Origin of the sequence: Rubripirellula lacrimiformis, from assembly GCF_007741535.1 — a bacterium.
Lineage (GTDB): Bacteria > Planctomycetota > Planctomycetia > Pirellulales > Pirellulaceae > Rubripirellula > Rubripirellula lacrimiformis.
Window position 1 is genome coordinate 7,785,632 of the sequence record NZ_CP036525.1, and the last position, 57,671, is coordinate 7,843,302.

53 protein-coding genes and 3 pseudogenes (2 of these 56 running past the window's edge) are annotated in these 57,671 nt (G+C 54.6%); 30 read left to right on the forward strand and 26 right to left on the reverse strand.

Going from position 1 to position 57,671, the window contains the following annotated elements; genetic code table 11:
* From K227x_RS27065 to K227x_RS31640, 4 genes and pseudogenes are all read left to right on the forward strand, one after another.
* Positions 1–1,695, forward strand: partial view of a DNA primase gene (locus K227x_RS27065; protein ID WP_145175402.1) — the 3' portion only. The gene continues 1,398 nt to the left of window position 1, outside the view; the window shows 1,695 of its 3,093 coding nt (coding positions 1,399–3,093); its start codon lies off the left edge, out of view; it ends in the stop codon at positions 1,693–1,695.
* A gap of 125 nt (positions 1,696–1,820) precedes the next feature.
* The gene (gene xerC / locus K227x_RS27070; RefSeq protein ID WP_218933575.1) at positions 1,821–2,858 is read left to right on the forward strand and encodes a site-specific tyrosine recombinase XerC; all 1,038 of its coding nucleotides are present in this window, start codon (positions 1,821–1,823) and stop codon (positions 2,856–2,858) included.
* A gap of 953 nt (positions 2,859–3,811) precedes the next feature.
* Positions 3,812–5,038, forward strand: a complete 1,227-nt coding sequence (locus tag K227x_RS27075) for a hypothetical protein (protein WP_145175405.1) — start codon at positions 3,812–3,814, stop codon at positions 5,036–5,038.
* Positions 5,039–5,202: 164 nt separating this feature from the next.
* A pseudogene (locus tag K227x_RS31640) lies at positions 5,203–5,316 on the forward strand (helix-turn-helix domain-containing protein); the annotation flags it as partial.
* Positions 5,317–5,425: 109 nt separating this feature from the next.
* On the opposite strand, the gene K227x_RS27085 reads toward K227x_RS31640, so the two are convergent.
* The 3 genes from K227x_RS27085 to tnpA (K227x_RS27095) form a co-directional block, all read right to left on the reverse strand.
* On the reverse strand, positions 5,426–7,192 hold the full coding sequence (locus K227x_RS27085; protein ID WP_145167544.1) for an IS66 family transposase: 1,767 nt from the start codon (positions 7,190–7,192) through the stop codon (positions 5,426–5,428).
* 152 nt (positions 7,193–7,344) lie between these two features.
* The gene (gene tnpB, locus K227x_RS27090; RefSeq protein WP_145167546.1) at positions 7,345–7,695 is read right to left on the reverse strand and encodes an IS66 family insertion sequence element accessory protein TnpB; all 351 of its coding nucleotides are present in this window, start codon (positions 7,693–7,695) and stop codon (positions 7,345–7,347) included.
* Positions 7,692–8,018: an IS66 family insertion sequence element accessory protein TnpA gene (gene tnpA, locus K227x_RS27095; RefSeq protein WP_145167548.1), complete on the reverse strand. Its 327-nt coding sequence runs from the start codon at positions 8,016–8,018 to the stop codon at positions 7,692–7,694. Before tnpA (K227x_RS27095) ends, tnpB (K227x_RS27090) begins: the two co-directional genes overlap by 4 nt.
* A gap of 321 nt (positions 8,019–8,339) precedes the next feature.
* Here tnpA (K227x_RS27095) and K227x_RS27100 point away from each other — a divergent pair, with 321 nt between their 5' ends.
* The 3 genes from K227x_RS27100 to tnpC all read left to right on the forward strand — a co-directional run bounded on the left by K227x_RS27100 (position 8,340) and on the right by tnpC (position 16,261).
* Complete coding sequence (locus tag K227x_RS27100) at positions 8,340–8,861, forward strand: IS30 family transposase (RefSeq protein WP_145175410.1); 522 nt, start codon at positions 8,340–8,342, stop codon at positions 8,859–8,861.
* A 492-nt stretch (positions 8,862–9,353) separates the two neighbouring features.
* A complete protein-coding gene (locus K227x_RS27105; RefSeq protein ID WP_218933576.1) occupies positions 9,354–14,681 on the forward strand; it encodes a PQQ-dependent sugar dehydrogenase in 5,328 nt (1,775 codons plus the stop codon).
* 170 nt (positions 14,682–14,851) lie between these two features.
* Positions 14,852–16,261: an IS66 family transposase gene (tnpC, locus tag K227x_RS27110; RefSeq protein ID WP_145175416.1), complete on the forward strand. Its 1,410-nt coding sequence runs from the start codon at positions 14,852–14,854 to the stop codon at positions 16,259–16,261.
* A gap of 348 nt (positions 16,262–16,609) precedes the next feature.
* Here the strand turns inward: tnpC and K227x_RS27115 are convergent, their stop codons facing one another.
* Both K227x_RS27115 and K227x_RS27120 read right to left on the reverse strand, forming a co-directional pair.
* Positions 16,610–17,707, reverse strand: a complete 1,098-nt coding sequence (locus tag K227x_RS27115) for a PDDEXK nuclease domain-containing protein (RefSeq protein WP_145175419.1) — start codon at positions 17,705–17,707, stop codon at positions 16,610–16,612.
* Positions 17,708–17,935: 228 nt separating this feature from the next.
* Complete coding sequence (locus K227x_RS27120) at positions 17,936–18,205, reverse strand: hypothetical protein (RefSeq protein ID WP_145175422.1); 270 nt, start codon at positions 18,203–18,205, stop codon at positions 17,936–17,938.
* 259 nt (positions 18,206–18,464) lie between these two features.
* Here K227x_RS27120 and mobF point away from each other — a divergent pair, with 259 nt between their 5' ends.
* Together mobF and K227x_RS27130 are read left to right on the forward strand one after the other, a co-directional pair.
* On the forward strand, positions 18,465–21,347 hold the full coding sequence (mobF, locus tag K227x_RS27125; RefSeq protein WP_145175425.1) for a MobF family relaxase: 2,883 nt from the start codon (positions 18,465–18,467) through the stop codon (positions 21,345–21,347).
* A gap of 1 nt (position 21,348) precedes the next feature.
* Positions 21,349–21,762 carry a hypothetical protein gene (locus tag K227x_RS27130; protein WP_246146325.1) on the forward strand — a complete coding sequence of 138 codons (414 nt, stop codon included), beginning with the start codon at positions 21,349–21,351 and terminating at the stop codon, positions 21,760–21,762.
* A 385-nt stretch (positions 21,763–22,147) separates the two neighbouring features.
* Here K227x_RS27130 and K227x_RS27135 read toward each other — a convergent pair whose 3' ends face one another.
* The 5 genes from K227x_RS27135 to K227x_RS27155 form a co-directional block, all read right to left on the reverse strand.
* The gene (locus tag K227x_RS27135; protein WP_145175428.1) at positions 22,148–22,330 is read right to left on the reverse strand and encodes a hypothetical protein; all 183 of its coding nucleotides are present in this window, start codon (positions 22,328–22,330) and stop codon (positions 22,148–22,150) included.
* Positions 22,331–22,776: 446 nt separating this feature from the next.
* Positions 22,777–23,058 (reverse strand): hypothetical protein, encoded by a 282-nt coding sequence (locus K227x_RS27140; RefSeq protein ID WP_145175431.1) that lies wholly within the window; start codon positions 23,056–23,058, stop codon positions 22,777–22,779.
* Between the two features lie 202 nt (positions 23,059–23,260).
* A complete protein-coding gene (locus K227x_RS27145) occupies positions 23,261–24,103 on the reverse strand; it encodes an N-6 DNA methylase (RefSeq protein WP_145175434.1) in 843 nt (280 codons plus the stop codon).
* A gap of 117 nt (positions 24,104–24,220) precedes the next feature.
* Positions 24,221–24,451: a hypothetical protein gene (locus K227x_RS27150; RefSeq protein ID WP_145175437.1), complete on the reverse strand. Its 231-nt coding sequence runs from the start codon at positions 24,449–24,451 to the stop codon at positions 24,221–24,223.
* 56 nt (positions 24,452–24,507) lie between these two features.
* Positions 24,508–24,903 (reverse strand): DUF6876 family protein, encoded by a 396-nt coding sequence (locus tag K227x_RS27155; RefSeq protein WP_145175440.1) that lies wholly within the window; start codon positions 24,901–24,903, stop codon positions 24,508–24,510.
* A 252-nt stretch (positions 24,904–25,155) separates the two neighbouring features.
* Here K227x_RS27155 and K227x_RS27160 point away from each other — a divergent pair, with 252 nt between their 5' ends.
* The 6 genes from K227x_RS27160 (at position 25,156) to K227x_RS27185 (ending at position 31,138) form a co-directional block, all read left to right on the forward strand.
* Positions 25,156–25,461, forward strand: a complete 306-nt coding sequence (locus K227x_RS27160) for a hypothetical protein (protein WP_145175443.1) — start codon at positions 25,156–25,158, stop codon at positions 25,459–25,461.
* A 608-nt stretch (positions 25,462–26,069) separates the two neighbouring features.
* Positions 26,070–26,414 carry a YkgJ family cysteine cluster protein gene (locus tag K227x_RS27165; protein ID WP_145175446.1) on the forward strand — a complete coding sequence of 115 codons (345 nt, stop codon included), beginning with the start codon at positions 26,070–26,072 and terminating at the stop codon, positions 26,412–26,414.
* 8 nt (positions 26,415–26,422) lie between these two features.
* A complete protein-coding gene (locus tag K227x_RS27170) occupies positions 26,423–26,902 on the forward strand; it encodes a hypothetical protein (protein ID WP_145175449.1) in 480 nt (159 codons plus the stop codon).
* Between the two features lie 85 nt (positions 26,903–26,987).
* Complete coding sequence (locus K227x_RS27175; protein ID WP_145175452.1) at positions 26,988–27,239, forward strand: hypothetical protein; 252 nt, start codon at positions 26,988–26,990, stop codon at positions 27,237–27,239.
* 14 nt (positions 27,240–27,253) lie between these two features.
* Entirely contained in the window at positions 27,254–27,673 is a 420-nt protein-coding gene (locus tag K227x_RS27180; protein ID WP_246146892.1) for a type II toxin-antitoxin system VapC family toxin, read from the forward strand.
* Between the two features lie 1,032 nt (positions 27,674–28,705).
* Positions 28,706–31,138 (forward strand): hypothetical protein, encoded by a 2,433-nt coding sequence (locus K227x_RS27185; protein WP_145175458.1) that lies wholly within the window; start codon positions 28,706–28,708, stop codon positions 31,136–31,138.
* 222 nt (positions 31,139–31,360) lie between these two features.
* On the opposite strand, the pseudogene K227x_RS27190 reads toward K227x_RS27185, so the two are convergent.
* The 3 genes and pseudogenes from K227x_RS27190 to K227x_RS27195 form a co-directional block, all read right to left on the reverse strand.
* Positions 31,361–32,296: pseudogene (locus K227x_RS27190) on the reverse strand (IS66 family transposase); the annotation flags it as partial.
* A 59-nt stretch (positions 32,297–32,355) separates the two neighbouring features.
* Positions 32,356–32,565: pseudogene (locus tag K227x_RS31645) on the reverse strand (DUF6444 domain-containing protein); the annotation flags it as partial.
* Between the two features lie 469 nt (positions 32,566–33,034).
* The gene (locus K227x_RS27195; protein WP_145175464.1) at positions 33,035–33,334 is read right to left on the reverse strand and encodes a hypothetical protein; all 300 of its coding nucleotides are present in this window, start codon (positions 33,332–33,334) and stop codon (positions 33,035–33,037) included.
* A 723-nt stretch (positions 33,335–34,057) separates the two neighbouring features.
* Between K227x_RS27195 and K227x_RS27200 the strand changes: the two genes are divergently transcribed.
* Positions 34,058–34,408, forward strand: a complete 351-nt coding sequence (locus K227x_RS27200; RefSeq protein ID WP_145175467.1) for a hypothetical protein — start codon at positions 34,058–34,060, stop codon at positions 34,406–34,408.
* 238 nt (positions 34,409–34,646) lie between these two features.
* Here K227x_RS27200 and K227x_RS27205 read toward each other — a convergent pair whose 3' ends face one another.
* The 4 genes from K227x_RS27205 to K227x_RS27220 form a co-directional block, all read right to left on the reverse strand.
* Entirely contained in the window at positions 34,647–35,615 is a 969-nt protein-coding gene (locus tag K227x_RS27205; protein WP_145175470.1) for a DUF3991 and TOPRIM domain-containing protein, read from the reverse strand.
* Positions 35,616–35,775: 160 nt separating this feature from the next.
* On the reverse strand, positions 35,776–36,138 hold the full coding sequence (locus K227x_RS27210; protein WP_145175473.1) for a phosphoglycerate kinase: 363 nt from the start codon (positions 36,136–36,138) through the stop codon (positions 35,776–35,778).
* Between the two features lie 322 nt (positions 36,139–36,460).
* The gene (locus K227x_RS27215) at positions 36,461–36,796 is read right to left on the reverse strand and encodes a DUF5615 family PIN-like protein (protein WP_145175476.1); all 336 of its coding nucleotides are present in this window, start codon (positions 36,794–36,796) and stop codon (positions 36,461–36,463) included.
* Positions 36,765–37,211 carry a DUF433 domain-containing protein gene (locus tag K227x_RS27220; RefSeq protein WP_145175479.1) on the reverse strand — a complete coding sequence of 149 codons (447 nt, stop codon included), beginning with the start codon at positions 37,209–37,211 and terminating at the stop codon, positions 36,765–36,767. The genes K227x_RS27215 and K227x_RS27220 overlap by 32 nt, the downstream gene beginning before the upstream one ends.
* Positions 37,212–37,547: 336 nt before the next feature.
* Between K227x_RS27220 and K227x_RS27225 the strand changes: the two genes are divergently transcribed.
* The 3 genes from K227x_RS27225 to K227x_RS27235 all read left to right on the forward strand — a co-directional run bounded on the left by K227x_RS27225 (position 37,548) and on the right by K227x_RS27235 (position 39,919).
* A complete protein-coding gene (locus K227x_RS27225; RefSeq protein WP_145175481.1) occupies positions 37,548–38,669 on the forward strand; it encodes a replication initiator protein A in 1,122 nt (373 codons plus the stop codon).
* A gap of 321 nt (positions 38,670–38,990) precedes the next feature.
* Positions 38,991–39,191 (forward strand): hypothetical protein, encoded by a 201-nt coding sequence (locus tag K227x_RS27230; RefSeq protein ID WP_218933577.1) that lies wholly within the window; start codon positions 38,991–38,993, stop codon positions 39,189–39,191.
* A 179-nt stretch (positions 39,192–39,370) separates the two neighbouring features.
* The gene (locus tag K227x_RS27235; protein ID WP_145175487.1) at positions 39,371–39,919 is read left to right on the forward strand and encodes a hypothetical protein; all 549 of its coding nucleotides are present in this window, start codon (positions 39,371–39,373) and stop codon (positions 39,917–39,919) included.
* A gap of 5 nt (positions 39,920–39,924) precedes the next feature.
* On the opposite strand, the gene K227x_RS27240 is transcribed toward K227x_RS27235, so the two are convergent.
* From K227x_RS27240 to tnpA (K227x_RS27275), 8 genes are all read right to left on the reverse strand, one after another.
* A complete protein-coding gene (locus tag K227x_RS27240; RefSeq protein WP_145175490.1) occupies positions 39,925–40,347 on the reverse strand; it encodes a hypothetical protein in 423 nt (140 codons plus the stop codon).
* Positions 40,348–40,442: 95 nt separating this feature from the next.
* A complete protein-coding gene (locus tag K227x_RS27245) occupies positions 40,443–42,209 on the reverse strand; it encodes an IS66 family transposase (RefSeq protein WP_145167544.1) in 1,767 nt (588 codons plus the stop codon).
* Positions 42,210–42,361: 152 nt separating this feature from the next.
* Positions 42,362–42,712: an IS66 family insertion sequence element accessory protein TnpB gene (tnpB, locus tag K227x_RS27250; protein WP_145167546.1), complete on the reverse strand. Its 351-nt coding sequence runs from the start codon at positions 42,710–42,712 to the stop codon at positions 42,362–42,364.
* On the reverse strand, positions 42,709–43,035 hold the full coding sequence (gene tnpA / locus K227x_RS27255; protein WP_145167548.1) for an IS66 family insertion sequence element accessory protein TnpA: 327 nt from the start codon (positions 43,033–43,035) through the stop codon (positions 42,709–42,711). Before tnpA (K227x_RS27255) ends, tnpB (K227x_RS27250) begins: the two co-directional genes overlap by 4 nt.
* Before the next feature lie 422 nt (positions 43,036–43,457).
* Complete coding sequence (locus K227x_RS30930) at positions 43,458–43,742, reverse strand: hypothetical protein (RefSeq protein WP_218933578.1); 285 nt, start codon at positions 43,740–43,742, stop codon at positions 43,458–43,460.
* Positions 43,743–43,833: 91 nt separating this feature from the next.
* Positions 43,834–45,600 carry an IS66 family transposase gene (locus tag K227x_RS27265; protein WP_145167544.1) on the reverse strand — a complete coding sequence of 589 codons (1,767 nt, stop codon included), beginning with the start codon at positions 45,598–45,600 and terminating at the stop codon, positions 43,834–43,836.
* A 152-nt stretch (positions 45,601–45,752) separates the two neighbouring features.
* Entirely contained in the window at positions 45,753–46,103 is a 351-nt protein-coding gene (tnpB, locus tag K227x_RS27270) for an IS66 family insertion sequence element accessory protein TnpB (protein WP_145167546.1), read from the reverse strand.
* Positions 46,100–46,426, reverse strand: a complete 327-nt coding sequence (gene tnpA, locus K227x_RS27275) for an IS66 family insertion sequence element accessory protein TnpA (protein WP_145167548.1) — start codon at positions 46,424–46,426, stop codon at positions 46,100–46,102. Before tnpA (K227x_RS27275) ends, tnpB (K227x_RS27270) begins: the two co-directional genes overlap by 4 nt.
* Positions 46,427–46,575: 149 nt before the next feature.
* Here tnpA (K227x_RS27275) and K227x_RS27280 point away from each other — a divergent pair, with 149 nt between their 5' ends.
* The 10 genes from K227x_RS27280 to K227x_RS27325 all read left to right on the forward strand — a co-directional run bounded on the left by K227x_RS27280 (position 46,576) and on the right by K227x_RS27325 (position 55,585).
* Positions 46,576–49,110: a pentapeptide repeat-containing protein gene (locus tag K227x_RS27280; protein WP_145175496.1), complete on the forward strand. Its 2,535-nt coding sequence runs from the start codon at positions 46,576–46,578 to the stop codon at positions 49,108–49,110.
* Positions 49,111–49,347: 237 nt separating this feature from the next.
* Positions 49,348–49,728: an ankyrin repeat domain-containing protein gene (locus tag K227x_RS31650; protein WP_218933579.1), complete on the forward strand. Its 381-nt coding sequence runs from the start codon at positions 49,348–49,350 to the stop codon at positions 49,726–49,728.
* Between the two features lie 376 nt (positions 49,729–50,104).
* Positions 50,105–50,308 (forward strand): hypothetical protein, encoded by a 204-nt coding sequence (locus K227x_RS27290; RefSeq protein WP_145175502.1) that lies wholly within the window; start codon positions 50,105–50,107, stop codon positions 50,306–50,308.
* A 58-nt stretch (positions 50,309–50,366) separates the two neighbouring features.
* Positions 50,367–51,128, forward strand: coding sequence for a hypothetical protein (locus K227x_RS27295; RefSeq protein WP_145175505.1), 762 nt, complete (start codon positions 50,367–50,369; stop codon positions 51,126–51,128).
* On the forward strand, positions 51,121–51,720 hold the full coding sequence (locus tag K227x_RS27300) for a hypothetical protein (protein WP_145175508.1): 600 nt from the start codon (positions 51,121–51,123) through the stop codon (positions 51,718–51,720). The genes K227x_RS27295 and K227x_RS27300 overlap by 8 nt, the downstream gene beginning before the upstream one ends.
* Before the next feature lie 11 nt (positions 51,721–51,731).
* Complete coding sequence (locus tag K227x_RS27305) at positions 51,732–52,439, forward strand: hypothetical protein (RefSeq protein ID WP_246146327.1); 708 nt, start codon at positions 51,732–51,734, stop codon at positions 52,437–52,439.
* Between the two features lie 53 nt (positions 52,440–52,492).
* A complete protein-coding gene (locus tag K227x_RS27310) occupies positions 52,493–54,037 on the forward strand; it encodes a type IV secretory system conjugative DNA transfer family protein (RefSeq protein ID WP_145175511.1) in 1,545 nt (514 codons plus the stop codon).
* Entirely contained in the window at positions 54,024–54,770 is a 747-nt protein-coding gene (locus K227x_RS27315) for a hypothetical protein (RefSeq protein WP_218933580.1), read from the forward strand. Before K227x_RS27310 ends, K227x_RS27315 begins: the two co-directional genes overlap by 14 nt.
* 18 nt (positions 54,771–54,788) lie before the next feature.
* The gene (locus K227x_RS27320) at positions 54,789–54,989 is read left to right on the forward strand and encodes a helix-turn-helix domain-containing protein (protein ID WP_145175517.1); all 201 of its coding nucleotides are present in this window, start codon (positions 54,789–54,791) and stop codon (positions 54,987–54,989) included.
* Between the two features lie 32 nt (positions 54,990–55,021).
* Complete coding sequence (locus K227x_RS27325; protein ID WP_145175520.1) at positions 55,022–55,585, forward strand: manganese efflux pump MntP; 564 nt, start codon at positions 55,022–55,024, stop codon at positions 55,583–55,585.
* Positions 55,586–55,767: 182 nt separating this feature from the next.
* Here the strand turns inward: K227x_RS27325 and K227x_RS27330 are convergent, their stop codons facing one another.
* The gene (locus K227x_RS27330; RefSeq protein WP_145175523.1) at positions 55,768–57,030 is read right to left on the reverse strand and encodes a trypsin-like peptidase domain-containing protein; all 1,263 of its coding nucleotides are present in this window, start codon (positions 57,028–57,030) and stop codon (positions 55,768–55,770) included.
* A gap of 186 nt (positions 57,031–57,216) precedes the next feature.
* On the opposite strand from K227x_RS27330, the gene K227x_RS27335 reads away from it, so the two are divergent.
* Positions 57,217–57,671, forward strand: partial view of a hypothetical protein gene (locus tag K227x_RS27335; protein ID WP_145175526.1) — the start only. 643 nt of this gene lie beyond the right edge of the window; 455 of the gene's 1,098 nt are visible here — the first part of the coding sequence; it begins with the start codon at positions 57,217–57,219; its stop codon lies beyond the right edge, outside the window.

The following is a 57,671-nucleotide window of genomic DNA, read 5'->3' on the forward strand; positions in this document are numbered from 1 at the left end:
CAAACCGGTATCGTGATGACGATCGGCAACCGGGTTTATCGTGTTCGCGGCCTGGACCGGAACACGTCGATCGACTCGATGAAACTCAACGTGATGGTTCGCCGTGAAGACGCGGAGCGGTTCTTCGTCGATACGCTGGATCTGTACGCCGCTCGGGTTCGCAACACGTTCACGAAAGAGGCGGCGACCGAGCTGGGCTTCGATGTCGACGTGATTAAACGCGATCTAGGACGCGTCTTGATGACGCTCGAAACCATCCAAGAAAACAAGCTCGGCGAGCTGGAGCCCAAAGACAAACCCATTGAAATCGACGAGGCTGACAGGGCGGCCGCGATGGAACTGCTTCGCGATCCAAAGCTCGTTGACCGAGTGTTAGCTGACTTCGACGCCTGTGGTGTCGTGGGCGAAGAAAACAACAAGCTTGTCGGTTACTTGGCCGCGACCAGTCGCAAGTTAAAAGCACCGCTGGCGGTGCTGATTCAATCCTCGTCCGCAGCGGGCAAGTCATCGTTGATGGAGGCGGTGCTGGCGTTCATGCCGCCCGAAGAAACGATTAAGTATTCGGCAATGACCGGGCAAAGTCTGTTCTACATGGGCGAAACCAACCTCAAGCATCGCATCTTGGCGATCGCCGAAGAGCAAGGCGTCGAGCAAGCCGCTTACGCGCTGAAGCTGTTGCAAAGCGAAGGGCAACTCAACATCGCGTCGACCGGCAAAGACCCTGGTACCGGTCGGATGGAAACACAAGAGTATCACGTCGAAGGCCCGGTGATGATCTTTCTCACAACGACCAGCGACCAAACCGACCCAGAACTAAAGAATCGTTGTGTGACGCTGGGTGTCTGTGAACACGCACAACACACCGAAGCGATCCACCGTCAACAGCGAGCACGGCGCACGCTTGGCGGTCGCCAAGTCGGGCACGAGCGCCAGGCGATTCGTTCGCTACATCAAAACGCGCAGCGCTGCCTGCGTCCGTTAACGGTCGTCAATAACTACGCTACGCAACTGACCTTCCGCAGCGACAAGACCAAGAGCCGCCGCGCCCACGATCATTACTTGACGCTGATTGAATCGGTCACGCTGCTGCACCAATACCAAAGAACAGAAGGCACGTTCACCAATGAAGCGGACGAGCCATGCACGTTCATTGAAACAACGCTCCAAGACATCGAACTGGCCAACCGGCTAGCTGATCACTTTCTAGAACGCTCGTTCGCCGAGCTTCCTGAACGCACGCAAATCCTGCTGGAACAACTCATCGTTGGGCTTCGCAATCTCTGCGAGTTCCAAGGCATCGACTTATGGGAACAACGCTTCTCGCGCAAGGACGTTCGTCGCTGGAGTACGTTCGGCGACACGCAGTTGAAAGAACACCTGGCCCGCCTCGTCGATTACGAATACCTCCGCGTTGAAGCGGGCGGCGGGAAGGGTCGCGTGATGGAATACACGTTGTCTTACGATCCCGACCACGATCAAACCACCTCGATCCACTCCGGCCTGATCGATGTGAAGCAACTGCGAAGCCCCGACAACCCACCTTCGACCCCCGACAACTCAGCCGAGAAGTCGGCAGAAGTCGGGGAGAAAACGGGAGAAGTCGCCCCGGACGAAAATGGATCGACTCGGCAAACGCCGCCACTTCCGCCAAGTAGTCGGGAAAACGACGAAAACGAACAAGCGGACGCCGCTTAGCTCGACAAATCGTAACCGCACTCAATCGTAAATCACTCACGGCTTCTGGTCCTTGGCAAAGGATCCGAAGCCGCTGTCGTTACTACCCGTCGCTTGTGTCTCTCTCCGCTTCCTTCCAAGGTGAAATGATGTCTCGTAAACGCAACCGAAAACCTGTTCCGCCCGTCGATGAAATCAAGTTCGGCTTCCAGCACTTCATCAACGTTCACATCGATGACCTTCGCGCCCGCAACTACTCCGAACTCACCATCGACAACCGCTCGAAGTACATCCGGCGGTTCGCGCTGTGGTGCATCGCTCGTGGGATCACGCAGCCCAACGAGATCACCAAACCGATCCTTGAACGGTTCCAACGTCACCTCTACCAGCACCGCACCGAGCAGGACAAACCGCTGTCGTTCCGATCGCAATACACGCATCTCTCCAGCCTGCGTGCGTGGTTCAAATGGCTGGCCCGTAAAAACTACTTGCTGTTCAATCCCGCCAGTGAACTTGATCTACCCAAGCTGGGCCATCGTCTTCCCAAAGCCGTTTTAACCGCGGGCGAGGCCGAGCAAGTCTTAGCCCAACCCAACATCGCCGAACCGCTTGGCATCCGCGACAGGGCCATCTTGGAAACGTTCTACAGCACCGGCATCCGTCGCGGCGAACTGGCGAACCTTCGCATCGACGACATCGACAGCGAGCGACGAACGATCATGATTCGAGAAGGCAAAGGCAAGCGAGACCGAATCATCCCGATCGGAAAACGAGCGTTGTCATGGATCACGGTCTACATCGAATCGGCGCGCGGCGAACTGCTCTGCAATCAAGCCGAACCGACGCTGTTCTTGACCAACGAAGGCGGGCCGATCAATCCCGACAGCCTTACCGAATACGTCCGCCGCTACATCGACCAAAGCGAAATCGGCAAACGTGGTTCATGTCACCTGTTCCGTCACACGATGGCCACGCTGATGCTCGAACACGGGGCCGACATCCGGTACATCCAAGCCATGCTCGGCCACGCAAAGTTAACGACGACTGAAATCTACACTCAAGTCAGCATCCGAAAGCTGCGTCAAATCCACGAGCTGACGCACCCGGCGGACCACGACCGAGAAGAACCAGACCCCGACGACTTGAAGGCCAACAGCGGCGACGACAACGACGCGGACGACTGAAATCAAAGCGCCCACGCCCGCGCCATCGCGCTCAACTTCTTCTCTTTAGCTGCTTTTAGCTGCTCGTTCCGCACTCGAACGGGCAGCTAAAGAAAAAACTTCTTGGGCTTCGTTCTCGCCCCCACCGTCGCGCCGCCGGTTACAATCGAGCTTGTGAAAACCGCATCTACGATCCGCCGCCGCACCTTCAAAAACCGCACTCGCGCACGCGCGAGGTGTTCAGGCGTCAACACGCGCCGAGCTTGCATCGAAACCACCGCAAAACGCACCACAAAACTGACTTGCATTTACGACGATCGCCGACGATTGGAGTCTTGCTCCAGAGACCCCATCGGGTACTTCGATGAGCTAGCAAGTCTGTATCTTTTTTGCAAACTGAATCCCGCGAGGTATGTCGACTGGTCTGGCAATTCGCCGCAACTCCCAGGCAAGGGGCTGAACGCCAATTCAAAGTGTGGCGAGAAGTTTGCGTGGAAGTCACCGAACTTGGATTTGGATAGCTACAGTGAGAAGCTCAAAAAGTTCCTGAACTGCATAGCTGGTTCTGACCCAGCCGACTTTAAGAAATTCAGGGATAAGGTTAAGACGTGCATGGGGACGTCTGGTCTCGGTGATATCGTTGACAAAGGCAGCGCTGCTGTAGATGCAATGTCGCACATGATTTGCTGCGAAATTGGCCAGAAGAACAAGACTCCTGGCCACGGCGATCCATGTTCATACGGGACTGAAGGAGGCTCTCCACCAGGGAAACCTCCGCGCAGACCGTGTTGGAAGCCCACAGATCCGGGCCGTCCACCACAGTTTTGCGGAGAATGTTGTAATTTTCGAGCATGCGTTCAAGGCATTAACAAAGTACTATCGAAGTCTTGGAAAGACTGGTTGGATCCTGGAACTGCACGGGATCACGGAATCTGCCGCGCAAAATGCAACGAAAATGGAAATGGCTAAGTCCTATGAACAGATCAGCCTATCTAGCTGTCAGCAGCTTGCTTGTGTTTTCATGTGTATCAATCAATGCTCAGGACACCACAATACGAAAATCGCATGGACCGCTTTCGTCGGAACTTGCGGAGTCGTGGCTTAATAGCTCTGTATCCCACGGGCTAACTGAATCGCAAATTTCGTCATTCGTCGATAGTGCCACAGGCAATGCGATTCAACGATGTGAACTGTTTTCTATTATTCTGCCGGCGGTAACTGCTGATGAAGTCTTTTTAGGAGAGTTCTCGGATGAGTCTCCCGAAAGTAGTGCTTGTTCGAGAGACGCGCTGGATAGTAACATAGCGTCGTTGAAAGACCTCGCTCTCAAGCTATCCAAGTTAAAGGCGGTCACCTCAGAACTACGGACCGCGTCGCTCCACTTCAGTCGCAGGTCGAGTTCCGAAGCAGCGCTGTGTAGCTTGTTGGCTGCGGCATTTCTCGAATCACTTGTTCGAGAGAACGAGAATACGGCAGATGTCCAGGCGCTGTTCGAGTGTGTTGCAGGATTCGACAACGTTCCGGAGAGAACTCTTCAATTGTTAATGCAATTAAGGACGACCGCATATATTCGGGATGCAGCCGGCAAGAGCGTTCCACAACTTGCGATGGTTCCGCGAGATATTGTGTCTGCAATCGCGACTGGGATCAGTCGAGGAAAACATAAAACCCACTCAATTCCGAAATGGTGCTTTGTTCCGCCGGGTGATCCAGAATTGTTTTATGAACTTGCGATGGTGGTTGACGATAGCAACATTGATATCACTCGCAGTATTGAGCTGCGACCGAGCCAAAGGGACATTTTCAATGCTTTTCGAAAAGGCGAAGCAAAGTCATTTAGCAGAAAACTGAGAAGTGATTTGTTTCGAGTCGCTTTCAATGATGCTCTGATTGCGTTTGGCGAAGGAGACAATGCCGATTCGCTGCTGTCGGCTTCAATGGACCTCGGTCTCAAAGCACTTGGTTCGGACGACTTGGAGTTGGCTTCGCGTGCAATGGTTTTCTTTGCCGACTTTTCACGTGTCGCGGAAAATCAGAATGTCAACTTGAGCCTACCTCCTGGCTTTGACCAAATTCGGAAAACTGCTAAACCGATTTTTGCCGAACGTGTTTCCGTTTTTGGAGTAGATATTGTTAATGAATACGCTTTGTGTCAGAAGTTGCATGTTTTGTGTCTAGAGGCGATGGCGAGTCAAGAATAAAACCGATCAAAGGGGAAGGGGGTAGATCCCTGTGAATTCAAATCCGAAACGCAATTTTGACGGAAATGCAAATTTCGGTTACCCACGTGACTTGAGAAAGGTGAACTGAGCAAGAAGGATGTTTGGAATCTAACCGCCAAGCAGCCTCAACCTGCTCAGTCACCATGTCTCATCTTAGCATCGAAGAACGTATTGTCATCTCTGGATTACATCGCAAGGGCTATTCGCAGAAAGATATTGCTCGAGAGATTGAGCGGAACCCATCGGTCGTCTGTCGTGAACTTCAACGCGATCGAAATCTAGGCGGCGGGTATAACGCGATGCTCGCGCACCGAAAGGCGGTTCACCGTAACCGTACACCAGCACCAGTTGGGCGCTTGGGGTTGGTTACTTTTTGCGGGTTCGGCGGCGGGCGCGGCGAGTTTTCTTGCGGTCGGCGGCTTGGCGACGTTCGTCGTCGCGGTATTGCCGGATCGATTCGGGATGTTCTGCCTTCCAGGCATGGGGCGTCATTGATTGCCAGTCGGTTTCGCCGGATAGCGCACGCCGCAGGACATCATCCAAGTACGCTCGCACGTCCAAGTTGTTGCGGATCGCGCTCCCGATGATTGTCATTAAGTTTGCAGCCCGTTCGCCCGCGGCCACCGAGCCTTTGAACATCCAGTTCTTGCGACCCGTCGCCACCCGCTTCATCAACTGCTCGCAGTCGTTGTTGTCCAGCGGGATCGATACATCTTCGGTAAAACGATGGAGTGCCTCCCAGTGCCGACGGACGTAGGCCGCCGCCATCCCAAGGTTGCTCTTGGGAAGCACCTTCGGTGACTGCATCGCTTCACTGGAAAGATAGGCTTCGATCTGATCCAGAACATGACGTGACAGGCTTTGGCGTCGCGAAAGTTGCTCCGGCGCAGTAAGGTGTTTGCATTGATCCTCCACGTCGTAAAGATTTCCAATCAACGACTCAAGTTTCGCCACTTGGATCGGGAACGCACTGCGGCACTCGTCGATCTTGCGACGCGCATGTGCCCAGCACGCTGCGAAAGTGATTCGCGAGTCGCTTCGTATTTGGATCTTCTGAAATCCCGACCAACAGTCGCCAATCAGGTTACCTTCAAAGTCACTCAGCACGTCGTCCGGACCATCACGGTGACGGCTAACCGTGAAGTCGAAAGCGACAACCGGAAGCCGTGAAGCGTAGTAGCCCCAGAAGTTCGCTTTGATGCTTGGCTTGCCTGTGGTCATCGCCTTCTCGAGGACCTCGGTGATACGTTTACCGCGCGGGTGATCCGATAAGTCCGGCATCGCGGCGGGCGTAATCAACAGCACGCCGGTGTCATCACAGCCAACGGTGGGATCTTGTTTCAGAATGCTCTGCAAGTGCTCGGCGAGCGGACGCAGGGCGAACTCGACGGCCGTTTCGATGTTCTGCAGTGTGCTGCGACTGGGCGTCCAGCCGCTGGCCCCGAACATGTCTTGTTGACGATAGAACGGCAGGTGATAGAAGTACTTCCAGGCCACCACCTCGACACCGATCGAGGCGTCGAAGCGATCCCATTCGACGAGGCCCGTGGGCCGCTCGGGGCTGACGATGCCTTGCGCTTTGTCGGTTGGGTGGACGTATTTGGCATACTTGGTTAGTCGGACTTTGAGATCCGCGGGAACCCACTCCAGCGTTTCAACTTCGTCATAGCCGATCAGGGTCAAGCCTTCGCGTTTTCCTTCGGGCACATCGACGATGCGTTCATAGCGCGGCAAATGTTCGGGGAACTTGCGGTCGCCGGTTGCGGAGCGATTTCGTCGTCGCTTCTTCTTGTCTTCTTCGGCATCGTCAACAATTTGTCGAGCGTCGCAGATCGCTTCTTCGAGTGCGCTGATGACTTCGGGCGTGGGCTCTTCGCCCAAGTCGAAATGCAGCTGGCCGTCACAGTCGATGCGTCGCTCACTCTTGCGACCAAAAAGTTGCTTGAGAAGTTTCTCGATCGTCAGGTTCAGCTCGATGTTCTTCTCGTCGAGTTTGTCACGGTCGGACTTAAGTTCTAAGACGCTGTGGGCTTGTTCCTCAATCAGCTTGTCTTTCAACTCCAGTGCGACGGCTTGTTTTTGAATCAACGCATGAGCAGCATCGAGGTCGGCGGGGAGTGGTTTGGGATCCATGATGGCGACATTATAAAGTTCGCCACCAAAAGCGCAAGTGCGTCCCCACGAAAGTCCAAAAGAAAACCGGCCCCGCGAGAATGTTCTCACGAAGCCGGTTGATGCGAAGTGGAACTGATTGATGCGAAGTGGAACTGGCCGGCCAGACGGCCCTACGCCACCATTCGCTTGCGTCTTGTCTTGGCCGATTTCAGTGAGACGCCTGCGATCCACATGGCCAGTTCGACCGAATCGATCGTGACGTGCGTTTGATCACAGGGAGGCGTTGGCAGCTCGACGGTGCCTTGCTCGAGTCGCCTGTACCACAAGGTCAATCCACCAGTCTCCCACCAGAGGGCTTTGATGCGGTCTCGCTTTCGATTGACAAACAGAAACAGCGAACCGTCGGTGACGCTCTTGCCCAACGAGGTGGTGACGATTCCGGTCAGACCATCAAAGCCTTTTCGAAAGTCGACCGGCTCGGTGCACAGATAGATCGGCATGCCATCAGGCAATCCGATCATGGTTGATCCTTGCGCAGTGGATTCGGCTGAGAATCAGTTGGCACTTCGATACGAATGCGGATGCCACCGGGAAGTTCAATCGTCGCGTTCGCGAGATTGGCTGCGGGAGCGGGGCGATCCGGTGTGGCTTGAAACGAGACGGGCACAAACTTGGCCACGACGGGGACTTTCGGATCCCGCGTCGACCGCAGCTTGCGTTTCCAGTTGTAGAAAGACGGCTGCGAAACACCTTCGGCGGAACAGAATTGAGCGACCGTCATCTGAGCTTGCTCAAATCGTTGCAGACGCTCCGTCCAAAGCTTCGCGGTTTCGGCTCGATTCATAGGGTTCTCCATTGGGAAGCAAGGTAAACCCAATAGCCTAAAACCTGCGCCTACAATGGTTTTGGTGTACGGTTACGGTTCACCGACGATCCCAGCCCACCTCTCCTCTCAAGATGGACCGTCCCGAAGTGTTCGGAGCCGTGGCCCAAATGCTAGAGGAGACATTGTCACCCGAGCAGATCAGTGGAGTCCTGAAGGGCAATGGTGGTGCTGTCAGAATCAGTCATCAGACAATCTACAAGTACGTGTGGACATTGCCCAAAGATCACCCTCACCGACGGGCTTTAAGGCGTCGGGGAAGGCGCCCACGCAGGGCGAAACCTGGCTTTATCAACAAGGCCATCAAGAACCGGGTCTCCATTCACACAGCGTCCCAAAGTTGCCAACCATCGCAAGCGGTGCGGTGACTGGGAGCTCGACCTGATGACCTGCGCAAAGCTGAGTAGTTATCTGATCACGGCTGTCGACAGGAGGTCTCGGTACACACTGATCAGAAGGGTTCGCAACAAGCAAAGCGGAAGGGTGATGGAAGGTATCCTGAAGATGTTCGAGGACATCGACCCGTCGATCATCAAGACGATGACGTTCGACAATGGAAACGAGTTCTATTACCACCGCATGCTGACAGAGCAACTGGGAGTGAAAGTATACTTTGCAGACCCGTACAAGAGTGGCCAACGAGGAACCAACGAAAACACGAACGGATTGATTCGACAGTTCTTTCCAAAGACCATGACCTATGCAATGATAAACCCTCAAGCGGTGCGTCGCGTACAGGACCTACTTAACGACCGTCCACGAAAAACTCACGGATACAAGCCTCCTTCTGCATTCATCGGATGACACACGAAAATTGCGTTTCGGATTTGAATTCACAGTTTCTGGTTTACTAGCCGATGCGCCGGAGTTAAACGACGCTCGACGAGGCCGCCGCAAGTCGGCCTTTCTCATTGGCGGGCAGACGGCCCGTCACACTCTTCGGCTGGATGCAGCCATGTGCATCGTTTCGAGCGGGCGTGAGCTCGAGCGTTAGCGAATGGCGAACGAGCGCAGCGACAGAAAGGGAATCCTGGAATTGCCCACGACCATCTTGACTTCCCGTGCTCGAGTTCAGACTGCTTGCCTCGCCTGAGCCGTTTCGGTTCTTTCGGTTGGTGTATGATGGCAATCGCGAAGAATGCTCGCCAACACGATTGCTGCCGGTTCTTCTGTTAACGACTTATTAGTCAATGAAACGCAAAGAGTGCTGGCGGCGAACTACTGCATTTCCTGAGTCCAACGGCAGACGGTATGCAAGGCGGCCCTCCCGAGAAACCAATAACAGAAGCATACCTGATGCCACTTCGTATCCTTGGCTTTGTTGCATTGTGTTTGGCAGTCACTACCATCGCAATGGTCGTTTTTCCCCGCACGCCAGTGCGAGCTCCTTACGTCATTGGTAAAGACGGGCAGATTGTGGTTCAAGCGGAGCAATACCATGCCAAAACGGCGGCCAACGGCAACGAGTGGATCGAGGCGCCGACAAATTCAGTGCTACCGAATGGAGTAAATTTCGAAAACGCTTCGGGCAGCGGAAACAAGAAACGGTTCATGCAATTGCAGTCGAGTAATGGATCGTTTCCTGCGACATACCGCGGCACAGGGTCGGGCGCTTCGATGGACTATGAGATCCATTTTGAGATCCCTGGCATCTACCGACTGTACTTGCGTTGGGACGGATACGATGGTGCATCGGACTCGATTTATGCTGGATTCGTAGAACTCGCGGATGGCGTCGGCGGTGAAAACGCTGATTGGTACGAGGACAGCGGGCATGTCGCTTCCGACTTCGAACAGTCAAGCTGGGATGGTCTTGGCGAGGCAGAGGTCGATGCTGCCGTTGCTTCTCAAAATGCCATGAAGTTCACGATCCCATCCAGCGGGACCTACACGCTACGAATTGTGGGGCGAGAAAATGGAGTTAGCTTGGATGCGCTCCGCATACAATTAGCGTCGCTCGGCGATCCAAATTCGCTGTCCGCGAACGGTGAGAATATCGTCATTGGCAAGGAAGACTTTAGTTACAACGATGGCCCTATTGCGGATCAATCGGGTGGCCTGAACTGGGACTTCAACAATTCGGTCCGAAGCGATAGCCTCAACGGATCTAACCAGAGACCGTCAAAATGGGAGGCGGTAGAGGGTGTATCATGGATCGCCACAAACCAGCTCAACACACAGGAATCGGCCGTCATTCGCGCATATGGCTTCCCCGACGACGGCATTGCATCTGTGAACCAAGGTAGCAGCACTCGTTGGAAATCAGTTTATTACCGCGTCTCTCTGACCCGCGCCTCGGGTGCTACATGGTGTGGAATCAGTTCCTGCGATTCAATGAAAAAACGAGTTTTCTTTGGTGTCCCGTCAGACCCAGACCCAGCTTCTGGCGTACGAGCCTTCGCCGTTTCAACGCTCGACACGAATTACTCAGCCATCGTCGCGGAGGACGATAAGAGCCATACGTTGGTCACGAAAGTCGACTTTGCGAATGATGTCGTTTGCCTCTGGGTTGATCCCGATCTCTCGCAGCCTGAGCCTAAACCAGATGCCGCCTGGCCGTACCTTGGTGAGGATTCGAGTTCCGCTGTCAGCCTGAGTTCTGGGGGTAGCGCGCCGACGAGTTGGGATGATCTGTGTGTCGGCACAAGTTGGAGTGCGATCCAGCGAGCGTTCCCACAGAGAACTCCGGCTTCCAATCCAGATGTTGTGATTGCCAATGAGAATTTCGACTATCGGGGTGGCACCATCAGTGGCCTGAACGGCGGAGTGGGATGGGATTTTGACAATGAGAATGGCGATGGCTTCGTGGGACACACCCAGCAGGTTTCAGCATGGAGCAATGTGTATGGCAAGCCGTTTCTCTTCTCGGGTCGTCTCGGCACAGAGCACTCTAGTGCCAAACGCGGATATGGAAGCTCAAACGATGACTGTCTATTCAGCAGCAATCCATCATCAGCATTTCAAACGCTCTATTACCGGTTCGAGATGCAGCGCACTGGCGCAAATATCACCTGGAGCGGCATGAGCGTTTATGATGACGATACTGAGCGGTTCTTAGTCGGCGTACCGTTCGCAGCCAACTCCAGCAGTGGTCAGCGTGAGCTTGGAATTCACGATCTCGGCAACAATACTTACTCCTACTCTGGCATTGAACCGGAGCCTGACAAAAAGTTCCAAATCGTTGCCAAGGTAAACTTCGCTACGAACCTGGTTTCCATGTTCGTAAATCCCGATTTCACTCAAGAAGAACCGACAAAGCCGTCGGCCAGGTTGGCTATCGCTGACTTGAAAAGTAACGCAATCAGATTCGGTTCGGACAGCGACGAAGCTACTTATTGGGACAGAGTCGTCGTCGCGACGAGCTGGAAATCGCTGCAGAGCGTTTCCTATCCTGTCAGTTTGCCTACCGAGGGCTTGGATCTGACTATTGGCAGCGAAAAATTTGACTATCTCGACGGATCGATTGGCACTCAAGAAGGCGGTCAGCACTGGGACTTCCAAAATACTAAATCATCTGAATTCTCCAACGACTTTTCGGACTGGGATGTGTCGTTTGGGTCACCTACCGTCGAAGGCGGCATCCTACGCACTCGGGAAGCCGGCGCACTGCGGCAGTTCAACGGTGTGGAATCGGAGGGCGCGATCAATGCTAGTGAAAAAACATCATTCCAGAAAGTCTACGTTCGCTTTGACATGACGCGTTCCGCGGGTGCATCCTGGAGCGGCATGTCCTTGTTCGACTTTGAGAATGAACGTCTTCTATTTGGTGTCCCCACTGCAAAAAACCCCGCGTCGAACGCATTCGAGTTCGCAGTCCTTGACACATCAGCAGGTCACACCTACTCAGGCGTCAGACCCACCGATGGCGAGAGCTGCACCATCGTCGCAAAGCTTGATTATGTTGCCGACACGCTTTCGATGTGGATTGAACCGGACATGAGTCTACCGGAAGACTCCAATACTCCTGCAATCGTTCGATCTTTCGCGGGTGACTACTGGACTACTGCGCTACGCCTTGGATCTGGCGGTCCAGGTCCGGTCGACTGGGATAACTTGGCGGTAGGTACGTCTTGGCGTGGCATCCAGAATGCGATTGGCCCATTACAGGCAATGGCCGATTCGATCACCATGCGACACTCGGAAAAGGTTCGCCTGGATGTTCTACAAAATGACGTTGGCGCTGGCACAATTGAAATCGTTGATCCACCAGCAAACGGCGATGCTTCCATCGACTCCCAAGGACGCGTCAGCTATCATCACATTAACGGCACCCCTGCCAATGATTCTCTCACCTACCGCCTGGTCGGCGTCGATGGCGAAAAATCTGCGGCCAGTACTGTCACATTTGATTTTGCACCGGATCAGCGGATTCAGAACGTTACATCCATTGTTCCGCTTCTGCCACCGGCCACCGAAATGGCTGTCATTGACGCGATTCCTGGTGTGAAATTCGCATCCCCGACTTGCTTCGCCTTCGTTCCAGATACGAACAAGCTCGTGGTGGGAGAGCGCGGTGGCAAGATTTGGATGGTCCCGAGCGTCATCCCGACTGGGGCCTCTAGGCAACTTTTTCTTGATCTAGCCATGATCGTCAATTCCCGAGCCGGAGAGGAGTTTACGGACGACGGCAACGAACTTTGCCTTAAAAGCATCGCCTTTCATCCGGACTTCACAACCAACCGACAGTTCTTTGTCGCTTACTGCTTGAAGGTCAACGGCCAGCCTCATGTAAGAATCTCTCGATTCACCGCGAGAGACGAAAACGTTGACTTCGCTGATCCGACCAGCGAACAGCCCTTGATTTCACAGTTTAATCCTTCGCCAATACATAACCTCAATTCTTGTCGCTTCGGACCAGACGGATACTTTTATTTTAGCAGCGGCGATGCTGGAGGTCTCGGTGACGATAATGATAACGCTCAACATATCGACAAGGATTTCTGGGCGGGCATCTTCCGTATTGATGTCGATCGACTACCGACTAATCTCGAACCAAACGCGCATCCGTCCATAGCCCTCGATCAAGATCACCATGCGTTTTTCAAGGTCCCTGTCGACAACCCATTCGTCGACGCTGCGACCTTCAACGGCCTGCCTCTGTCTGGCAATGTCCGCACCGAATTCCAGGCCGTTGGCTTCCGCAATCCTTGGCAGTTTAGTTTTGACCCCAACCCGCCTCATCAAGTTTGGGTCGCGGACGTCGGCCTCCACGGCTGGGAAGAAATCGATCTTGTCGATGCTGGCGGCAACTACGGCTGGCCTTATCTAGAGGGCAGGAGTGCGGGCGTCAAGCCAAATCCGCCCGCCGGGTTGCGCCCTTCCGCCCCAATTTGGACTTATCTCCACGGCAACAACGCTCTGGAGGGCAACAGTGTTACCGGCGGTTTGGTCTATCGCGGCAACAACTACAATCGTCTCGGTGACAAGTACATTTTCGCTGATTTCGGGCGAGGCCACATCTGGGCACTCAGCAGGAACGGCGATCATCCACCGACCGTCGAGCGAATTACGGGCCAGTCCGGAATCGTCGCGTTCACTCTTGACCCGAATAGCGGCGACATTCTGTTGCTCGACTATCTAGCAGGGAGGGTTCGCCGCTTAATTTCTCAAACTGTCGACACGGTATTCCCAGTCAAGCTAAGCGATACTGGCCTATTCGCGGACCTTGGCGACCTAAGCGTCAACCCAGGGATTGAACGCTACGATATCAACCTGCCATTTTGGAGCGACTTCGCTCACAAAACCCGTTGGTTTATGCTGCCCAACGAGACCGACACCTTTGGTTATGCCGAAAATGGAGCTTGGTCTGCGCCGACTGGCGCTTTGTGGATTAAGCATTTCGCCATTGATCAAACACGAGGAGACGCCAGCACTGAAAAGCGTCTTGAAACTCGCCTCCTGGTCCGTACCAGTGACGGTGTTTATGGTGTCAGCTATCGTTGGAATGACGACGAAAGCGACGCTTACCTCGTGAGTGATCAAGGTGCTAACTTTGATTTGATGATTGATGTGGATGGCAGTTACACTCCACAGCACTGGCGAATCCCCAGTCGTTCGGAGTGCCTTACGTGCCACACCAGTCAAGCCGGGTACTCGCTGAGTTTCGAGACCCGACAACTCAATCGTTCGGGAATTCTAGGTAATGAGGAGGGGAACTACATTCAGCTCCTCGCTGATACCGGTTACCTCAGCGTACCTGCCGGCCCTGTCGAATTCGACAACCTTCCGATCTACGTCACGCCGACCGACGCGTCTTCGACGCTGGAGGCTCGTGCTCGATCATGGCTAGCTGTGAATTGTGCTTACTGTCACCAAGCCGGCGGCACGGGGCGGGCCAAATTCGACCTTCGGGCCCAGCTCTCACTTGCTGCCACCGACATCATCAATGGCGACTTAAATATTGTGCATGACCCAGCCGACCGAGCGATCGTACCTGGCGATATCCCCCATAGCGCCATTCTGCGTCGTATTGCCGGGACCAGTGGCTTCACTCGCATGCCTCCACTCGCCACGAGCGTAGTGGATGCGAGCGGGATTCAGTGCATCTCCGACTGGATCAATCAGGGTGCCGATCTACCGAGCAGCGCCCAATCAAAAAGCCTGGACGAAATGTTGCCCCAATAATTCTTACGTCGTGCTTGCTGGCACAGCCGGAAACCCACCTCTCGTCCGTACCCTCAACGCAGTTTGCACCTGGACCGTAGCGACCAAACGATAGGAAGAAACATTGTAACTGTTCACGGGTTTGAAATTGATGTTCGTGGAATCGGCGATGCTGGATAGAATCGGCGGCCATGAGCACGGGAAATGGATGTCCGGACTGCGAACGTTGGGAGCGACGCTTCACCGACTTGGAGCGGAAGTTTGAAGCCCTTGCCAAGCAGCTCGACGAAGTGGCGGCCAAGCTGGCGGCTGCGACCAAAAACTCCTCCAATAGCTCCAAGCCGCCATCTTCGGACATTGTCAAACCGATCCGGCCTCGAGAGCCTGCCGGCAAACGCAAGAAAGGCGGCCAGAAAGGTCATCAGCGGACGATCCGACCGGCGGTGCCCGAAGACGAACTGGACTGGTTGGCCCAGTATGCCTTTGAGCAATGCCCATGTTGTGGCGGACCGGTGACGACCGATTCCGAGAATCCGGTCTCCATCGTGCAGCAGATCGAAATTGTCAGCCGCTCCGAAACAACCGAACACCGATCGCTCGCCAGCCACTGTGCCGCTTGTGACAAAACGCATGTTTGCACAATCCCACCGGAGATCCGCAGAGCCGGACTCTGCGGCGTCGAACTCTCCAGCATCATCGGCTTCCTCAAAGGTGCCTGCCACGCCTCGCTGGCAACCATCCGAAAGTACCTTCGCGACGTCTACGACTTGAAGCTTTCTCGTGGCCTGCTGGCCAAAGTCATAGCAAAAGTCAGTCAGGCCATCGCGCCGCTTTACGAGGATCTGTTTGGCAAGCTGAAAGCCGAGCGAATCCTGAACATCGACGAGACCGGGCACCGTGACAGCGGAAAGCGAATGTGGACATGGTGCTTTCGTGGTTCTGGCTTCACCGTGTTTAGGATCGACCCGTCTCGCGGCAGTGGGGTACTGCTCGATGTACTGGGCGAAGAATTCAACGGAATCATCGGCTGCGATTACTTCAGTGCGTATCACAAGTATCGGGGCCTGACCGATTGCAGTATCCAGTTCTGCTTCGCCCATTTGATTCGGGAGTTGCGTTTTCTCAAAGAACATTCGACGGGCCGCACCCACGGTTGGTCGAGTCGGCTGCTCGATGCGATTCGGGACATGTTCGGTGTCATTCACCGGCGTGACGAGTTGGGTGGTCGCTTCGACGGAGAACTGGAGGATGCGGCGATGGAGGTGCTCACGCGGGCTCGGCTTCGCGTTCCAGGTGACAAGAAGGCTCACAACCTTTCGGCTCGGTTCGCTAATGATGGTGAAAGCTACCTGAAGTTTCTTACGACGCCGGGTCTGGAGCCAACCAACAACATTGCAGAACAGGCCATTCGTTTCGTGGTGATCGATCGCAAGGTGACCCAGGGCAGCAAAAGCGAAGGCGGGCAACGATGGCTCGAACGCATTTGGACAGTCATGGCGACGTGTTCGGATCATGACAAATCACTACTGAATGTCCTGCGGAGCTCCCTCAATCACTTCTTTCGCGGTGAGCGTCCACCGCCGCTGCTTCCCGTCGGCTAGAATCGATCGTCTTTCCAAGTCAGCTGTCTCAACGTTCGCGCCAAGCCGTGAACAGTTACGAAACATTGAGGCCGGGCCACGAGCGAACCGAAGCAAGCCGTAACAGGAGCTGGTAATAAACGAGATGCCGTCTTCTACTCAGTCGCTGCGCGATCGGCTCCATCAACCTACAAGTGAATGACGCGGATCTAAGGTCAAGCGACGCATCATTTTTCATAATCTATATTATCACACAACGTTACGTGAAATATAAGCATGCCCTTCTCGCCAACTTTTTCATGAGTTTTGGCGGCTCATCGCACGAACGTGCCCACGGGGCCGAAATGGACCACTTCTCTGAACTGCCAGTCATTCACCATCCGTTTCCCCAAACTCCGCTTCGATCTGCTCGATCGTCGGTAGTGATGAACGCAGGTCATCGGGTAGGTGTTCCGTGATCTGATACTCGCTGACGCCAATCGGCTTGGTGATGTTGCGGAGCGAATACTCGACTTTGATGTCGCTCTTGCTCTTGCAAATCAGAATGCCGAGCGTTGGAGCGTCCGCATCGGTGCGGATCTGGCTGTCGACAGCAGAAATGTAGAAATTGAGTTTGCCCGCGAACTCAGGCTTAAATTTATCGACTTTCAACTCGATGACGATGTAGCAGTGCAATCGGACGTGATAGAACAGCAGGTCAATGCTGTAGTCATCGCCGTCGACGTTGATTTTGTATTGACGCCCGACAAACGCAAAGCCAGCGCCGAGTTCGAGCAGAAATTTGGTTAAGTGGTCGATCAAACCGTCTTCGAGTTCCCGTTCGTTGTGCCGCTGGGTCAGTGTGAGGAAGTCGAAGTTGTAGGGATCACGTAGCAGTTGGCGGGCGAAGTCGCTTTCAGGCTGCGGTAAGGTCGCGTCGAAGTTGTCGATCGCTTTTCCTTCACGCAGGTGCAAGCCAGATTCGATCTGGTGCGTCAACACTGCTCGGGACCAGTTGTTCTCGATCGTCTTTTTCACGTAGAACAGCGCGTCGGCGCGGTCGTCGAGTTTGTCCAGAAGGACCAAATTGTGGCCCCACGGAATTTGTGAAACAGCCCGTATCGCGGAAAGCGGCAATTGTGCAGCAAGCTGTTGCACTTTTTCCGAGCCGGGTGCAGCAACCTGCTGCACTTTCTCGCCTCCCCCCTGCCAGAAGCGAACCCACTTTCGCATGTAGAAGAGGTTTCGCCGCGAAAACCCCTTCAACGCAGGGAATTCGGCGGTGAGATCTTTACTCATCTGCTTCAGGACTCCATCGCCCCATTTGGCAGTCTGCTGCTTTGCGACGATCTGCTCACCAATGAACCAGTACAGATCCATCATCGCATGGTTCACAGCGACTGCGGCTTTGATCTGGGATGCCTGAACCTGGCTCTTGATCGAAACAATCCAATCGCGGTAATCGTCGTTTGAAGTTAGATCATTCATTTGACTTCTATTTTCGTCGTTCGCGTTTTGGCCATGCGGGTTCGCATCCTGCCTAATTGCAGTGTCGATTTGGTTTAACGCATTCACTTTCGAAACTCAATCATTCTTCACCGCGTTTTGCCGGCCAGTCAATGAATCTCTCCGCACGATGGTGCGGTTGCAAGCAATCTATAGCGAACTTGCTCCAACCGGAGAGCTCTCAACGGCGCCACGTCAGGACCTTCGGAATCAACTCGTGCCGGGTTCAGGTTTGGGACGCTGGGCTTCGGCTTGCTGTTGTTCATGGATCCAAGTGTTGGCTTGGTCAGCGAGCTTGGACAGGTTCAGCAAGTCATCACGTCCGTAATTGTGACTGCGTTTCCATTCGTTGCCGTCTTTGTAGCTCCGGTCGAACGTGGCATTGTAGCTGACGTGGCCATCTTCGCTGACGTTGCGAAAAACCGCCGCTGCGATCGTGCTCAGGCGGAGCCGGTGAACAGGTTTGTTTTCGTTAGACATATCGATTCCTTTCGTTGTCATTGGTTCAGACCCTGGTAGCACGACGGCTTCTCGAATCAAAGCACAATCGACACGATCCATGAGCACCAGTGGTCGCGTCATGGCTGTGGACGAATCGGTTCTTTGCGTTCCGGATGACTTGCCATGAACGGCGCAGTCGTGTCAGGGTTGAACGGTCCAAAGCAGTGCTTAGGGGACAAGCCTATCTAAATATTTTGTTTCAATTTGCCCTCTTCTGGGTTCAGCCATATCGTTTCACATGCTCATCGCGACCCAAGGCAAATCCGTTTCAAGTACCGTTCAATACTTCGATCAAGTGTTGACCCAGGGTGACTACTACCTCGGCCAGGAAGTGAACGGTCAATGGCACGGCAAAGGTGCAGATGCACTCGGGCTCGGACGGGGTACGGATGTCACCAAACAGCAATTCAGCGACCTCCTCCAAGGCAAACATCCGATCGATGGCACGGCGCTGGCACAACGTAACCGCAGCGACCGACGCCCTGGGATGGACCTGACGTTCTCGGTGCCCAAGAGCGTGTCATTGGCCTGGGCAATCAACGAGGATGAGCGTGTCGTCGACGCGCTTCGCGCCGCCGTCCATGAAACCATGACACGGGACGTTGAACCACTGATGCAACGCCGCGTTCGCGGTGGCAAGCACGCGAATTCCGAGCAGAAGACGACGACCGGCAAGCTGATCTATGCCGACTTCCTGCACAAAACTTCCAGGCCGGTAAAAGGCGAAGCCGATCCGCACCTGCACATTCATGCCTTCGTCATCAATTGGACGCAGGATAAAGGCCGCCACTACGCGGGCCAAATGGAAGAGATCGTTCGCCAGCGACCAAGTTTGCAGGCAAAATTTGAGTCTCGGCTGGCCAGAAAGCTACAGAATGACCTCGGCTATGCGGTTCGGCGAACACGATTCGCGCAGTCTGGACGCACCAAGGCTGGTTGGGAGATCGTGGGCATCGATCGCTCCACGATCGAAAAGTTCAGCCGCCGCACCGCTCAGGTCGAAAAGCACGCATTGGAAAAGGGCGTCTCAAACGCGACCGAGAAAAGCAAGCTTGGCAAATTGACGCGTGAGAAGAAAGACAAGGGCGCCACCGTCGAGACGCTGAGAGACCGCTGGCAACAGCGGTTGACGCCAGCGGAGCGAAAAGCGTTCGCTGCCCTGCGTGGTGGCAAAGCTCGCAGTAATGGCGAACCCGAACAAACGCGAGCCAATGCGTCAGTGAAGCATTCCCTGGATCACCATCTTTACCGCCAGTCGACGGTCGAGCGTCACCAGGTCGTTGGCACCGCATTGGAACACGGCCTGACGCTCACGCCTGAACAAATTGAGCAAGCGGTCGACCGAGCTGGCTTGATTGAGCGATCGACTGATGAGAATGGAGCCAAACGCCACCGTGTGACGACCAAAGAAGTGCTCGCCGCCGAGAAGAAGATGATCGACTTTGCTCGCGATGGCAGGGGAACGCGGAAAGCGATCGGCAAAGACGCCCATTCATTCAAGCGGGAATGGCTGAACGACCAGCAACGATCCGCGGTTACGCATGTGATCGAGTCCCGCGACACGGTCATGGCGGTTACCGGTGGCGCTGGTACGGGAAAGTCGTCGCTGATGCAGGAAGCTGCCGAAGCGATTCGCGGCAATGGGAAGCAGGTCTTTGCGTTTGCTCCCAGCACCGGTGCGAAGGAGGTGCTTCAAACGAAAGGCTTCGACAACGCACAGACGGTCGAGCACTTGATCCGAAATACGGATTTGCATTCGAAGGTCGAGAACCAGGTTCTTTGGATCGACGAAGCTGGATTGATGGACGTTCGTTCGATGAACGCCGTATTCAAGATTGCCGAGGAACGAAATGCTCGCGTTGTGCTTTCCGGTGACACCCGGCAACACGCATCGCCCCGTCGCGGGGAAGCGATGCGGTTGCTCGAAAAGGAATCCGGTCTAAACGTCGCCCGCGTTGAAGCGATCCAGCGACAGAAAGGGCAATACAAAGCCGCCGTTGAAATGATTAGCCACGGCCATGCGGTGATCGATCCACAAACCGGAAAGACCGGTTTGCTGGCGGGGTTCGACCGACTTGACGCGATGGGAAAGATTAAGGAGATCAGTCACGACGAACGACACCAGAAGCTGGCCGAGGCCTACCTATCGGCCGAGAGCAGCGGAAAGTCCACGCTGATCGTAGCACCAACCCACGCGGAGGCGCGGGCGGTCACGGACGAGATTCGTGGTTCGCTCCGCAGCGAAGGAAAGCTGGCAACCGAAGAGCAAACGATCACGCAGCTACGATCCCAGAACTTGACCGACGCAGAGAAGGGCGAAGCCCTCACCTACTCCGCCCACGTCGGATCGATTGTGCAGTTCCATCAGAACGCCAAGGGTGGCTTCAAAAAGGGCGAACGCTTCCGTGTCGCGGGGGCAATTGGAGACGAGGTTCGGGTTGAGTCGCTTGATGATGGCAGCGCGAAGAATTTGCCACTTGATGCGACGGAACGTTTCGACGTTTACAGCCAACGTGACGTTTCGATGGCTGCAGGCGACAAGATTCGATTCACCGCTGGCGGAACAGCCCAGGACGGCAAGAAACGGATCAGTAACGGGCGCCTCGACGAACTGAAAGGATTCGACCGCAACGGCAATCTGATCCTGAAAGGCGGCACGGTCGTCGACCAATCCTATGGTCACGTTGACTTCGGATACGTCGTTACCAGCCACGCCAGCCAGGGCAAAGATCGTCACATCGCAATCGCCGCAATGGGGTCGGAGTCTCTGCCCGCAATCAACGCGAAACAGTTTTACGTGACGGTTTCTCGCGGTAGCGAAGATGTCGCAATCTACGTTGACGACAAGGCAAAGGTCCGGCGTGCCATCGCGAGAAGCGGTGAACAGCTCTCCGCGACCGAGATGATTCGGTCAGATACCCAGGAACAAACGCGGCCTGAGCTACGTGATCGCATGCACGAGTACTTCCACCAAGGGCGGCGGGCCGTCCAATCGTTTCAAGATCGCTTATCGACCTGGTGGAACGATCAATCGAAAAATCGCGAAACGAACCAGGTTGGACCTGGCACCGGTCTTCGCGGTGGTTTTGGTATGACCCCTGATTTGGGAAGGAGCAGATAAAGTGGCACACGCATCCAGTGCTTTCGATCGAAACCGAGGCGGCAACCTTCGCAGCGTCTCGCCCCTGCCCGCTCGCCAGGACGACGACGGGCTACCGTGGCTCCAAGTACGCAACGGCGAGCTTCCCCCGATGATGTTCCAGCTTCGCTTCCGCGATGGCCGGATCATGAGTTTCGCCTATAGCGACATACGGGAAATTCAAAGTCGTGATGCTGGCCAGATCACGCTCGGCATCTTTGCCATGAGCCGAGTGCTCGTGACGATACGAGGCCGGCATCTTCGCGACCTAATGACACTACTGGGCACCGGAAGGATACGGTGGCTTGAAGAAGACGACACGCGTGACGTGGGTCGCCCCGAGACTTTGCCTCTGATTTTAAGCATCGAAATCGAAGCCTTCCCACCGGCTGGATAAGCTTACCAAAGCACGATTACCAAATTTGGTAATGGGATCCATCGCGGCTGATTTGCAGTCGGCAGTACTTCGATCCGCAGCGGTCGGAAGCAGTTCCAAGCTGCGATTACCAAATTTGGTAATCGCGATTGCAGGCCAGGTCGATGACCCGAGGTCCGACAAACTCACGGTGATGAAACGCCAGAAGTGCGGTTCCGGCGTTGGAAACCAGTGAACCCCAAACATCGTGAAATCGCATCGTCGTGGTTGCGGCAGTGGTCGAGTGGTCGGACGACTATTGACGAACAATTCCTAATTACCAAATTTGGGAATCACATCGATCGCGATTGGTTTGCAGTTGGTAAAACGTCGATCGGCAACATTCCTAAACGGTTCCGAGGACCTATTACCAAATTTGGTAATGGCGATCAAACACTGGTTCGCCGGCCAGAGGTTCGGCAAATTCACGGCGACCGATCGCCACGAGTGCGGTTTCTGACTTGGAAACCAGCGAACTCAAAACGTCGTGAAATCGCATCGTCGTGATTGCGGCGGCGGTCGAGTGGTCGGACGAGGATTGGCGATGCATTCGTGATTACCAAATTTGGTAATCGCATCGATCGCGAACGGTTTGCAGTTGGTAAAACGTCGATCGGCAACATTCCTAAACGGTTCCGAGGCCCCATTACCAAATTTGGTAATGGCGATCAAAGGCTGGTTCGCCGGCCAGAGGTTCGGCAAATTCACGGCGACCGATCGCCACGAGTGCGGTTTCTGACTTGGAAACCAGTGAACTCAAAACGTCGTGAAATCGCATCGTCGTGATTGCGGCAGCGGTCGAGTGGTCGGACGACTGTTGACGAAGCTTTCCCAATTACCAAATTTGGTAATCGCATTGATCGTGATTGATTTGCAGTTGGCTAAATTTTGATCGTTAACCGACAGAATCCGTTTCGAAGACGATTACCAAATTTGGGAATCACGGAATCGGGGCCGCCTCGAAGTGAAGGCAGCCCCGCTCGCCGGTTGCGGTGTTTAGGCCGCGTCTGCTTGGGCTTTCGCAGCGTTGCGGTCGTCGGCCTTCAGCTCCTCGATGCGGTCGGTCACCTTCGGGATCAAGTGTCCCAGCTTTAGGTTGTCGATTTCGCCTAGAGAAGTCGTATCGTGCCAGTCTCCGTTGTCGTCGGTATAGCTGCGGACGTAAACGGCCGAGTAGCGAGGAGGTTTCCCGTCTTTGCCGGGATTGCTCCAGATGGTTGCCTTCAGTTGTCCGAAGCGGATTGTGTCGGCAGGCTTGTTTGCGTTGGTTTGGGTCATGGTAGTTTCCTTTCGTTTTGGGTTGACCTGGTCCGCGTCCCCGCTACGGTGAAGATCCCGTCCGCATGGGGTTGGTGCGGCACGCAGGCGAAGCCGAGTACACGGCCCCATTGCGGTCGGGATAAGCATCGTGGCAGCGTGTCCAATGAGTCATCCCATCACGACAAGGAATTCACGAACCCCCTACTCCATCGCACGCCTGCTAGAACAAATCAAGCTGCGATGATGGACCGGACATCTGGGATGCGTCCCCTGACGAGGTGATATCTCCTGCTTGGCCGTTGCTGTGATCCGCCACCGGCGCCTCGGGAGTGGCTTGCGTCGGCTTGGCTGCTATCGGCACTGAGGCATGGTTGAAAGGTGATTGTGCGACCGGAACTTCGCGGATCACGCCACGACTCGCTCCGTTAAAGAACAGGCCAATGCGGTAGACGCGGTGGCATTCGAGGGTCAGCGTGTTCTGCCAAACAGCCCAGCCCCTTAGTCCGTGCAGTCCCATGTTGACGGCTGCCATCTGCGTGCAGCGGTGATCGACATCTTGCCCAGTGAACTCGGCGTTCGGATTGTCCTTTGCCATCGAAAGCAGGAACCGTCCTGATCCACAGGCGGGATCATTGATTGTGCGGGGCGGCGCTCCTGCACTAACGTCAGCCCCCTCCTCCGTGTTGCCGGGTGACATTAAGGCAGCCATTAAGTCACAAACGGAGTCCGGCGTGAAGAACTGGCCACGTTCGCCGTAGGTGATCGCGCCAGTAAAGATGTCGCCAAGTATGTCTGCGTCGGTGTTTACCATCTCGGCGATCAGACGTCCGCCCGCTTGAACCATCGTGTCGATCCCCCGACTACCGACCTTGCCTTTGTCGTAGCCTTTGGCGACGGTAGCCAGATATTCGTCCTCCATGGTTTTGCCAGCCAGTTCGCAGCGAAGCAGCGTCAGAAAGTCCTCAAACGCCTGGCCGCGGCCGAAGCCGGCCAAATCACCAGCCCTGTCGACTAAATCGACGATGGGTTTGCTAGCTGCATTGAAAAACTGTTCCTTCGCCATTCCGCACTATTGGCACAGAACGAAGCTGAGCGTCAACGAAAATCGTCAACGCTCAGTAGAGGGATGCGGTGAGTTCATCTTCCCAGTCGCAGTGTTCTGAGCAGAAAGTTTTGCGAGTCATCGCGTTGCTTCTTTCAGACCATTGAGATCGACGTTGTCGTCGATCAACCGATGCAATTGCTCGTAGTGAATGTCTCGTTCGAAGCCGACTTCGCGATCGAAACCAAGTTCTTTTGCGATCCGATCAAGTGCGTTTTGCATGATTGGATGTCCATAAATCTTGTTGTCCATGATCGCAACGCCCTCCGCGTACCAGTTGTCTCCTTCGAGTTGAATGATTGTAGTCATCGTGTGTTTCCTTTCGTGTCGATGAATCGGGGCATGATTGCCCCGATTCGGTGGTGTCAGTGCTCACTCGGTAGATAGAGCGTCCAGTGCTGACCGTCGTAGGCTGCCCAGACTTCGACTCGGGGCAATGGGAAGTCGGTGAACTCGATTTCCTGAATGATGAAGGGTTCGCAGGGGCTATCCGCCCTTGCTGCAAGTTTTGCGGTGTTTCCTTCGTCAACTTCGAGCGTCCAAAAGTGCATGTCGCAGATGCGGTAGTCTTTCGCTTTGGCTGCGTTGAATTCGGCACTTCCGATCCATGATGCGATCGCATCAATCAGCCAGTAGGCCTGCCCAATTTCGGCCAAGTACTGAATCCCTGGTGTGTAGATCACGTTGGGATTGAGCGAATGGCGGAATCGTTCAAGATCTCCTTGGAATTGTCGTAGGTCGGTTTGGGTAAGTTTCGGCATGGTGTTCTCCTTTCGCCTGGTTGAACTTGCAGACGAATCAGCCACCCGTACGACGATTCGGGGGCAAGGGTTTTCGCGGCAGCGATTGACCGAAACCAAGCGAAGCGAAGAGTTGCAGGGCAACCCTTGTGGCCGGATTGGCAGGGTGGCAGACTGCAAACAGTTCAAACAGCGAATGGAGACCATCTGCCTCTCACCAACACGTTCGACAAGGCCGTCAGCAAATGAACGGCTTTCACAGTGATCGCCACCGTGATCCGACCATTGACGAATCGGTTGACACGGCATGCATGCGGTGGCATTGTCGCCGCCATGGATCCGACCGAAACGTTCAACGCAATGATGGAAGCTTTCGCACTTGGATTGCGCGACGACGCGATCCAGAGTGCCGAGGATTTGGCCGCTTGGCTAGATCGAGGCGGTTTCCCGCCCGTGATTCATATCTCGACTGACGGAATGAAAGTGTTCGTCGTCGACGAGCGGATAGCCAGAGAGATTTGCGTGGCGTCCTGCCGACAGGTCCAAACTGCGTGTCAAACCCAATCTCCATCGCCTTAACGTCGTTTCAGTACGCCGCCAGCACGGTTACCGGGAACGAATTCGCGGCCCTCATTTTGCCGCGGTTGAATACCATTCTGGCCTGGCATTTCGGCGAGAATCCGGCGAGACCCACTTGAGAGGCCGCACCGGATCGATGAACGTTGCGAGTCACGAACGACCTACGCTTCCTCGAAGATCATGCACGTATCATGAATACCTGGAATGAACGATGACCGGTAGCCGCCACAGTTGCGTCGGTATCGGTTTGATCCGTAGGGTCCACGGCGGGTGGTTGCATGAATGCCGGTGAGGTGTGGAGCGGGACTGCTCGTAATCGGCGCGGCCGGTAGTTGTACTTTTTGAGTGAGGGCTTGCATGGTGTGTTCTCCTTTTGTTGATTGACCATGCAAGCGGATGACGCTGCCTGGTCGCCCGTCGGGGGTGCAAGGGTTCCGCGACAGCGACCGGCCGAAGCCTAGCGTAGCGACGCGCTACAGGCCGGCCCTTGCCACCGCCGATGGCAAGGCGGGACGCTGCAAGGACAGTCAATCACGCGAAAGGGAACGCAACTCTGACGCATCAAAATGTGTTGACATACGCATGAGCGCGGTGGCAATGTCCGCTGCATGGAAAAGCAATTCGAATGCGATCAGTGCGGAGCATGCTGTCAGGGGCACTTAATCGTAGAGGTTTACGACATCGACGTCCTGCGCGAACCCAAACTGGAGAACGCAGATCAAAAATACGCACGCATCGATCCGAATTTGCCATTGGCCTACGAACTGGATCAGGAAGGCAACTGCCTGATCATTGCATGCGGGAGTGCATGCTCGTTCCTGAAAGAAAATTTCGATTGTGCAATCTATCCGACACGTCCCAATGTATGCGTTGCGATGCAAGCAGGTAGCGAACAGTGCCAGAGTGCGCGGCAATCCGCCGACCTTGACGCACTTCAGCCAGTTCAGGGTTGATCTGCACCATGACCAGTAGCGAGATTCAAGACCTAACCGATCAAGTCGTCAGGCTCACTGACGAAGTAAAGGTGCTACGTGAGAGCGTCGACGACCTGAAAACGGCACTCGAATGGGCGATCCGCAATGCTCGACTGACCATCGAGTTTGAAGACGCTGTCCAACCTTTCGCTGCGCCCCCTCCTCCCGTCGAACTTTTTGAGATTGGCGACGCTGTCACTTTCGAAATCGACGGAGAAGAATACTTCGGCGAAATTGTCGACCTGCACGACGGCGAGAACATCGCAATGATTCAGCTGATCGATTCACACACGATCATTCCCGTTAATCAGGATCATCTGACGCGGCTGGAGAACGATCCGCTCAGTCATCGCAATGACGAGCCAATTCTCGGCGACGAGCCAATTCTCGGCGACGAGCCAATTCGTGAAACGGGGCAATGGGAGGTCAACGACAGGAGGCCAGCGTCGCCGGGTGAACTGTTCTGACGAAATCGGATGAATGCCCCAATTGCAGCCAAAACTTGACTTCTCCCAAGAATTTGGGCATGTTGATCAAGGAGGAACTTAGACAATGAACATTGAAATCACCAAAACGACCGAGCAAGCGATCAAGCAGGCCCTCGCTACGGGGCAGTTTTCGACGGCGGAAGCATTTCTGGAAGCTGCCAGTCAGGACTTTGTCTTGAGGCACCCTTCAGCGACCGCGGACCAGCAATCTCAATCCGCATTCGAAGCCTTTGATGCGATTGGCGCGATCGGTTGCGTTAATGGCCCGGACGATCTCTCGACCAATCCTGAGCATATGGAAGGTTTCGGGCGGTGAAAGAAGGCCTTTGCGTGCTGTTCGATACGTCTGCGCTCGTCGCCATTCTCTCAGCGACCGACGTACATCACGCTGATTGCATCGCCGAACTTCGGAAGATGGTTGGTCCCCGCGTGACGACATGGCCTGTGATCACTGAAGCCCACTACTTACTTCGTCGAGAGCCGAAAGCACAGGAGAAGCTTCTGGATATTGTGTCGTCCAGAACGGTGCTGGCACATGCGTTGGACGCTTCGTTTTTGAATTGGATGAAACCCTTCGTGAACCGGTACCAAGATCAAGAAGTGCAGATCGCCGACGCATCGCTTGTCTGGCTAGCCGAAAAGCTAAAGACCAACGCCGTGTTTACCCTTGATCGCCGTGATTTTTCCACGTTTCAAATTCACAGAGGCTACGCCAGTGAAGCATTTGCGATCATTCCCGAATTGGGTTGACGCGACAGATGGCGTCGAGCCCGACGATTGGTTTCTCTGGTGGCTGAATGACGCCAAATTGCAACGCTTCCCAGGATGCAATTGAGAATGGCTCAGTGTTGCATTTACTGCCCGATCTCTCGATCTGGCCGAGGAAGTCACCAAAGCCAGCGGATTGCCCAGGAGCTGCAACGACATGCCCAGTTATCGGACGGTCTGAACACCGGTGTCGGCCGCCGGTTCCCGTCGGTCAGGTGGCGAAACGGGCTCTGCCCTAAGGAGCACGTCTAGTTTTAGTGGCTCCAGGCGTCTTGTCTCAGGTGAATTCGAAGCGACTGCCAATATTTGAGTCCTGGAACCTTTGTCCTTTCCAAAAAGATTACCTTGGTCTTCACCCATCGCGTGATTCCTTGCTGTGTTTAACCGTTAAACGTAGCGTTTCACGCGATGGCTTTTCAATTCACGAAGTTCCCGGTGAATAGTGCGGGCTGAAGCAAGTTTTCAAGAAGGTTTTGCCACCTATGTCGACGCAACCGACTTTGCGAGGAGAGTTCCGCAAGCCGCTTCGGTCGCGTTTGCTGCGACAACTGGCGACCTCAATTCAGGTCGGTTCGTGCGCCGTCAGTCGGGCATTCGAGTCGCAGTCAATTCACTGCCTGTATCTGCCCTCAAGACGGAGGCACAAAACATTCGGCCTCGCAATCGCAATCCTACCGATCTGCTTGCATACCGAAATCGTAACGAAGGTTCAGGGCACTCAACCAGAGTGGATGCACGTTGTTAAACCAGGCGACCCGTTCCGGCGGACGCGGCAGTCGCCGGGGCATCGGTTGGGAATGCGCCAATACTTGAAATGCCATCGTCAGTGCTCTACCCTCACTTCGGTTCCTGGGCAGCGTAGATTTACGTAGGTTCACCCTGTAAGATCAAATGCCGAACTTGTGCACACCTGTCAAAATGCTGTGAGCATGAGACGTATCAGCGTTGCCTTGCCTAGAGCGAACACTTTCGAGGGATCGATGATATCGCCGGTATCTGAATGGGACTCGTCAAGTGACTGTTAAAAAAACACGCTTTTTTATAAAAACCAAGCGGGGAGAATTTGGTCCGATAAATGCAAGGAAGCTTAAGGAGCTTGCAGATTCGGGAAAAATCGGAACCGCCACACTCATCCGAATCGATGACTCGCAGACGTTCGAACCTGCAAGTCTACTCCGGGGGTTATTTCAAGGCCCAAACTTGCAGAACGCTGGTCAAGAGAATGCCGGAGGGGATCCGAAATCTGGTGCACCTCAAAGTGTGTTGTCGGTGAATGAACTGTCTTCAATCTCGACAACACGAATCCGACAAATTCGTCGAACTACTTTTGGTTTGCGAAAAAGCGCATTTGCAATACTTGTATTTGCCGGGTTGATGCTCACTTATTTGTCGGTAGCTGCGTATTTCAGCACAGGAAACCGATCCGCCGCAGAAGTTGGTACAGACGCAAATTCCGAACAGGCACGTGACTCACGAGAGCGTGTGGAGCAATTCGATCAAGAAATAGCGGCATTGAAGGCGAGTGGTGGAGAACTCGTAGCGAAGAAATTTCAACTAGAAGCTGAACGCGATGAGCTTTTGGACAAGAGGGTGGAAAGCGCAAAACGAGGAGAGAAAATCCGAATCAAGATGACCAGAGCAGAGAAACTCGTCGAAGATGGGCTTTCTGTGAACTCACTACTTAAACCTGGACTGTACCTGTTTCGAGAGCAGAGGGTTGGCTTTCCGGAGGAAATTGAGGCACTCATAAAACGGTTCGATGAGACGGAAAACAAGCCTGCCGTTGATTCGTATCTAAATGAAGTTCAGGTTTCTAAAGAACGGCTTTTCTTTGATGCCAAGTACAACTCTCGGTTTCCGGTTTCCGAACCCGAATGGGTAGCAATCAAACGTGGCTTGAAAAAACCATTACTTTATGCAACGGGGCAGGACAACGTAATTGAGATTAACCAAAGCGATGGCACGCTCGAACTTCTCTGCCCAGGTGCTGGTCCGATCGGACGGATATCGATTGAGAAGTCCGGTACGCTTTCACTCGATCTCGTGAAAGTCGGAGCGGCTACCATTGGCATAAGTGAGAATGAGACATCTGGTCAATTTGAAGGCCTGACTTGGCATAGAAAACAGTTCGGTTCGGACGTTGCATTCTCGAACGGACGAATTCCGCAAGAAGTGGAAATCCAGTTGCTCGAGTTTTTTGACGAGAATTGCCTCGCTATAAAATTGCACACACGTTATCAAAAACCTGAAGATTCCTCGAGAACATATGTCCAATCAGATTTTTGGAAGGTGTATCCCTTGGGATTAAGCTCGTCGTCTCAGGCCGGGTCGGACGTCACTAATATTCCTAAGACACGTCGCATGGACTTCAGCCAATTCAAAAATCCGTCCATGCTCAAATCGCTGCTTTTGAAGGATTTTGACATCGTGCTTCGCAGCCCGGCGAAATCGTTGGCTTACCTCAATGGTTTCACTGCATGCTTCAACGATCCGAAGATATTGCAGTATGTGGAACCAGTCGTCGTAGATGATCTTCGGTCGATGCAAGATCCAACGATTCACGAAGGACTTGCCCGCCGCTTTGTGAAGGAATCCAATCTCATGGGCGACTCGCAACAGATCGCCCTCGGTCAAGTGCGTTCCTTACTACAAGGGTTATCGCAAATAGACAACGCGAACAGTGCTTCAGAATTGTCTCGAATCTTCGGCCGTCAAAATAGAACAGAGTCGAAGTTCGAAGACGTGAAGTACGAAGGAGCAGCAGATGCGTTCGTCATCTCACGTGCGTATAGCGAGCATCCGGCTGAGGTTTCGAAAGTAATTGATGGATTGAAGTCATTGGCTAGGGGAGAAGATGGAAACCGCGGCGCAATGATCGCCGCCGAACTAAAGGAACTTCAACGAGAATCCACTGCGTGGTCAACAGTCGATCCATCGACATTGGAAGTGATGCGAGAGGGCGTTCGTGATTTTCATAGGCTGATGAGCCAATGCGGCCAACTTGTCATCAGGTACCAGTACAAGTCAGACTCGTTCGATAACGGAAGCAAAGATATTTCCGCACTGCTAGCAGAAATCCGCCAGCGTTTTACGATTGAAAATTTTGCTGATTGTCCATCGGAATACAAAAACTTTGTCTTTGCCGTCCGTGCCTGGGCGGAGCGGAGTGAGAAGAGCTTTTACAGCTTGGTGAAGCCCGAGGTTCCAACTGGATCTTTAATTGGCTCGTTGTACGTGGACAGCGACTCAAATATGGTCGCTTATCATTTTCTTAAGTACAAAGAGATGCTTGCCGCAGGCGAGAACCACGGAGTAGCATTCGAACATTCCAGCGTGAGGTTCTCGCAATACAATGTCCCGCGGAGAAAACTAAAGTTTGCTTTGAGAGACGACGGAATGCTCTTGGAGGATATTTCATTTTTTGACGCTCCAGCCATTGAGAGGTAACCGTTCACGGCCCGGTGTAATGAACTAGGCAGCGGCAGTGGTGGACTGCGGTGAGGCTGGCAGGAGCGACGGCGCAACTTCACCAGCGAACTTGGCTCTCATCGATTCGATCAAGTACTCACAGGCGTTTCGGTTTTGCAGTCGGCATGTCTCGGAGATTGTCAAGATCCGTTCCAGATAGCGACTGCCCGATGTTCTCTGCGTTCCGAAGCTCAGTTTGCGTTAAATCACCGCGGGCCGCAGCGTCCGCTCCGCCGTATTGTCAGTCGGCTCGATTCCTTCGACCTTTTGGAAGGTCCACAGATGCTTTTTGCGAGGCAGCAGTTCATCACAGAAACCAATGAGCTTCTTGTTGCCGCTAAAGCTACCGCGCAGCAGATAGCTGTTGAACTGATCACGAATCGGACCAGCGCTTCGCTGAAAGCCTCGCCAGGTGATGTCGCCGGACTTGTATCGACGCCACTGCTCAAAAAGCAAACCTTGTTGCCGCATCAGATCGTGCCCCAACCGTTTCACTTGACCATCGGGCGAATCGATCAGCTTCTGAAGGTCGCGTTTCATATGAGCCCAACACCACTGAAGCCGCTTCCCGTCGAGGTACATCTTCGCTCGGTCGCAGTTGACGATAATTCCCGAGTAGTCGCCAACGAGCGACACAAGCGATTCCCGCGAGCGGTTGCCGAAAATGCCAAAGACAGCAAACATCGGAGCGACGGGGACCCACAGGTAAGCTTTCATCTGTTTCTGCTTGGTTGGCGATTCGTCGACGAAGAACTGGGGCTGCTTTTCCAGTTCGCTGCGAAGCTTTTCGTAGGGAGTAGCGATCGACTCGCTGACCAACTTCTGAAAGTTTACCGTCCATGCAGGACTGCAAGGGATGTTCAGCAGATCTCCCAGGAACATCGAAGTCCGACGTTTGCTTTGGCGAAAGCGTCCCATCAGCAGACCGGTGAAGGCAGCTAGGCGAGGTCCGCACTGCCCAGTCGGTACACCGGCAGGCAGGCTGGCCTGAGTGGTGATGCCGCAGCACCGACAATGGCCTCGGAAGAGTTGGTACTCATTGACAAGGGGCTCAATCGTCGGCAAGTCCCAGACTTGGTGTCGTTTCGGGTCAGTAGGGTCGGGCTCCAGATCGCCGCCACAGCGACGGCAGCCATCGGGATGACAGGGTGTGACGGTCGTGTATCGCCGACCGGAACCAGCTCTCGCAAGTGCCGCCTATGGCCTTTCTGTCCACCCTGCTTTCGCTTTTTTCCCGCCGAAGGCTTTCGCTTGGGCTTGGCGTGGGGATGTTCAGTGCTTGGTGGCAGCGAAGAATTCCGAGGCGTCAGCTTCTGAACTTGATCGGTCAGAGAATCCACCTGCTTGGTCAACCGATCCACCTGGTCAAGCAACGCCAAAACGAACGCTTTGACAGAGGGCGTCACTTCGGCTTCGAGTTCTGGCGGTCTTGCTCATGCCAGTATTGGGACCGAAAACGGTGATCCAAATCAAGATCGATTTGCAAAATCATTGCACCGACTCGTGAACGGTTACGTACTAGACTTGCCGCCTTTGCTGACGTCCTTCTGAACTCGTTTCAAAGCCTTTAGCTGCTCGGTCTGCGGCGTTCGCAATATGGTTTCGAGTCCTCCGCGAAAGTTAAAAAGTGGTAGGCCACTCGATTTTAGCCGTAATAACAATAAGTCTATTCGTCTAACTCAAACGTCGTGGTGAAGTCGCGGACAGCGGGATAGAACTCCGCAAAGTCTTCGGTAACTAAAACAGAGAAACGCTTTAGTTCAGGCTTCAACATTTTCGATTGAGCGAGGATCCCAAAACAGTTTTGCCAAAGAGAAAGCGAGATCGGTGGACTACTTTCCGAAAATTTAGCAACCAAAATCGGGACACATTTTGTCAAGTGGTCGTGGGGACGGATACTGTCTCGTCCACCTTGTCTCGGATCAGACGTTGCTTAATCGCCATGCCCTTAGCTGACTGTTTGCAGCGCTCGACATCGTCGAAGATCTCCTCGACCTTGTCTTGCAAGTCGCGAGATATGCCGAACGCTTCGGCTTCTTGCGCAAGTGTAGATTCAAAGCCGTGGTAGAGTCCGAAAATGCGATCAGCTGGAACACTGTCACCACCAGCCCAACGTTGCAGTCGGAGGATCTCCGCCATTGAGCGTGAAAGCACGGGATGCATGTCGGGTTGCATTGAGAGTTTTCCCTAGTTCAATCGAATAACGTCACCGATCAGCCGGTCGCGGCGGTTGATCATCCATTTGCAAACGCCCGGCTACCGCGACGCGGATGCATCGGATGGTTCCCAACGGAACCTATTCTCTCTGCTGCTGAGAATCAGGACAAGATACAACCGGCCCTCTTTGCTGGCGATTGAAGGCCGATCAATCCCGGTTTCGATTGCCATTCCTTTTTACGTCGTATAAAGTGGGTTATACGACGCAAGTGAACGCGGGAACACCGCCGATTCTTCTCTGTAGTCGCGAAACGCAACGGTCCATTGCCCTCCAAGAACCACGTGAGTTCCTGCGATACCGGACGAAGTTGGGATCGTTCGACGTGACCGAAGCCCCCTACTCCGACGCAAACGGATGCTTGATCTGCCGCAAATCCTGCATTTCAATGCGGTGCTGCCCCCCCCGGGCGTGTCGAATCGCTATCCTGACAACGCCCATGGCGTGGACGACGTGTCAGTAATCAGTGCCCCGATCACTTTCCGGAGCCCGCCATGGGTTTTGAATTGAACGGTCACTGAATTTCCGCTTGCTTGGTTCAGTGTTTTGCGGCAGTGTCGTCACCCATGACCGGGCGACAATTATCTTTAGACTTTGAAGCATGCACGGCAAACGAAGCGGTGTCGGGCTTCCGTTGCCTATCGGCTGACGCTAAGGCGGTCGTTCTCTCCAAGCACGACTTCATGGCTCGTACGCGAGATCTCTGGAACCTGATCGAAGGCTGGCTGCTTGATGAGATCCCCGCTACCGAATTCGAGGCCCACCGACTCGGCATCCACGACGCTATCCAGCCAGAATGGACCGGATCATTCTCGGATGCGGAACTCGTGAGTGCTTTGACAGCCGAATGGGAACTGGCTGCCGGAGTCGCCATCGCGGCCGATGAAGCCGCGTTGTTGATGTTGGAGCATGGGCATGCCCACGATGCCCCTGCACTGGTTCGTGCGTATTACCTGGCAGTCGCACTCAACACCCTCGGGTACGACCTTGAGCACTACTTGCCGGGAATGCCTGTCCATGCTCTTGGGCGTTAACACGACGACACGCTTCGTCGCCTGATCGTATTTCTTTGCAATCGCAATAACGATTCCCCCCTACTCGCAATGAATCGCCATGCTGCCAAAGCGGATCTACGACGATCTGCAATTACGGGGATGCGATTCTGCGGAAATACGACAACCCGCGAACCCGACTACGCGCAAATACGGCGATGTTGATTCACGATTACGAGCACTTCAGAGGCATCGTGTTTGCGATTTGGCGTAGATCCGATTAGCCGCGCATCTGTGGTTCCGGTGAATCGTGTTGTCGTGTTTGCTGAAGCACGTCGTTCCAGCCGGCGCCAACCGTCGGCGGAAAGTGGTCGTGGACCGGCAAACCGCAGTTCTGCAGTGCTCTCCGGACCTGAAATGCAAGTTTCCGTCCTCCTTCATCGTTATCGAAGGCTAACAGGATCCTGGAATTGTTCGGCATCTTGGCCGCTGCGTGGCGCAAGCACTCGGATTGCATCTCGCTCGTTTGACCGGCTGTGCTAAAGAAACGCTTACCGTCGACGCCCTCAAGCGTCGCTACACTAAACATGTCGACGGCGGTTTCGCAGACGATCATCGTGCGGTCGTCACTTTGGGGACGTGAGCAGGCAAGCGCCTTCACGCCGCCGGGGCTGAAACCCGTGAACGTGGTTCGCTCCCGGTTGCCGTTTTCGAGCTCAAAGCCGCACAGGCCGGAGCGATTGAAGTGAGGAACGACCATGTTGCCTCGCGAATCGATACGGATACGGTCGCGAAATGCCGGATGTAATTGAACCTCTTCACTGATTCCACGAATGTCGGTCAGATAGGGATGCCCTGACTTGATCGGCTTCGCACGCATCCATGCAGATAAGACGGCGGCGGCATCATGCCGTGACGGTTGAATTTCAAATGGCAACGTGGAGGAGGGGGCTCGCACCGCTGGCAACCCATCGTAGGCTCGCAGCGTTTTGCGGACGTCGCCAAGGGTGCCGCCATCAAGAGCCTGAACAAGATCGATGATCGTGCCAGAGTCCGCTCCCAAAGCGTTGAAGTAGAAAAACTGGCCGGTTGGCGCCTTGCCTATGATCAGCTTGTCGCCGCGCGGATGACGAACGACCACGCTGTGCCGACTGGATTTCTTGCGATCGACCACGAATCCACGAGAGACGGCGTAGTCATGCAAGTTCAAGCGTTTGAATTGTTCGAGTTCATCGTTTCGCGTGTCCATGAATCGACAGTAGCGCTGACTTGGGCGACTTTTCAAGCGGTAAGCGGAAGTTGTCCACGTCTTCATGCGTGCCGCGCTGCTGTGATTGCGACGACACGATGAAACGACAATTCGCATCGCTGTGAATTAGACCGGGACACGAATGCCCCGGTCATTGTGGCTACCACCATGCTTGGTAGAAAACGGTGTAACCCTCCGCGATGGCTCGTCTTGCTTTATCCAAGAAGTCGAAATCGTCGTCCAGTTCGGTTCCGTCGGAAGTACCGAAGAAGAAGCCTTGCGTTTGAGGCAAGCTGCCCGCCTTCATGGTGAGTTCCAAACGGTCCAAGTCATCCAGATCGAGAACGACCGGTACACAGTTAAAATCCTGCTGGCCACCTTTGTCGTAGTAAAGATGTTGCATCCACCCGTGAAGATCGGGGTGTTTTCGCCAGCAGTGGATCTGCGTGGCCGAACCGACCTTAAAGTCGACCGGTTGTTTGATTGTCTCGGTGGTGAAGTTTGCGTACATATCGAGTCCCATGATGTGCTCCTTTCGTTGAGTTGCGTGGAAGGACGCGGATCAACAAGCGGCGGGCAAAGCCGAAGCAGTCATGCCCAACACGGTTTCGCGCTAGCGAAAGTGGTGCGGGCAGGGCGTTGACGGCAAGGCGACCGACGCAAGATCGCGGGAAACCTTCCTACGACAACTCAACCGGTGGAGCCGAGCAGGGGTGACGATTGACCAATCATCGGCCGGGCAATTGGAATGAGGTCGTGATTCTTTAAATGCGGTGATGCGATCAATCGCAATTGCGGCGACCTGCAAACACGATTCAACGTGCAGGGAATTCACTCGCTACTTGTCAAACGTAGATGACGGCATTTCGGAGTTCAGCCAGTGTGGTCTGGAAACACAACGCGTCGATGTCACGAACGAGCTGTGAGGGTGGATGTTTCTCCGTCCAGAAGATGATGCCGGCGTGCTCGTGCCCTTGGTCGGCGATACGCAAAAAATCGCGGTCGCGGGTTACAAGAACTTTAGCGTGCTTTCGGCAGTATTCCACATGGTCAAGATCGGTGGCTCCGCGAAGTTCGGCCTCATGGGTGGTCGTACACTCACGATCAAGTCGGCGGAGTCCGTGTGCGACACGCTCGGGAATGCACTCGTCAAGGTGAAACTGGATCGCCGCTTGCGTCATGGCTCCTCGCTACAAATGGCCATCGGACCGCAACGCTGTGGCCGGTACCACTCATCAAGTCTGAAAGTGACTCGTCATCTCGAATGGCTTTCTGGATTTGCTCGCGGTTTTCAAAGTAGTAGGCGAGGGCCGCGTGCACTTGTGCCACGCTGATGAAATCGTAGTCCGAAGCGATTTGTTCGGCCGTATGACCGAAGCGCTGATGATCGATCACGATGTCCTGGACGCGAAGTCGAGTTCCACGAATGAACGCACGTGGATCGCCTGCCCGGTTAGAGCGGATCTCGATGTATCTATCTATCAAGTCGGTCATGATTCGACCGTAGAGTAAAAATGCGAGCGAGTCAAAATAAATCGCAAGGAGCAACGACGGCGAAAACGGGACAGCCACCTTGGCGAGTTGAGCTCCGAACAACTCGCGATCTCAATTTCCGGACCTCAGGGATCTTGCTTTCCGACTGCCAAACCACCGAGTTTTCATATTGCTGCGTAATCTTTTTTTGCTCGTGGCGCTGGTGTTAAATATGTGTTTAGTAGGTGTTACGAGTTAGCGAATCGGGTGTAACGCTCTGAATCGACTGCAAAAAATTTCCCGCCCGGTGTGTGAAGTGTCGTTATTCGGTGTGTGAAGTGTCGTTCGCCGGTGTGCAAAGTGGGACTCATGTTCGGCCCCAGTGTGTGAAATGTCGTTTCCGGTGTCTGAAGTGTCGTTTCTGCTTGACGTGGTGTGTGAAATGTCGTTCCATGAACTATGAACGAAGTCTCCGAGTCGGTCAAAGATCGATCGCCACTGTTACCTGACCGACATCCGACACCGGACCTGTTCATCTGTGACATCGTGGATGCCGCGCCGAAAGGCGACATGGCCAGCATGGAGCATCCAGTGTTCAGTCTGTCGACCAAGCCCGACCTTCGCGTCCGGCGATACGACCACAATCAGTCGTGGATCGAGATCAAGCCTTCGGCCGACGGATTGGCAACCATCCATGATCGCGACATCCTGATCTACTGCATCAGCCAACTGGTAGCCGCGATGAACGAGGGCAGGGAGCTTTCCCAAAACGTTCGCTTCAAGGGCATCGAACTGTTAACAGCAACCAACCGAATGACCACCGGTCGCGGATACGACCTCCTTCGCTCTGCGCTGGAGCGACTGGCGGGAACCCGGATCAGCACGAACATCCTGACGGGCGACAAAGAGATCATTCGCGGCTTTGGGTTGATCGACAGCTACGAGATCGTCCGTGAAACGCGAGACGGCCGGATGCAGGAGGTCGAAATCAAGCTGTCCGACTGGGTTTTTAACGCAATCAGATCGCGTGAAGTGCTGACACTTCACCGAGACTACTTTCGCCTGAGGCGACCAATTGAAAGAAGGCTGTACGAGCTGGGCCGCAAGCATTGCGGGCGACAGCGGGAATGGCGAATCTCGTTGGACTTGCTGCGAAAGAAATGCGGATCGGGTTCAACACTGAAAGAGTTCAAGCGACTGATCGGCAAAGTGATTTCCGACGACGAAAAAAACAATCACATGCCAGACTATCGGATCCGGTTCGACGACCAGTCAACCAGTCGGGCAGACATCGTCATCTTCGAGAGTAGGGGGAGCATACCGGCGATCGGCAAGAACGGCGGCAAGCCGGTCGTTGTTCCCCCGCTAGATCCCGACACCTACCACGCTGCCCGACTGGCCGCGCCGGGCTGGGATGTCTACGAACTTGAGCGACAGTGGCGAAGCTGGCTGGTCATGTCGGATGCCGAGGCGCCCAGAAAGCACGACGCGGCGTTTCTCGGCTTTTGCCGAAAGTGGCAGTCGAGAAAACAGTCACCCGCGAATTCTACGCCAGGGCAGAGTTGGGGATCGAAAGGCTGAGTAGAAAAAAAGTGCTTCATCGCCAATTTAAAAGCACTGGAAGGAAGATGGTTAAAAAATAAAAACCCAACAATTTCATCATGTACGGCAGCTCGGAACTGCAAAACATTCGAAACATCCAAAGCGTCATTCGCGCTAAACCCTCTGCCTTAAACGGTAACCGTTCACGAGTCGGTGCAAGGATTTTGCAAATCGATCTTGATTGGGATCGCCGTTTTCGGTCCCAAAACTCGCATGCGTTAGATCCGGCCAGAACTCGAAGCCGAAACGACGCCCGCTGTCAAAGCGATCGTCTTGGCGTTGCTTGGCCAGATGTGTCGTTTGACCAAGCAGGTGCCGGTCAGCGGCTTCGTTCTGTTCGATTCGATCCTGATGAGCTTCGCGATCTTTATCGAGAAACTGGTCAGTCAAATCCGCTTGATGTCGGTAAACCCGGCCCCGCTGTTTCAGCGATTGCAATGGGTGCAACCAATTGAAACGCGGTTCGCGGTAAGACATTTTCTCGACGACGCCCTGCCTTGACACTCGGCCAGGTTCAGGGCGACGGGGTTGGTTCTCATCGCTTCGCAGCGACGACAATCCGGAGGAACGACGTGTTATGATTAGATTTCCGTGGAAACGTCGGCAAACTTGTGGCTAACCCTAACGGATCGTTCTCGAAGGTACTGCGTCTATCTTCTCCACATTTTTTGGAATTGTTCATGGATAACCAACCGGAAGATCGTCCCATCGATTGGAACTCGCTTTTGGATTGGGATAAGGCGATCGACGAAGCGATGCAGAAAGGCCGCTTCCGTTGGAGCCGAAGTGCCGAGCGGAGCAAAAGCCTGGAAGAAGTTGCGAACAGCAGTGTTCGGAGCACGCTACGTCAGGCAAAAGAAATGAGCGTCACCGAAGAAGAGGAACTTCGAAAGCTGTTTGAAAAGACGTTTAAGCGTCATCACGACACAGCGACTCACGCTTATCGCACTGGACAAGGCAAGTCCGCAACGTTCTCCGCTTTATCCACCGACGAACAAGATTTCGGTTCGCAAATTGATGGCAGCTCCTCCACCGATAGTACGCGACCGTTTCCCCTGTGGCTTACTGAGAGACTTGAGGCATTGGACGATGTTCACCACCAAGTCGCTCTTGCCATGCTTAAAAGACTCACCGTGGACGAGACCATGGAAGCTTTGACAATGAAACGTTCCGCTGTACTCAAAGCTCGGGCAAAGATACGAAAGGACTTGGAAGATCTGCTTTCATAACGGTCTCAACGCATCGGAGGCGAGAGTTGCTCCGGATAGAGGAAAGGTTTTCCGTCAATGACCGAGGCCCTTTGAAGAAGTTCCCTCTCATCACGACGACACTGCCCTTTACCAACAAGCTTCTCTGTATTCCAGAAATCACCTTTGATCGCTTCCGGCTCTCCATCCGCTGCGTCGAACCTAAATGGACCTTTCAGGCAATTAAACATGTTCCTTCGACGCAGCAATCTGATACCAATACTCCCGCGTGCTAAATGCTGGGACACAATCACTTCTGCCGCGTCAGCAATGCCCGGGTCTATCCGGCGGATGCGAGCAATATTTTCGAGTACCGCGTTTCGGTCGTCAATGAAGTGCCTGAGATCTACGGCCGCATCACCTGGTAACCCCTTGTCAATTAGGTCTACGTTGTCGCCAACCCAGTTCATCTCGTGGGCCTTACGGAACACTTCCTCTAGCAAGCTGACGCAGGTTCTGTTGCACGGTAACCGTACACCAGCACCAGTTGGGCGCTTGGGGTTGGTTACTTTTTGCGGGTTCGGCGGCGGGCGCGGCGAGTTTTCTTGCGGTCGGCGGCTTGGCGACGTTCGTCGTCGCGGTATTGCCGGATCGATTCGGGATGTTCTGCCTTCCAGGCATGGGGCGTCATTGATTGCCAGTCGGTTTCGCCGGATAGCGCACGCCGCAGGACATCATCCAAGTACGCTCGCACGTCCAAGTTGTTGCGGATCGCGCTCCCGATGATTGTCATTAAGTTTGCAGCCCGTTCGCCCGCGGCCACCGAGCCTTTGAACATCCAGTTCTTGCGACCCGTCGCCACCCGCTTCATCAACTGCTCGCAGTCGTTGTTGTCCAGCGGGATCGATACATCTTCGGTAAAACGATGGAGTGCCTCCCAGTGCCGACGGACGTAGGCCGCCGCCATCCCAAGGTTGCTCTTGGGAAGCACCTTCGGTGACTGCATCGCTTCACTGGAAAGATAGGCTTCGATCTGATCCAGAACATGACGTGACAGGCTTTGGCGTCGCGAAAGTTGCTCCGGCGCAGTAAGGTGTTTGCATTGATCCTCCACGTCGTAAAGATTTCCAATCAACGACTCAAGTTTCGCCACTTGGATCGGGAACGCACTGCGGCACTCGTCGATCTTGCGACGCGCATGTGCCCAGCACGCTGCGAAAGTGATTCGCGAGTCGCTTCGTATTTGGATCTTCTGAAATCCCGACCAACAGTCGCCAATCAGGTTACCTTCAAAGTCACTCAGCACGTCGTCCGGACCATCACGGTGACGGCTAACCGTGAAGTCGAAAGCGACAACCGGAAGCCGTGAAGCGTAGTAGCCCCAGAAGTTCGCTTTGATGCTTGGCTTGCCTGTGGTCATCGCCTTCTCGAGGACCTCGGTGATACGTTTACCGCGCGGGTGATCCGATAAGTCCGGCATCGCGGCGGGCGTAATCAACAGCACGCCGGTGTCATCACAGCCAACGGTGGGATCTTGTTTCAGAATGCTCTGCAAGTGCTCGGCGAGCGGACGCAGGGCGAACTCGACGGCCGTTTCGATGTTCTGCAGTGTGCTGCGACTGGGCGTCCAGCCGCTGGCCCCGAACATGTCTTGTTGACGATAGAACGGCAGGTGATAGAAGTACTTCCAGGCCACCACCTCGACACCGATCGAGGCGTCGAAGCGATCCCATTCGACGAGGCCCGTGGGCCGCTCGGGGCTGACGATGCCTTGCGCTTTGTCGGTTGGGTGGACGTATTTGGCATACTTGGTTAGTCGGACTTTGAGATCCGCGGGAACCCACTCCAGCGTTTCAACTTCGTCATAGCCGATCAGGGTCAAGCCTTCGCGTTTTCCTTCGGGCACATCGACGATGCGTTCATAGCGCGGCAAATGTTCGGGGAACTTGCGGTCGCCGGTTGCGGAGCGATTTCGTCGTCGCTTCTTCTTGTCTTCTTCGGCATCGTCAACAATTTGTCGAGCGTCGCAGATCGCTTCTTCGAGTGCGCTGATGACTTCGGGCGTGGGCTCTTCGCCCAAGTCGAAATGCAGCTGGCCGTCACAGTCGATGCGTCGCTCACTCTTGCGACCAAAAAGTTGCTTGAGAAGTTTCTCGATCGTCAGGTTCAGCTCGATGTTCTTCTCGTCGAGTTTGTCACGGTCGGACTTAAGTTCTAAGACGCTGTGGGCTTGTTCCTCAATCAGCTTGTCTTTCAACTCCAGTGCGACGGCTTGTTTTTGAATCAACGCATGAGCAGCATCGAGGTCGGCGGGGAGTGGTTTGGGATCCATGATGGCGACATTATAAAGTTCGCCACCAAAAGCGCAAGTGCGTCCCCACGAAAGTCCAAAAGAAAACCGGCCCCGCGAGAATGTTCTCACGAAGCCGGTTGATGCGAAGTGGAACTGATTGATGCGAAGTGGAACTGGCCGGCCAGACGGCCCTACGCCACCATTCGCTTGCGTCTTGTCTTGGCCGATTTCAGTGAGACGCCTGCGATCCACATGGCCAGTTCGACCGAATCGATCGTGACGTGCGTTTGATCACAGGGAGGCGTTGGCAGCTCGACGGTGCCTTGCTCGAGTCGCCTGTACCACAAGGTCAATCCACCAGTCTCCCACCAGAGGGCTTTGATGCGGTCTCGCTTTCGATTGACAAACAGAAACAGCGAACCGTCGGTGACGCTCTTGCCCAACGAGGTGGTGACGATTCCGGTCAGACCATCAAAGCCTTTTCGAAAGTCGACCGGCTCGGTGCACAGATAGATCGGCATGCCATCAGGCAATCCGATCATGGTTGATCCTTGCGCAGTGGATTCGGCTGAGAATCAGTTGGCACTTCGATACGAATGCGGATGCCACCGGGAAGTTCAATCGTCGCGTTCGCGAGATTGGCTGCGGGAGCGGGGCGATCCGGTGTGGCTTGAAACGAGACGGGCACAAACTTGGCCACGACGGGGACTTTCGGATCCCGCGTCGACCGCAGCTTGCGTTTCCAGTTGTAGAAAGACGGCTGCGAAACACCTTCGGCGGAACAGAATTGAGCGACCGTCATCTGAGCTTGCTCAAATCGTTGCAGACGCTCCGTCCAAAGCTTCGCGGTTTCGGCTCGATTCATAGGGTTCTCCATTGGGAAGCAAGGTAAACCCAATAGCCTAAAACCTGCGCCTACAATGGTTTTGGTGTACGGTTACGTTGCACGGTGCCTCTGTGCGGCACGCAACTGCGACGCGTTTGAACCGCTTGCTCAGGTCAACCGTCAGATCGCCCGCTTCATACCTCAACTGTTTCCATACGTTACGTAGCATATCCCTCTAGGATGCCACAGGACGTTGCCGCAAAGCAAACCAACCCAAATCCCTAAAGTTTTTCAGCGATTTAGGTCATTCGACGATGCAGGACAAGATACCCGTTAGCCTCTATTTCCCCGACATCCCGGCCGCTGATGTCGAACGCATTCATCACATCGTAAGTGACTTCGCGTCGGCGTTGTCGGAAGATGGACTTTGGAATTGCAAAGGGGTTCTCGAACGTACGTACCTAGCTTTCACGAAGGATGGTTCGTCGTCTCGGGCATCCAAGGCAGAACTTCTTGCAGGTCTTCTCGACACTCTCGCTGACCCGCTGATTGATGATCACGACAGGGAGATAACCTGCCAGGATCTGCAAGACTTTTGCCCAGAGCTTCACCGGGATATCGAAAGGATCTACGACCGCCTCGATTGTGTTGGAAAAAAGCCACGCATGATTGCGGGGTTCCGTATTCATTCCGAAATCGATGCCGGTGCCCAGGCCGTTGTCTATAAAGCAGAGTCTTTCGACCATGCCCGTTGCGTTATAAAAGTAGCTAAGCGAGAGACGGTCCAGGGATGGCAGTGTAACCGTACACCAGCACCAGTTGGGCGCTTGGGGTTGGTTACTTTTTGCGGGTTCGGCGGCGGGCGCGGCGAGTTTTCTTGCGGTCGGCGGCTTGGCGACGTTCGTCGTCGCGGTATTGCCGGATCGATTCGGGATGTTCTGCCTTCCAGGCATGGGGCGTCATTGATTGCCAGTCGGTTTCGCCGGATAGCGCACGCCGCAGGACATCATCCAAGTACGCTCGCACGTCCAAGTTGTTGCGGATCGCGCTCCCGATGATTGTCATTAAGTTTGCAGCCCGTTCGCCCGCGGCCACCGAGCCTTTGAACATCCAGTTCTTGCGACCCGTCGCCACCCGCTTCATCAACTGCTCGCAGTCGTTGTTGTCCAGCGGGATCGATACATCTTCGGTAAAACGATGGAGTGCCTCCCAGTGCCGACGGACGTAGGCCGCCGCCATCCCAAGGTTGCTCTTGGGAAGCACCTTCGGTGACTGCATCGCTTCACTGGAAAGATAGGCTTCGATCTGATCCAGAACATGACGTGACAGGCTTTGGCGTCGCGAAAGTTGCTCCGGCGCAGTAAGGTGTTTGCATTGATCCTCCACGTCGTAAAGATTTCCAATCAACGACTCAAGTTTCGCCACTTGGATCGGGAACGCACTGCGGCACTCGTCGATCTTGCGACGCGCATGTGCCCAGCACGCTGCGAAAGTGATTCGCGAGTCGCTTCGTATTTGGATCTTCTGAAATCCCGACCAACAGTCGCCAATCAGGTTACCTTCAAAGTCACTCAGCACGTCGTCCGGACCATCACGGTGACGGCTAACCGTGAAGTCGAAAGCGACAACCGGAAGCCGTGAAGCGTAGTAGCCCCAGAAGTTCGCTTTGATGCTTGGCTTGCCTGTGGTCATCGCCTTCTCGAGGACCTCGGTGATACGTTTACCGCGCGGGTGATCCGATAAGTCCGGCATCGCGGCGGGCGTAATCAACAGCACGCCGGTGTCATCACAGCCAACGGTGGGATCTTGTTTCAGAATGCTCTGCAAGTGCTCGGCGAGCGGACGCAGGGCGAACTCGACGGCCGTTTCGATGTTCTGCAGTGTGCTGCGACTGGGCGTCCAGCCGCTGGCCCCGAACATGTCTTGTTGACGATAGAACGGCAGGTGATAGAAGTACTTCCAGGCCACCACCTCGACACCGATCGAGGCGTCGAAGCGATCCCATTCGACGAGGCCCGTGGGCCGCTCGGGGCTGACGATGCCTTGCGCTTTGTCGGTTGGGTGGACGTATTTGGCATACTTGGTTAGTCGGACTTTGAGATCCGCGGGAACCCACTCCAGCGTTTCAACTTCGTCATAGCCGATCAGGGTCAAGCCTTCGCGTTTTCCTTCGGGCACATCGACGATGCGTTCATAGCGCGGCAAATGTTCGGGGAACTTGCGGTCGCCGGTTGCGGAGCGATTTCGTCGTCGCTTCTTCTTGTCTTCTTCGGCATCGTCAACAATTTGTCGAGCGTCGCAGATCGCTTCTTCGAGTGCGCTGATGACTTCGGGCGTGGGCTCTTCGCCCAAGTCGAAATGCAGCTGGCCGTCACAGTCGATGCGTCGCTCACTCTTGCGACCAAAAAGTTGCTTGAGAAGTTTCTCGATCGTCAGGTTCAGCTCGATGTTCTTCTCGTCGAGTTTGTCACGGTCGGACTTAAGTTCTAAGACGCTGTGGGCTTGTTCCTCAATCAGCTTGTCTTTCAACTCCAGTGCGACGGCTTGTTTTTGAATCAACGCATGAGCAGCATCGAGGTCGGCGGGGAGTGGTTTGGGATCCATGATGGCGACATTATAAAGTTCGCCACCAAAAGCGCAAGTGCGTCCCCACGAAAGTCCAAAAGAAAACCGGCCCCGCGAGAATGTTCTCACGAAGCCGGTTGATGCGAAGTGGAACTGATTGATGCGAAGTGGAACTGGCCGGCCAGACGGCCCTACGCCACCATTCGCTTGCGTCTTGTCTTGGCCGATTTCAGTGAGACGCCTGCGATCCACATGGCCAGTTCGACCGAATCGATCGTGACGTGCGTTTGATCACAGGGAGGCGTTGGCAGCTCGACGGTGCCTTGCTCGAGTCGCCTGTACCACAAGGTCAATCCACCAGTCTCCCACCAGAGGGCTTTGATGCGGTCTCGCTTTCGATTGACAAACAGAAACAGCGAACCGTCGGTGACGCTCTTGCCCAACGAGGTGGTGACGATTCCGGTCAGACCATCAAAGCCTTTTCGAAAGTCGACCGGCTCGGTGCACAGATAGATCGGCATGCCATCAGGCAATCCGATCATGGTTGATCCTTGCGCAGTGGATTCGGCTGAGAATCAGTTGGCACTTCGATACGAATGCGGATGCCACCGGGAAGTTCAATCGTCGCGTTCGCGAGATTGGCTGCGGGAGCGGGGCGATCCGGTGTGGCTTGAAACGAGACGGGCACAAACTTGGCCACGACGGGGACTTTCGGATCCCGCGTCGACCGCAGCTTGCGTTTCCAGTTGTAGAAAGACGGCTGCGAAACACCTTCGGCGGAACAGAATTGAGCGACCGTCATCTGAGCTTGCTCAAATCGTTGCAGACGCTCCGTCCAAAGCTTCGCGGTTTCGGCTCGATTCATAGGGTTCTCCATTGGGAAGCAAGGTAAACCCAATAGCCTAAAACCTGCGCCTACAATGGTTTTGGTGTACGGTTACATGGCAGTTGGAACAGGAAGATCGGTGTCTTAAAGAACTTCACAAGAGAATCTCGGAAGATTTTCAATCCCGAGTGGTTCAACCTCTTGGAAGTGGGGGAGACGCCAAAATTCGCGTCCTCGTTCTTGAGGCACTAGAAGGCTTAAGTCTCTTTTCCCGCTGTCATGAAAAGCCACTGAGTAATGCCGAAGTTTTTACGTTGGCTAAACAGCTTGCTGGCACACTGGACGCCATTCACCGTGCAGGCGTCTGGCATCTCGACATATCTCCTAGGAACCTTTTCCTTCGAAATACTGACGATGGGTCGATTGATGCGGTGATTCTTGACTTCGGGCTTTCCCAACAGGCGGGAGAATATCGGCAAGGTGCGATTCTATATGACGGAAAAAATCTCGAAGAACTTTTGGTTGGATACGGAACGCAGGGATTCCAAAGTCCAGAAATCAAGGGCAGAACTAGGATATCGCCAGCAACTGACGTTTACTCGCTTGGTTGCGTTCTCGGCTATGCCCTCACCGGCAAAGATGACAGAGACCCGGAAGCATTCCGCAAGGCCATTCACACCGCCACGAAACGGAGTCTTCGGCTGCGCCGGATCATCTTCGATTGCATCAACGGAGATTCGCACAAGCGGTCCCTTCGTGCTGCGACCGCTGAAGGCTGGGGACGACGTAGCTGGGTTGCAATAGCAGCGTGTGTGATCGCCATAAGTCTTGCAGTTACTGGATTGGTAAACCGAGACCCCGCTAGACAGGAAGTAGCAACGACTGGCGATGGTAAAGCGGTCATGCCCGATTTGGAGGTGCCGACCGAGCAATCGCATGCACCGATCGTAAATGAAGACCCGTCAGGCACCGATCAATCACAAACCGAACAAGCTTTGAATGCAATGTCCTACACCGAGGCTCTTTCAGTTTATGAAGCAGTTACCGCACGGCGTGATGGTTCGATGCTTGGGCAGCAAATTGCCTTTCCGATCCTCATCCGTAACGGGTCGACGTTCAGCGGTGCTGACTTGTCTGGAACTTCACTCGACAAAGTCGATCTTCGCGGAGCCGACTTTTCGGGAGCTGAATTGCGATTTTGCGAGTTTCGTGAAGCCGATGCTTCGGGCTGCAATTTCTCTGGAGCCGATTTCGCGTTCGCGAACCTACGATCGCTGTCCGCAACACAGTCTGATTTTTCAGGCTCGGTGGCTCCCTACAGCATCGCGGAAGAAGCAAACTTCAGTGACTCTTCCTTCCGCAGGTCTTACTTCGTGGGAAGCCGATTGAGTGGAGCGGACTTTTCCGGATCGGACCTCACGGGAGCGAACTTCAGTTTCTGCGATATTACCAACGCCAAGTTCGATGGTGCCATTCTAACCGATTGCATCTTTGCAGGGTGCGGCGGAGGCGGCGCGACATTCGCCGAAGCCAAGGTGAGGCGAACCAATGTCGCCGGCGCATACCTAAACGACGATCAGTTTACGGCGGAGCAACGAAAGGCGCTGTCGGCAAGAGGCGAGCCGCTGTTTCATCAGCCGCTCTACATCAAGGAATCAATACCTTCCACACGGTTTGACAGCGGTTACATCTACGAGGACATCATCGGTCATCCTGTACCGCTCGCCTGGAACCCGTCCATCGAGCTCCCCGGCAAACGTAGCGGCTGGCCCCCTACGACCGAACGAGAGCTATTGATGTTCGACACGGAGTACGCCGTGTTGCCCCGTATGACCATCCACCGGGACATGCTCATCAGTGGCCGCAAAACCCTGGTTAAAGAACGGGTTTCCAACCTGCGGCAGCTATTGGCGGAGGCCGCTGACCCAACTGCACGACTGACCTACCCAGGAAATTTTGAAGACGATGAAACACAACAGATAGCGAACGCGATGCAAAGTTTCCGTCAGGTAGACGCACCGCAACCGGCAGTGTTCGACTTTGTTCGCTTGCTTTTGACCGAGGATGTTGAGGTTCCGAAATATCTTGTCAAAGCCTCCATCGATGACCGCTTCAAATGGGAACTCGGTGGCTTGGGCCGAGCCGAGGTTGGCGAATCGTTTCTCTATGAAGAAAAAGACGCAAGCCTTTCGGAGCTAGCAAGCCCCACCGTCAATGGATCGACGCGGCTATTTGAAGGCGACGCCCTCGAGTTGGGAAATGACTCTCGAGATCGCCTAGAAGCATGGATTCAAGGCCAAGGTAGCGACGCAAAGCAACCTACCCTTATCGAATTGGCCGTCCATTTAAGGATTTACGCAATGAAAGATGGTGACGCCAATGTATATCCCACCTCAGCACAAAATGACTGGCCGACCGCAGATGACGACTGGGAATATTACCGGCCGTTCGCGAAGCGTAACGGAGTGTCAGAACGGTTTGTGCCAGTCCATACCCACATCACACGGGACGGAAATGAAAAAACAGCCTTCGTGTACGGCTGCACCCTTCCGAAGAACTTCTTGGACATTTGCAAGACCGTCGTACCGGAACTGGAATCGTCCAGTTTGTTGCCGGCCAACCGTCTTACAGTGTCCGTCATTGGAACGTTCGATTCCGTCGTACGGTACTCCGATGGGATGCTAGTCAACCTGAAGATTCAAAAGGTCACTACGGTGGATTGAATTTGATCTCCGGGCGTTTGCAGCCAGTCGTCGTCTTCGTCCCGATAGCCAAGACGTGTAGCACTGACCGTGCGACAGCTGAGCTTTCGATTTTCGCGACCTTTATGCCCAAATAGACCACGTGCGAAAGCGTTTTGCGTTTTTTCTTGCGCTCGCGATCAAAACTTTGGCATTGTCCGTTCCCATGATGGAACGAATCCGCACCGCTCCTCCCAAAGTGGCCTCATGCGAGGCCGGATGAACCGTGCCGATTTCAAGTTCATTGCCGCGATCCGCTCTGGGTGCCTAGTTGATTTCAACGAGGCCGTTGATCGCGGGGCTTCACCATCATCGCGCAGCTGGGACGGCACTCCATCGTTAGTTGTCGCTTCCAAAGCTCGGCGTCCCGACTACGCACGCCGGTTGATTGAACTGGGTGCCGATCCCAACCAAATCAAAGACAAACGCGGCGACACGCTCCTGTTCCGTGCCGCGCGCATTGGGCCGCCGGCAAGCGGATCGCTAAAACGTCGGCAAATCGATCAATGTCGCCCACACGCCGCTGCTGAGAAAGCAGCTCCAGCCCCGATCGACAATGCTTCGGCGCAGGAAGATCACAAAATTCTTTGGTTTAACTGAAATCCCTGCGGCTTTTGTGGCTGTGGCGTCCGCTACTTGATGAAGCCATCGCGATTGTCGCTATCTCATGTTGACGGTAGGGCAGCGTGGCTAACAAATACGGGATTGCATGGTTATGGATTTTCTTCTGGCGGCTGCGGCTGAATCAAACGGCGATGGCTCTTTCTTGGGCTTCCTGATTTTAGGTGGCATCATCTGGTTCGTGGTTTGGCTGTGTAGCTCGAAGCCCAAAAGCTACGAATTCAACAGCAGAACCACTGGAAACATTCGCCAAAGATAGAGGCGTTGTCCAACTGAGCGTTTCCCGCTCAGTGTGCTACTTCACCGGCGGCGATCGCTACCCAAGCGATCGCCGCCATTCCCCGGAGAACATTCGATGCGTATTTGCCATGACAGCCACCGCTACGACACTCGGCCCGGTGCATTTCCTACTCGTAAACGGTGGATGTTCCTGCTTTTGATCTGCATCTTGGTCTTTGCGCCATGGGCGCTGATTCTGGTCTTCCTGATCGCATGGTTGTTGGCCGAGATTTTCCTGACCTGGCTGGCGATTCGCCAACTGGTCTGCATTAAAAACTGAATTCACCTTGGCGGTGGCATTCATTTGAGTGCCACCGCTACTTTTTTGGAGAGATAGCATGAACGATCCATTTCAGCTGATCCTCGACGATCGGCCCCACAATGATGTGCTGCACGCTGCAGCCGCAGCATCCAAGTTTGAGATTGACACCTACGCCGGCAACGTTTCGCAGACGTCGATTGCGGCGATCGGTGACTACGCCCTGAAGGTTTGCCGAACCTCGGGTGTGCAGGCGGCGCTTATGAATGGCGGGATGCTGGAACTGTTCGCGGCGGTTAGCCACGAAGAAGAAAGCCCCGAGGTTTACGACGAACTGGTTGACCGGATCGGCATCGGACCGACACAGGCCTATCGTTGCCGGGCAGTATGGCGGGAATTTGGAAAGACGCTGATCGATACGCCGGAGATCCGCGGGCTCTTCGTTGCCGAAGCCTTGAAGATCCTGTCGGGGCGTTCGTCGAGTCGTGCGGCGCGGCAGGAAGCTATTGAGCTGGCGCGGCAGGGGACCGAGATCAACATCAAAGTGGCTAACATGCTGCAAAGCAAGCACGCCGCCCCATCGGATGACGCCGCCGCCGAGGTGCAGCCGCAACGTGTTGCCCGTAGCAACGGCAGCAAACTGAAAAAACTGTTCGACAAGACTGTCGGCGAATTCTGGACGTTTACCGGCCGAGTGGTTCAGATTGTCCTGGAGCCGACCGCCCAAAACACGCGTGCTGACCGACACGCGGTCATCGAAGACTTGCAGGCTGCGATTGAACGATTGCAACAAGAAATCATTGATGAGTCGCAAACGACTGCGGAGACTACCCATGTTTGAGCAAATGGGCAGTTTTGACCAGGCATTCCCAACGACAGGTGAGAATGCCTCGAAAGCGACTCGTCAGGTGACTCGTAGCCGAACTTGGCGGGAGGTTCTGGTTTTCTGGGGCGCCAACCTGTTCGTGATGCCGATCGTCGGGACGATTTACGCGACCATCATTGCCGAGGGGCTGCGGAGATTGATGCCAATCTTCCAGTTGCGGTTGTACAAGCTGCCGATACCCGGCGCAGGATTGGCTCGTCACTACGACGGGTTCGACCGGCTGGACCTGGCGATTGTCATGTCACTACTGCTTTTTGCCGTCGTGACCTGGCTGTGGGTGCGAGTGTTCTCGGAGCTACTTGGATTCGGGACCATCGTATCGCAGCGACAGAGCAACCCTGTCGTGTTCTACCTGCTGTCGTTCATCGCACTGGTGATCCTGGCTGGCGACGCGCTGATCTTTTACGTCGGACTGGCCTCCCAGTCTTCGAGCGGCTGGACCGAAACACCGCCGTACGTTGCGCCAGTGGCAACCCTGATCTATAGCTGCGGGCTCGCCATGCTGGGCTGGTGGCACAGTGACTATCACAATTCAAACCGAGTATAGGAATCATCAAAATGTTTCAAATTTCACGATTCGTGGCCATCGCCCTGATGCTGGGCGTAACTCCGGCCATCGTCGGATGTGTCAAAAGTCAGTCGATCAAGCAGGAAGCACCGTTCGAGGTACAAGAGCTCGACGCGTGCTTGGCGATTGTGATCGACATGAGTGGCTCATTCAGTCAGAGCTGGGACGACCGCGCCTATGGCTTATTCCTGGACCTATCGGAACGATTTTTCACCGAAGGGATGGGGACCGACACCCGCCTGGTGATCAGTCAGCTGAGCGGTAGCGAGCGCGTGGTCCTTTTTGAAGGCGAGCCGAGCGAACTGCGGACCCGGTTTGCCGGACCCGACGAACTGAACCGATTTTTACGCGACCATTCCGAACCAAGCCAGTCCCGCGTGTACGAGTCGACCAAGGCAACACTCGATTACATCGGTTCCTTGGGTGGGGTGACCGATCAAACACGCCTGCTGACGGTGATCCTCAGCGACATGCAGGACTCCGAACAGGACCTCGACGTTCGAAGGCAAATGGGAAACGAAATGATCGAGTCATTGAAACGTTATCAAGCAGCCGGAGGCGGCCTGGCGCTGTACTTCGTGTCGGCGGACGAGACCACTCGGTGGAAGCGAATCCTCAGTGATGCGGGATTTGAGCCCGGTCACTACGTGATCGAGAACGAACTGACCCAGTCACCCCAATTGCCTCGCTTCGAATGACTCTGTCGGGATCCCACTGGATAGGACCAACTCTCGTGATTGGATAAAAACCGATGATCGATCTACACGATGGATTGCCACGCGGCCGGCACGCGAAACACGTTGGTGTTCCGCCGCAGTCGTACTTCGAACCGACGTCCAACCTTCGCGCTACGGAGTCACTGTCCTTCAACCCATACGACAACCAGGCGTCAAAGTGGTTCCTCGGTGTGTGTGACGCGAAGATCGTGTCGGGGCAAAGACTTCGCGACGGACGGGCCAATCGATACGCGATGGGTGGGCAAGGCTGCGGACTGGGCGACGATCGCCATCTCGTTTTGATTGCCGGTTCTAGGTCCGGTAAAGGACGTTCGGTCCTGATCCCGAATCTGATCTGCCTGCCGGGATCAACGTCGATTCTATGCCTGGATCCCAAGGGCGATTTAGCGAAATACACCGCACGCTACCGAGCCGACGGGCTGGGGCAGCGAGTAGGGGTGCTAGACCCTTTCGGCGTTTCCGGGCCGGCGACCGAACGGTTTCGGATCGCATTTAATCCGTTGTCGCTGCTGGATCCCGAAAACCGCCAAACTTTCATTCCCAATGCCAAGTTGATTGCCGATTCACTGATCGTGTCGGGCGATCACCAAGATCGTCACTGGGACGAGACTGCCAAGCAAATTCTCAGCGGCCTCTGCGCCCACGTCCGCACGCACGAGCGTTATCAGTCAGCACGCGACTTGGTCACCGTGTGGCAGTTGGTGGCAGAGCTGGCAACTCGCGACCCCGACAATCCGCACCAGTACTGGCTGCAGCAGGAGATGCAGCACAGCGATGCCGCCTCGGGCATGATCAGCAATGCGGCACGCCAGTTCTACGACCGTACCGGTGGTGAATTTTCGTCTGTCCTTAGTAACCTACGGCGACATACCGACTGGATCGGCATCGAATGTATGCAGGATTGCCTGTCCGGCGAATCGATCGACCTGCGCGACCTCAAGCGTGACTCAATCACCATCTACAGCGCGCTGCCGGCGATGCGAATGGGTGACCTGAGCGGCTGGAACCGACTGCTCGTCCAACTTTCCCTGGCTGCGCACGAAGAGGTTCAAATTCAGTCGGGCGATAGCACCGTCATGATGCTCGACGAATTCAATGTTTTAGGGCATTTAGCTTGCCTGGAGACGGCTGCAGCACAGATCGCTGGGCTGGGCGTGAAAATCGTTGCAGTGATCCAAGACTTGGGCCAATTGCAGAGTAAATACCCTAAATCTTGGGAAACGTTTATCGCCAACGCTGGCGCACTACAGATCTTCGGTCTGGCTGATCAGACCTCGCTGGAGTACGCATCGAAGCGTCTGGGGCAGGCCACGTGCGTCACACGCTCGACCAACGCCCCCAGTTTCGATCAAGCGACGCAGCAGGCGGCTACGGGAGAGTCTTGGTCGCTGAGCGTACACCCGCTGCTGGATCCCGAGGAACTTGGGCGTTCCTTTTCGCGTGATGACAAACTGCTACGTCAGTTGATCCTAAGGCCCGGCTTCCGCCCGGCGATCCTGCAACGTGCGTTCTACGACAAGCATGAGTTCTTTGCTGGGAGGTTTGATGATGCGCGATGAAATGGTCCGCATGGCCGCGCCGGGACTGCCAGGGTGGCCAACCTTGATGTTCGACGAGAAACGCCGCCGTGCGATCGTGAAGGCACGCTTTGCAACCTGGCGAAGCCATGAATGGGCAATGAAGACCACCCGCTGCCTTGGTGTCTGCCTCTTCCTATGGCTGTCGGTGCGGTGGTGGAGGATGTTGGGCGATGAACCCAGTAAATGGTTCCCGTTTCTGCTCGGCGGGATGGTCGTCTGCCTGATTGCCGCGCTCGGGTATCGTGGGATCGATGCGGCAACAAAAGGGTTCTTCGCACGACAGGTATTTGCCAAGCGGATGACAGTCTGGCTCACACCCGAGGCAATCGGGTTTCGTAGTTCAATGTACGAAAACGGCGTCGTCATGCCGCGGGTTTGGAAGGGCCAGGCGGTGGCTGGCCGGTTCGATGTGACCAAGGACCATCGAGCCAATCTAAGGAAACAGCTGGGCGATTTTAAGAGTAATGGAAAGAGTCAGCATCTCGAAATGGCACAGTTGCTTCGACTGCTGGTGACGACCGTCAACAGCAATGTTTCGATTGGCGGAAAAGGGCAACCGAACTATGTCCGCTCACTGCCAATGACCGAGATCAGCCAACTGGACTCTGAAAGGATGACAGTCGTCCTGGCAGCAGCCGAAGCGCTGACGTCCGCAGCCTTGGACGACGAGTTTGATGTAAACGCAACCGGAATCGATATCGACGCTACTTAACTCCCCAAAGGAAACGTAATGTTTTTCACCATCAAAGAGGTCGCCGCAGAGCTCAAAATCAGCTTGAGCATGGTCTATGCCTTGGTCGCTCGCGGCGAACTGGCGTGCCATGAATTTGGCTCCTGCAAACGGGTTGCTGAATCGGACCTGCAGCAGTTTTTGGACGAGAAGCGAAAGTCGATACCCAAACTACCACGTGGTTCGGGACGTCATTTCTAAGGCCGGGGTAGTTGGAAGGAGAGGACGGGACGATGAGTACCTATGCGATGTTATTGATTGCCCTAGGGCTATCGACCGACGCGTTCGCAGTTTCGGTTGCGAGCGGAGCGGCCCACACAAGGCACGGGCTCCGCCGCCTTATCGGCTGGGGTGCGATGTTCGGCGCAGCCTCGATGATCGGGCTGTTAGTCGGTTGGCTGGCGATGCAGGGACTTACCCAACGTTCGGTGACGGGCGTGCAACAACTGGCCAGCGTGGTCCTGATCGTGCTCGGGTTACAGATGGTGACAAGCGGCCTCGCCTTGGTCGAATCCGCATCAGGTCCGGACAGCTGTCCGGTTCAGAATACCTGGGGTCTGAAAACGCTGTTCTTGGTGATTGCTGCCAATCTTGACGCGATTGCAATCGGCGCCGTCGTCCCCTTATCGGGTGCGGAAATGATTTCCCCGGTGATCATCCTCGGAGTCGTCAACGCACTCGTTTCCAGCACTGGACTAATACTTGGCGCAAAAGCGAAGGACATTGCAGAACGACCGGCCGAGCTTGTTGGTGGCGTGGTTCTAGCATCGGCCGGCGGCTGGGGGATCTGGACCTAACGATCAAACCTGGGGATAAGTCGAATCAAGACGTTGATGCAATATTGTTAAACGGCTGATCGGCTGGTTCAAAGAGTTTCGCCGCGTAGCGACGCGGCGCGATTGACTTACCTGTTCTTGACTGATGTTCGTTCAGCTCGCTGCTATCAGGCGAGACCTCAAACCTTTTTGTTAGACATTGCCTAGTTCTCGATCTGTCGTTGAAGGCTTTTGGCAGACTCTCGAAGCGTTTTCATTAGCGCACCATCCTTAAGTAGATCTGAAACAAAATCTTCAATATTCGGATTTGGCGTTGGAGCATACCGCTGAAGAATCGAAATTCTTCGAACACGAGGAAGTATGTGACGTGGCACATTTTCGGTCCAAACTTCATCCTCGCGGACTTTGCTGATTCCGACTGGCACGCCGTACCTGTGCTCTTTCTCAGTTGTCCAGAGCACATTCCCTGCATCGTCCATCAGAAACACGATCACTTCACCATGAAACCCCTTCAAGAACTCATCGGTTCCAACCGTGACAATACCGTCAAGTCGCCCTGATTCCGATAATCTTACACTGCTTGATACCCAGGCCACGCCTTCTAAGAATCGTTCCTCGGGCGCCGAATGTTCGATGGGGAAACGTAATACCAACTCGCTCGAGTCGGAACCGTATGCATCGGCGGCAAATGCCTTGCCAGGCCACGCCAAGGTGTTTGACAGTTCCAGCTTCACACCTTGATCGATAACCTGACCAAAGTACGACAGCGGTATCCCCCAAGTCACAATCCCTTTGTCTGGATCCCCACCAACCAGAACCCCTACGACGTTTTTTTCACCACTCACGATCGGACCACCACTGTAGCCGTACACGATGTCAAAACTACCCAGCATAACAAGAGTGGTGTTTGACGCAGCAGGAACAACAAGCTCATCTAAACGCTCACCTGCTGTAGATAGCTCTGCGATTGTCGCCATCGAAACGATATTAGGTGGCTCGTAGCTGGTTCGTTTGTAAGGCTGGTCCTGAAACAATGTAATGCGTGGGTTGCCCGCTACTCGCACGGGCATGCCCTTTTTAGGCGTTGCGATATCAAAGACGCGTGCTCGAAAATCTCCAGTTTGCTCCGTCAGGCGGTCCAATTGATCCGGTTTGCACTTGAAGATGCAAAGATCAACTTCGGGTTTACACCAAAAACTGGACTGGACAAAGTTCTGTAGATCTTCGTGCTCTTTTCCATCGAAATGACCAAGGGCCAACTGTTTGGCCTTGTAAGCGACATGATATGCCGTAACTAAGTATTGCTCATCTTTATACGAGCAGAGTAGTGCAGTGCCAGCCCGCTTGACGTTACCAGAATCGCTTGACTTTAGTACGCGAAGTGAAAACTCAGATTCACCGCAACATGTTGCTGCAAATCCTGTGAAGAAGATGAGTGCCGGGATCAATCTCGTTAACTGGCGCATCTTAACAAATCCTACAGAGTGAGATATCGTCAAAAACCAACCTCTCTGAGGCGGTTTACCTTCATTCGTTCAATGATCGCCATTTTGACTGGATTCGAATCAGAACGTGCTCCGAATGCTTAACCCAGAGGGGGGGGTCATGGACGGCCTCCACTATAGGGGATACCACAGGGAAGGAAAGATCCGATGAATGTGAGCGTTTACGCGAGAATCGCCACGAACGCAGCTCTCCTTGCTTTATTGGCAATTGGCGGCTGTGCTTCTAAACAGGTACGGAGGCAGCACAACCTGGCTCTGCAGGAAGTGACAGAGCTTCAGTACAATCAGGTACTCAGCAACTTGGCAATGTATCGCAGCGGGAAAGGGCAGGTACCACACTTCGCGGTACTTGGTTCCGCCACTACCGTCCTTGCGCATGGCAACACGGTTAGCGGTGGCCTGAATTGGAACCCAACGACATTGACGGCAGAGAACCTCGGCTTCAACGGTTCCAGAAACTTGACGCAACAGCTTGCTGCAGCGCCAGTGACGGATGCTGGAAAGCTCCGCCGCATCGGTTGTGGATTGCGTCTAGCAATCAGCCAGCAAGAGATTCACGTTGTGACTGTCCAAGAAGAAGATCCTGAGGCCCAGACCAACAA

What these genes read in the sequence shown, in the direction of transcription:
- xerC (WP_218933575.1), top strand. Translation starts at nt 1,821, where the DNA reads ATGATGTCTCGTAAACGCAACCGAAAACCTGTTCCGCCCGTCGATGAA.
- K227x_RS27075 (WP_145175405.1), top strand. Translation starts at nt 3,812, where the DNA reads ATGAACAGATCAGCCTATCTAGCTGTCAGCAGCTTGCTTGTGTTTTCA.
- K227x_RS27085 (WP_145167544.1), bottom strand. Translation starts at nt 7,192, where the DNA reads ATGGATCCCAAACCACTCCCCGCCGACCTCGATGCTGCTCATGCGTTG.
- tnpB (WP_145167546.1), bottom strand. Translation starts at nt 7,695, where the DNA reads ATGATCGGATTGCCTGATGGCATGCCGATCTATCTGTGCACCGAGCCG.
- tnpA (WP_145167548.1), bottom strand. Translation starts at nt 8,018, where the DNA reads ATGAATCGAGCCGAAACCGCGAAGCTTTGGACGGAGCGTCTGCAACGA.
- K227x_RS27105 (WP_218933576.1), top strand. Translation starts at nt 9,354, where the DNA reads ATGCCACTTCGTATCCTTGGCTTTGTTGCATTGTGTTTGGCAGTCACT.
- tnpC (WP_145175416.1), top strand. Translation starts at nt 14,852, where the DNA reads ATGAGCACGGGAAATGGATGTCCGGACTGCGAACGTTGGGAGCGACGC.
- K227x_RS27115 (WP_145175419.1), bottom strand. Translation starts at nt 17,707, where the DNA reads ATGAATGATCTAACTTCAAACGACGATTACCGCGATTGGATTGTTTCG.
- K227x_RS27120 (WP_145175422.1), bottom strand. Translation starts at nt 18,205, where the DNA reads ATGTCTAACGAAAACAAACCTGTTCACCGGCTCCGCCTGAGCACGATC.
- mobF (WP_145175425.1), top strand. Translation starts at nt 18,465, where the DNA reads ATGCTCATCGCGACCCAAGGCAAATCCGTTTCAAGTACCGTTCAATAC.
- K227x_RS27135 (WP_145175428.1), bottom strand. Translation starts at nt 22,330, where the DNA reads ATGCATCGCCAATCCTCGTCCGACCACTCGACCGCCGCCGCAATCACG.
- K227x_RS27140 (WP_145175431.1), bottom strand. Translation starts at nt 23,058, where the DNA reads ATGACCCAAACCAACGCAAACAAGCCTGCCGACACAATCCGCTTCGGA.
- K227x_RS27145 (WP_145175434.1), bottom strand. Translation starts at nt 24,103, where the DNA reads ATGGCGAAGGAACAGTTTTTCAATGCAGCTAGCAAACCCATCGTCGAT.
- K227x_RS27150 (WP_145175437.1), bottom strand. Translation starts at nt 24,451, where the DNA reads ATGACTACAATCATTCAACTCGAAGGAGACAACTGGTACGCGGAGGGC.
- K227x_RS27155 (WP_145175440.1), bottom strand. Translation starts at nt 24,903, where the DNA reads ATGCCGAAACTTACCCAAACCGACCTACGACAATTCCAAGGAGATCTT.
- K227x_RS27165 (WP_145175446.1), top strand. Translation starts at nt 26,070, where the DNA reads ATGGAAAAGCAATTCGAATGCGATCAGTGCGGAGCATGCTGTCAGGGG.
- K227x_RS27170 (WP_145175449.1), top strand. Translation starts at nt 26,423, where the DNA reads ATGACCAGTAGCGAGATTCAAGACCTAACCGATCAAGTCGTCAGGCTC.
- K227x_RS27175 (WP_145175452.1), top strand. Translation starts at nt 26,988, where the DNA reads ATGAACATTGAAATCACCAAAACGACCGAGCAAGCGATCAAGCAGGCC.
- K227x_RS27195 (WP_145175464.1), bottom strand. Translation starts at nt 33,334, where the DNA reads ATGCAACCCGACATGCATCCCGTGCTTTCACGCTCAATGGCGGAGATC.
- K227x_RS27200 (WP_145175467.1), top strand. Translation starts at nt 34,058, where the DNA reads ATGGCTCGTACGCGAGATCTCTGGAACCTGATCGAAGGCTGGCTGCTT.
- K227x_RS27205 (WP_145175470.1), bottom strand. Translation starts at nt 35,615, where the DNA reads ATGGACACGCGAAACGATGAACTCGAACAATTCAAACGCTTGAACTTG.
- K227x_RS27210 (WP_145175473.1), bottom strand. Translation starts at nt 36,138, where the DNA reads ATGGGACTCGATATGTACGCAAACTTCACCACCGAGACAATCAAACAA.
- K227x_RS27215 (WP_145175476.1), bottom strand. Translation starts at nt 36,796, where the DNA reads ATGACGCAAGCGGCGATCCAGTTTCACCTTGACGAGTGCATTCCCGAG.
- K227x_RS27225 (WP_145175481.1), top strand. Translation starts at nt 37,548, where the DNA reads ATGAACGAAGTCTCCGAGTCGGTCAAAGATCGATCGCCACTGTTACCT.
- K227x_RS27235 (WP_145175487.1), top strand. Translation starts at nt 39,371, where the DNA reads ATGGATAACCAACCGGAAGATCGTCCCATCGATTGGAACTCGCTTTTG.
- K227x_RS27240 (WP_145175490.1), bottom strand. Translation starts at nt 40,347, where the DNA reads ATGAACTGGGTTGGCGACAACGTAGACCTAATTGACAAGGGGTTACCA.
- K227x_RS27245 (WP_145167544.1), bottom strand. Translation starts at nt 42,209, where the DNA reads ATGGATCCCAAACCACTCCCCGCCGACCTCGATGCTGCTCATGCGTTG.
- tnpB (WP_145167546.1), bottom strand. Translation starts at nt 42,712, where the DNA reads ATGATCGGATTGCCTGATGGCATGCCGATCTATCTGTGCACCGAGCCG.
- tnpA (WP_145167548.1), bottom strand. Translation starts at nt 43,035, where the DNA reads ATGAATCGAGCCGAAACCGCGAAGCTTTGGACGGAGCGTCTGCAACGA.
- K227x_RS30930 (WP_218933578.1), bottom strand. Translation starts at nt 43,742, where the DNA reads ATGGTCGAAAGACTCTGCTTTATAGACAACGGCCTGGGCACCGGCATC.
- K227x_RS27265 (WP_145167544.1), bottom strand. Translation starts at nt 45,600, where the DNA reads ATGGATCCCAAACCACTCCCCGCCGACCTCGATGCTGCTCATGCGTTG.
- tnpB (WP_145167546.1), bottom strand. Translation starts at nt 46,103, where the DNA reads ATGATCGGATTGCCTGATGGCATGCCGATCTATCTGTGCACCGAGCCG.
- tnpA (WP_145167548.1), bottom strand. Translation starts at nt 46,426, where the DNA reads ATGAATCGAGCCGAAACCGCGAAGCTTTGGACGGAGCGTCTGCAACGA.
- K227x_RS31650 (WP_218933579.1), top strand. Translation starts at nt 49,348, where the DNA reads ATGAACCGTGCCGATTTCAAGTTCATTGCCGCGATCCGCTCTGGGTGC.
- K227x_RS27290 (WP_145175502.1), top strand. Translation starts at nt 50,105, where the DNA reads ATGCGTATTTGCCATGACAGCCACCGCTACGACACTCGGCCCGGTGCA.
- K227x_RS27295 (WP_145175505.1), top strand. Translation starts at nt 50,367, where the DNA reads ATGAACGATCCATTTCAGCTGATCCTCGACGATCGGCCCCACAATGAT.
- K227x_RS27300 (WP_145175508.1), top strand. Translation starts at nt 51,121, where the DNA reads ATGTTTGAGCAAATGGGCAGTTTTGACCAGGCATTCCCAACGACAGGT.
- K227x_RS27305 (WP_246146327.1), top strand. Translation starts at nt 51,732, where the DNA reads ATGTTTCAAATTTCACGATTCGTGGCCATCGCCCTGATGCTGGGCGTA.
- K227x_RS27310 (WP_145175511.1), top strand. Translation starts at nt 52,493, where the DNA reads ATGATCGATCTACACGATGGATTGCCACGCGGCCGGCACGCGAAACAC.
- K227x_RS27315 (WP_218933580.1), top strand. Translation starts at nt 54,024, where the DNA reads ATGATGCGCGATGAAATGGTCCGCATGGCCGCGCCGGGACTGCCAGGG.
- K227x_RS27320 (WP_145175517.1), top strand. Translation starts at nt 54,789, where the DNA reads ATGTTTTTCACCATCAAAGAGGTCGCCGCAGAGCTCAAAATCAGCTTG.
- K227x_RS27325 (WP_145175520.1), top strand. Translation starts at nt 55,022, where the DNA reads ATGAGTACCTATGCGATGTTATTGATTGCCCTAGGGCTATCGACCGAC.
- K227x_RS27330 (WP_145175523.1), bottom strand. Translation starts at nt 57,030, where the DNA reads ATGCGCCAGTTAACGAGATTGATCCCGGCACTCATCTTCTTCACAGGA.